Below are 57,671 nucleotides of genomic sequence, written 5' to 3'. Positions count from 1 at the left end.
TCAGCAATGACAGAGTCACCAGGAATCCGATGACGGTGACCAGGCTTTGGGCGGTACCGAGCACCGGCGAAACGATCTGGCTGACAACAGCCTGCCCCGCGCGCTGAGCCAACTGCAACTGGTCTTGGAACTGTGGGGTCTCGAAGCGCCCTAGACCGGTGAATCTGTTCAGTGCGGCGAACAGCTCGTCGCGCGCGACCAAGTCCGTGCGACGCCGCAACTGGCCTTCCACGTAGTGCCGCACTTGGGGCACCACCGCAGCCAGCAGACCGACGGAAGCCAACGCGGCGGCGAGACCGATCACGAGCGCGGTGGCCGGCTGCGCCATGCCCGTCAGCGAGTCGAGCAGACCCTTTGTCAGCCAAGCCATAGCTACAGGCCAGACACCGTCGACGAGACTGAGCACACAACAGGCGGCCAGACCGGCCGGACTTGCCCGCCGGGCCAGCGAACACCCGGCCGCGGCGCGCCGGATCAGCCGACCGGCCTTGGCCGTGTCGGCGGGACCGCCGCTTCCGGTCACGTCGGTAGGACGACGCCCAGCCGGGCCGGGTCGATGCTGCTCCCTGCGATCGTCAAGCGGTCGTCCAGCAGGTAGAAGGCCGGAAACACGCGGGCGTTGAAGCCGATGCCGATTGGGCCGTCGAGCTCCTCGCGAACGACATGAGCATGTTGGGCAAGCTCCGCGACGAGGTGATCCCCGTCCGGGGTGTCGCTGCCCACCACAACAGCTAACGTACGGTCGCGGCCAGGTCCGGAGTCGGACAGATAGCCGATGAATGCGGGAAGCTGATCGGTGCAGGCCTTGCACGTGGTCGACATGAAGGCGATCACACCCGAGCGAAACATGTCGGCGCCGATCGCCTCACCATCGGCTGTGACCGCCGTGAACTGCGCCACGTGCGTGCCCTCGGCAACGAGACCGCCGATCGGTCCCGACGTCTCGGACTCCTGCTCCAGGTGCTGCCGGAGCCGGCGTATCAGAGCCACCGTGAGCAGCAGGTCAACGCCGCACAATGCTCCGACCACGATCACTGCGGCAACGAGGTATGACATGGACGTCCTTCCGGTCAGTGGGGCGATCCGCCGCTGCTCCCGAGTACAGCAATGTCGTCAAAGAAGATCAGCAGCACCACGAGCACTACCGCGACGGTCATGCTCACGGCCACGCCGGGTGGATGGGGAGCGGTTGAGGACGACGCGAGGTCGGCGCAGACACCCACCGCGCAGACCGACAGCAGAAGGCCGTTGCGAACCAACTCGGTCGAGTCGAGCGGAGCTGAGGAGAGACCGAAGCAGTGGCACGATCCCCGAACACCGCGCTGCAACGCGGACCTGATGGCAGCACTGAACGTGACCAACAGCAAGAAGGCGAGGACCATACCTGGAACGACCGTAGCCGGTACAGCGACCAAGGCAACGGTCGCCCTCTCGATCGTCAGGACTGCAGCCATCACGAGCCCTGCGCGGGTCGACGGCATCAGCTGCTCGGTCACGGCAGCGAAAGCCTGCCGCGTCGCTCAACAGCAGTCGTAGCAGAGGTGCACGCAGCCGAGGCCGTCGCCCACGCAATAGCGGAGCTGCTGTGTGTGGTTCATGTTGATCGCATAGCAGTAGAAGTTGCAGTCTCCGAAGCGGCCCATCCAGCGGCCCTTGCAGACGGCCTGCGCAGTCGCCGTCGGCAGCACCGTACTGAGCATCCGATCGCCCAGCGCATTGAGCTTCGCAAGCATCTCGACTCCGATCGATGGTTCTGTGGTTCTGACGAGACGACGGTTGCACGGGTGGCTTTCATAGCGCCTTCACGCCGCATTCGCTCACGCTGCCGCGCACGCGGGAGTTCTAGGCGATCCGGTGTACTGCGTTGCCCGGCGTCCGATGCCGAAGGCAACACTGAAACCGGGTGTGCTTTTCCGTGGTCTCCAACGCCACCTCGGTCCGAGCCAGCCGCCGCTCAGCCTTGGTCAGCCGGGCCCGCAAACCGGGCGATCTCGGCCTGCTCAGCGCTGAGACGTCCAACCTTGGCACCAGGCTGGCGCCCTTCCAGAACGCCACCATCACGCAGCTTGCGCCATTCGGTGATCTGCGACGAATGCAGCCCCTCACGCCGCAGACATCCATCACCCTGGCCCTCTTCACAGGCCACTCATACGCCGCTAGATGCGAAGCTTCTCCGCCGGGTGAACGTCCGTCAAGGTCTCGGACCGCCAGCTCTCGGACCCGATTTACTCATCCCACCATCATCGAGGGACTGTAAAAAGCTCGGTGTACCCCGATGGGACTGCGAGTGGGTCACAAACTGGGTAGGGCGGGAGAGGCGAGTAGACGTTGGAGCAGGCTCGGGCGCTGGTCGCGCGCTCCACAGTCAGCTTGCGAAGTAGACAAACCCCGTGTTGGCCTTCGGAAGGCGCCCTGAAGGCGGGTGACCATACAGTCGCCGTGTCCTTGTAGAGAAGGGAAAGGCACGATGACCCGACGACTCAGAATCCTCACACCCCTGCTTGCGATGGTCGCCGCACTGGCGACCATCGGGATTACCCGGCCTCCGCCCGGAGCATCGATACACCCGCGTCCAGTGCACAGGATCCCAACTATGGATGCACCTACAGTGTCAGCTCGGATGGCAAGACGGCGACCTCCAAGTGCCCGCTATCTGCGCCGGGGACCCAGTTCCAGATCGTTGTCACATGGTGCAGCGTCGGCAGTTGCAGCTACCGGTCGAGCTGGTGGCAACCGCAGGGCGACAGCAGTCCGATCGTTTGGACGGGTGGCGGCTACGCCGCGACCTTCCATGGTTGGAACATGAGGTGACGCGTCGAGGTGTGCTGCTGGTCAAGGGCTGCATCGCTAAAGCTATGAACGTCCCCCGCCCGCCATTGTCCGACCTGGCATCCAGCGCTTCACCACATGAAAGGGACCCTATGTTTACCGTCAGACGATCGTTGCTCGTTGTCCTGCTGGCCTGCATCGGCCTCGGCTCCATGATGACGCCCACGCATGCAAGCACGACCTCTGCAAGCGCCACCGCTGCGAGTGGATGCAAGGCACTGGCGTGGAACCCATACGCATATGCCCCCTCGGGAGTCATTTTCGCGACGAACGACACATACTGTACGGGCCCGGTCTACGATGTCCAGGTCAACGTCAAGCTGTGGAAGCTCGCGTCCGGATCATGGTTCGTGGCCGCGAACCGGTCGACGTCCTGGGGCTACGTCGGCGTCTCACGTCAGGGCACCTGGCAGGCCTGGGAGAACCCCGGCATCCGTGCTTGCTACTCCTACATCGGCCAGGCGACGACGACATGGAGATACGCCGGATCCTCGGTTGTGACCTCCTCTGTGCACTACTCCCCATTGGTCAGGCTGCGCAACGACGGCTCAACCTGCTAGGGCTCTACGTAGGTCAGGCTCATGGAGACATCGTCGCAGTGCATCTCTACCGCTACTACCACGATCCGGTGAGGGCTGGGCGGCCAATCCAACGGAGCGCAGTGCATAGAAATGCCAGCTGGTTTGGGGCAGTCGATACTCCGGCACGATGGACTACTGCGTTGCAGCCTTGCTGACGAATGAACTCCAACGAACCCACCCGGCGCTCCCTACCACTGTGAGGCGTGGCGTGGGGGCAGTGAACGCCAGGGGTGGTGGCCGGAGCGAGGGTGAAGGCTAGGCCACTGCCCAGCCCGTTGTCCTTGTCGGCTTGCTCGGCCGCTTCCTTCAGCCGCAGAAGGTGCTTCTGCTTCTGATCCCCGGGGGCGATGCCACCGATCGGTCCGCTCAGGCTGTATTTCGGTGGCGTCGTCCCCGGGGTCGGTGTCGCATCCGTGGACCGAGAAGAACCAGGCGGCCTTGCCGGATACCACCCCGGGGCGTTGTCGACGGTGCTGGGAAGGGATCGGTGATGGCCGGCGTCAAACAGAGCCCCCGCCGCTGTCCGAATCCCCTGCTTGAGGCGCCACCGGAATCGCAGCGCCCTGCGCCGATCGCGGAACCACCGCTGCCGATGCGGTGGGCCGCCGCAACCGCTGCCCTGGAGGCCGTTGGTGGTGAGGGGCTCGACCGCCTTCTTGAAGGCGATGATCGGGTGCGGTAGCTCCGCGGTGGGCAGGTCGAGCTCTTCGTGCCAGGGGATCTCGGACCGGCCGCCATAAACGCCGAGGCTGCTCGCCACCGCGAACCGGCGGACGCCCCAAGCACGGGCGGCGTCCAGTGCGTTGAGCAGGCCGGTCAGGTCCGTGCGGAAGAAGCTGACCGGATTCTCGCCGGGGATGCTGCCGGCGAGGTGGAGGATGTCGGTGACGGCGTGGCGGTCGGCGAGGGCTAGGAAGGCGTCCCGGTCGGTGACGTCGAGGGGTTCCACGGTGACCTTGCCGGTGAGGAACGACGGGACCTCGGCCCGGCGGTGCGTGGTGACGACGACCTGTTGTCCGAGGTCGACGAGCGCGCGAGCGGTGTGGGCGCCGATCATGCCCAACCCTCCGGTGACGAGGATCATCGGAGTACCTCGTAGTGGAGGTGGGTCATGCCGGGTACCGAGATGGCCTCCAGCAGACGGAGCTTCACGTGCTTGGGGACGACGTCCTTGTTGCCGGCGACCTCGCGTGCCGCCGCGATCGCGTCCTCGATGCCGGTGGTGACGAGCGTCTGCTTCTCGCTGATCTCGGGCGCGGGCCGGTGGCTGAGGACGAAGAGTGGCGCTGTCGGGTGCGGCCCACCGCCTCCGAAATGGCTGGAATGCTCGTACGTGGTACGCCCCGCCACGGTCGCCCCGACTCGGGCCGCGAGGAGGTCGAAGAACCGGGCGCTCGGCTCGCGCAGCTTGAATCCGCCGAACTCCTGGCTCTGCGTGTCCCCGTCCGTGTACCAGTCGAAGAGCATGCCCGCGTCACCGAGACCGCGTCCGAACTCCTCCGCGCCGTCGGGAGTGCGACCGCTGATATAGCCGTCGACCGAGACGGCGTGGGCGCTGATGACCTTGCTCATGGCTCTCCTTTGCTGGTGATCAGATGGCTTGCGGGAAGTCGAAGAAACGGCCCGGGTCGTAGGCCTTCTTGACCGCTGCCAGCCGAGGGTGGTTTCCCGCGTGGTACGCCGCCGCCCAGTCGTCGAGCGCCGGGTCGGGAAAGTTGGGGTAGACGCGTCCTGACCCATCGGCGTGGGCGGTCGCCCAGGAAGCGTCGACCCAGGGATCGCCATCCTCGGCGACGTGCTCGAGCAGGAAGCGTTCGGCGCGATGGGCGAAGGCAGTGGCGTCCTCGGCGACCCGGTTGTAGGCCCCACCCATCGCGGTGAAGTTGAGCTGCCCGCGGGCCCTTGGATCGCCAAGCTGGGTCAACAGCGAGGCGAGGGTGCCGTCGGCCATCGAGTGGGCAAAGAACTCTGACCTGAGCCGCACGGCGCGTTCGGGGAGATCCCGCCGATCGGCAAAGGTGCTCTTCAGTTGGTGATACGGCAGGTCGGCGCGCAACTCGATCGCGGGAGCCACGCCTGCCCGATCGATGAGTTCCTGCAGCAACTCCCGGGTCGGTTCCTCCTCCAGAGTGGAGGCGCCGAACAGGGTGGCTTCGACAGGTACACCGGACGCAAGGCTGAGGTTGACAGTGAGCTCGTCCGGCGCGGCCGAGGCCCAGGCTTGCCAGGCCGAGACCAGTTCCTTTAGGCCCATCGTCCAGTGCGCCTCGATGCGGGTGGTCAACGGCTCAGGGACGGTGTCGAATCGCAATGACGTGACCACACCGAACTGACCTCCGCCCGCGCCGCGCAGACCCCAGTACAGGTCTGGTTCGTGGTCGTGGTCGCAGTCCACGACGCTTCCGTCTGCCAGTACGACCTGTGCGCCGACGAGGCGATCGCAGGTCAGTCCGTACTTGCGGCCTAGCAGCCCGATCCCGCCGCCGAGAGTGAGGCCTGCGATGCCGACAGTGGGACCGCACCCGGCCGGCAAGGTCCGGCCATAGGCGTGAAGCGCCGCGTACACCCGTTCCAGGCGGGCACCGGCGCCGATCGTGGCGATCCCGTCCGCCGCCATGGAGATGCCGTCGAGGCCGGACAGGTCGAGCACGATCCCGTCCGTCGAAGATCGACCCGCGAAGCAGTGCCCGCCGCCACGAGGGGCGATGCGGTCCCCAGTGGCAGTCGCGTACCTGACGGCGCCGACGACATCCGAGACCGAGCGGCACATGACGATGAGCCAGGGACGCACCTCTCGGTAGGCCAGGTTGACCGGCCGGCGGATCGCTTCGTAGCCCGGCGAGTCAGGGCTGAACAACTCTCCGTCGAGTGATTGGGCGAGTTCGGCAAGATCAGGCACGACCTCAAACTAGGAGCGGGGTGACCGGCCGGTCTTGAACAAATCGCGCAAGGGTCAGACTACGAGCGGCTGCCTGCTACGACTGTCTAGGTAGGACTGATAGGACGCGGAGTGGTCGTGGTCGCAGGCGCACCGATCGACGTTGACGCCGACGAACTCCCGCGGAGTGAGGCCGGTCAGACGCAGGCATTCCCGGCTGAGGTGTGCCTGGTCGGCGTACCCCGCGTCAACCGCCAATCCCGCCAGGCCGTCCGCGCCACGCCGGCCCGGTGCGGTGGCGCCGGCCTGAAACAGTGCGAGAAATCCCTGGAATCGCAACGTTCGCTGGAGGACCTTGGGACTCACCCCCACCGCGTGCAGGCAGCGGCGGCGCAGTTGGCTCGGGGAGAGCGCCAGGTGGGTGGCCAGGGTGTCGATGTTGACCGGGCGCCAGGGCATCAGCGCTTGTACGGCCTCGCCCACCAACGGATCCACCCGGACCGTACTGCGAAACTCCTGCAACAGATGGACTTGCAGGTACCTGAGCGCCCGCTCGGGCGTCCCGGCCAACGCCATCGCCTCCACCAGGCGGTCCGCCGAACTCCGCCACAGCTCCGCCAGGCCGAGACGCTGGTCCACCAGGTCGTCGAGCACCGTCGGTAGAGGCGGCGCGGTCCCTGGATGGAATCGCACACCCACGACGGTGGTGTGCGCCGGAATGACCTCGATCTCCGGACCGGTCAACGGACCGACCAGCTGAGGACGACCGCCGATCGGGAAGTGAATCTCGACCCCACCCGTCGGCAGGTGCCGTTGCAGGTACGCCGCCGCCCCGGTCCGCTGGATCCAGACTGTCCGCACCACCCCTGCCAACGCAGGCAAGGGCGGCCGCTCGATGTAAGAACCCACGACGTTCACCCCCGCACTCAAGCGCGCGACCGAACCAACGTCAACCCTTTCGGGACAGGGCCGCAGCACCGAACTCTCAGTCACCCATTGCATACCGCGCGCACATATGGTTGCCCAGCAAACCTCTGTCCCGGGGGTGGAACGGGATGCGCCGGCTAGTGGGAGTGGCGCTCGCGATTCCGGCGCGCTCGCGGCGCCGCTGGCGATCTGGTGGCAGCCGTCAATCCGACACACGCCGTTGGTAGCGGACGTCGTGGCCTCGGCGATCGAGGCGCTGACGGTCAGCGTTACCAAGCGATGGCGAACCGAGGCGATCATCCAGCGCCTGGACGATCACCCGATCCCAGTCCACTGGGATCTGACCGCCAACCTAGCGGTGATGGACACCCCGGCCCGGGTGTTCGCTGATATGGCTGCGGCGTGGTCAGCATCCGGGACCGAAATTGCGCTCATGGCGGCACACTTCCGAACGCTACGCCGCCGGCAGAGGTCAACGCTGCTGCAAGTAGGCCACGATCGTCGCCTGGTCGGTCGTGTTGCCGTCGGCATCGATCACCTGGGTTCGCAGAGACACGGACTTCGCCTTGGCAGGTGTTCGCGAAGACGGCTTTGTAAAGCCGGTCACTAGCCCGCGCTACGACCGCCGGCCGCCAGGCCTTACCTCGTCTCCGGACACTTGGACCTGCACCTTCTTGATCTTGGACGGCGTAAACCCCTTTGCCACATCCAGGGGCAGCGGCACCGTCGACGCCGCACCGGCTCCGGCGGCGAGCGGGGGGTGAGGAAGGCAAGGGACAGGACGGACGCGAGAACACTGTGTCTGGACTTCATCCCTTCCAATGTCCGGATCCCCGTCCCGGGTTCCACCTCGGTGACGGATAGGTCGATCGCCCTATGCAGTTCCCATCGGCTTACCCAGATTATGGTCGGCATATCAGTACGTCCACGCCCGTCGACCCTGCCGGAGGCACCCCGATGAATCACCAGCCGGCTGATTGGTCGACGCTTCGCCACGCCCACGGATCCGCAGGTGGTCTTCCCGACATCCTGGATCGGATGACCGCGGAGCGGGGACCTGCGCACTGGGACGTTCTATGGTCGATGCTGTGCGGCGGCGGCATCGTCTACTCGGCCAGCTTCGCCGTACTCCCCTGGCTGCTCGACCAGACTCGCAGCGAGGACCCGGATGGCGTTCTGCAGGCAGTGACGTTGGCTGGCGCCATCATCGCCCGCGCTGACCAACCTCATGGCGCCGGCGACGTGCGCACGCACTACGCCGCCGAGATCGAGCAATTGCTGGCACGGAAGCGCGACCTCGTACAGACGCTCGTCGAGCAGGACAGACACGACCGTCTCATCCGAATGAAGCTCGGTCGTAACTGGGCCGATCCCGCAGGGCCGACGTACCCGGTCGAGCGAGATGACCTTCGGCCCAATGCACTCCGCGCCGTCGTCAGCGATCACATGGCACCGCTGCTCAAGGAAGCCGGCTTCGCCCGGTCCGGTCCCCGCTTCACACTGACCACGGCAAGCGGGGACCAGGCGTGGATACTCGCCCATCGTTTCGAGCTTGGTGAGTACGACGCCGAGTTCCACGTCGACTCTGGTGTGCGGCCGAGCTCGCTGGACGCGGTCAAAGAAGCCAAGGTACCCATCGGAGATAGCGTTCTGGACCAACGCATGAGCGACCCCTGGGACTCGCTGCAGATGTGGAAGTTCGACCTCGACGACACCGCAACCATCGCCATCTTCAAGGACGCGCTGCGAGACCTGAGAGACCACCTGGCCCACCTGGTCGCCGACCGGCAAAACCTCTTGGCCCTCCTCCGCGATCCAGCCGCCCGCGTCCGATCCATCAGCGGCCCCAGGGACCGGTTGCTCGCGGTCTCGTCGTACGACCTCGGACCGTCGGAGGAGCTGGAGACCGCACTGAGGTCCATCGAGCAACGTAATCCGAGCGACCGCCTCCCCGCCTGGATCCGGCAACAACTGGCCGCGAACAGCTGACGAGCGCACCGGCGACAGGTGCGGTGTCCACTGCCGCATCTCCGTCAGCCCTGGCCAGGATCGGCGCGAGGTCGTGTTCAGCACCTACCAGGTCTAGGCGAAACGGCGAGCACGACCGGGCACAGGTCCGACGCGACAACTACCGTTTGTCCGTGGCGCGGCGTTGAAGGTCGACAAGGCCAAGGCCGGCCGACGGTCAAACCAGGGCGCTGAATCGGAGCTGGCATTCGGGCCAACCTGATGGTTGCCTCGTCAACACCTACTAGCCGGGCTCGATGGCTCAGCACTAGTACGGCCGGCTGCGGAGCCATACTCACATCACTGTTTAACGGCTAAGAAAAGCTCGCAGATAGGGCGGATGCCCGATGTCCGGGGAGGTGGTTTACGGCCACGCTGGTGGTGACAGTACCGCCGGGCACAACCAATGGTGTGTCGAATGCCCCTTGGGAAGAGGTCGTGCTGTGGGATCAGGCGATGCAGCTGTGCAGAAGCCGGTTGAGGCCACCGACGCGGCGTTGCAGTCCAGGTGGTGACGAGTGCTTGGGCAAGCACGATGCGAGTACTGCGTTGGCTGGTGCCGGCCATCGCCGCCGCCGGGCTGATCACAGCGTGCACAGCCAACGGCGTCGAGGGATCGCATCCCGGCACCACCACGTCCACAGTCACCTCCCCCAGTTCCACGACCACAGGATCGCCGACCCGGTCGCCGGCACCGGCCCCGATCAAGATCGACAAGCCTCCGCCCGATGCGTCGGTCGGCAAGCCAGCGCTGCGCGACGAGCTGCTCGCGATGCTTGCGCAAGACCAGGCGGTCCGGACCGGTACACCGCCGCCAGGTGACAAACGCACGCCGGAAGAGCTTGCCGCAGCGTGGGACGCGACAGACCGCGCCAATACTCAGCGGATGACCAAGATCCTCGACGAGCACGGCTCGCCAGGCTGGGATCTGGTCGGGAGCAACGGTGCGCACGCAGCATGGGTCCTGATCCAGCACGCGGACCTCGACCTTCCATTGCAGGAGCGTGGCCTCGCACTGATGAAGGACGCAGTCACAGCCAACAACGCCGACCCCAAGCGACCTCGCGTACCTGGTAGACCGGGTCCTGGTGGCCCCGAACGAACCGCAGCTCTACGGCACCCAATGGGGAAAGAGCCCCGCAGGAAAGCCCGAGCCGCGAACAGCGATCGAGGACGAGGCGATGGTCGACATCCGCCGGGCCGCCGTCGGGCTCGGCACAATCGATGCCTACCTGAAGGAGCTCGGCGCGGCCTTCGGGAAACGCTAGCCCTCCCCGGCCGGCGTCCAAGTCGAGGAATCCACAACCCTTGTCGCCCAGTCGACAAAGCCTCCAAACCAGCCGCCGCCGTCTACTACATCGCCTTTACCAAGAGCAGGTCGCCAGGGGCCTTTTCGAGTCTCTGAAGGCGATCTGAAGCCGCAGCCCGCGAGCCTTGGACGTACCGAAGGCCGCATGACCCGTACCGACTGGAGTCTCGAGGAGGACAGTTGATTCAACCATCACTGACCGAGGCCGCATTGGCCCTGAGCCGCAGCTGGCTCGCAGCAACCGGCCCCATCCAGGAATCAGCGGCTGAGCCTGCATATCGCCCGGAGCACCAAGCCTCCGTCGCTGTACTGACTGCGCCTCAACGGCGTAAGGACAATCAGGGCGCGATTACAGCGAGCACTCGTGGTCCATCGCCTCCCGGCGGCCCCTGATCCGTGCAGTGTCAGTCGGTTTCGGTGCGCTGACGCTTTGCCTGCCGGTCGTAGAGAGCGAAGAGCCCAGTGGCGATAAGGCAAGCCCAAATGTAGGCGTTGGTGATGAACCGCTCAGGGAGCGACCGATCGCCGGCAGGTTCATCGCTGATGAGCCCCCAGAGGACACCGCCAATCCCATTGCCGACCGCAAACAAGACCAGTCGTGCAACGAACCACCGAAACCACCTCGACCCACCTGCCCCAAAAAAGGTGTCGATGTCGAACAACCTCCGCACCACCCCAGCGTGTCCAGGCTCGGGCGCCGCAGCCGCTTGATCTGTCCGCTCGTCCACCATCCCAGTCTGACACCCCAAAGGTCCCCAGCCATCCCATCACCCAATAGCCGACGCGGGATCGAGCGAAGCACCCACACCACGGCTGGTCCCTCATGGCGGTTGAGCCGGATCCATGGCCCCCCGTGGTACCGGATCTCCCGGTCCGGTCATCGCTTCAGCCCGACCGCGGCAAGCGGGGACCGGGCGTGGACACTCGCCCATCCTTCAAGCTTGGTGAGTACGAGTTCTACGTCGACCTGGCGTGCGGCCCGTGTCGATGGACGCGGCGAAGAAGGCCCGTTCTCGACGACCGCGACGACCGCCTCGGAGTCGGTCAGAGTCCACTGCACCTGCGAGACTGACGAGGTCTCGTAGATCGGCACTGTGATCGCGCCAATGCTCCAGATCGCGTAATCGATCAGAGTCCACTCGTACCGCGACGCGCTCAGCAGCGCGACCCGGTCGGCAGGGTTTCTCGGGTTTGGAGACTCGGCTTTGGGCCAGGACATGGTGTCTGAACGCGGTGTGTTGACGGCGTCGGATGAGCTGTGGGAAGTCGCTGTACGACGGGCTGCGGTGGTCAGCCGCCTGGCGGCGCTGGACACGGTAGGCGTCGCCGCGGTGGAGGGCGGGCTACCCGATGAGCGGAAAGCCGTACGCGGTGGAGCGGGTAATCGGGACGGTGATGCGCCTGGTCCACGACGAGGTGCCGGGTACGACGTTCTCGAACGTCGCCCAGCGTGGCGCCTACGACAGCGACGGCAAGGCGGTAATGACGCTGGCGGAGCTGAACGCCTGGCTGGTGCTGGCCGTCGCGTGTTACCACGGCCAGGTGCAGGAGGCCCAGGGCCGAATCCCCGCGGCGGTGTGGACCGAGCTGGCTGAACGGGACGGTACGCCGGCGACGACATCCAACGTGACCGCGTTCGTTCCTGGTCGACTTCTTGCCGGTGATCCTCCGCACGCTGTCACGCAGCGGGTTCCAGGTCGATCACGTGCAGCACTACTGCGACGCGCTCAAGCCCTGGATCGCCCAGCGAGCAGCTGGGCAAGTTCGTACTGCGGCTGATCCGCGTGGACAGCTGGTACCTACTGGGAGCAAGCCGCAGCGGCAGCCAGTCATCGGCTGCCGCTGCGTCTGTTTGCGGCGCGATCAGGGACGAACCGCAGCCAGAGATTCATTGGACTTGGAGGTCAGGATCGCCTTGCACTCGCCGGTTGTGACGCTGCAGCGGAACATCTTCTGCGCCAGCGGCTTCACGCCCCTGGTGTCGGCCAGCACGATCACGGTCGCCGGGTCTTCGAACACCGCGCTGTTCCAGGTCCAGCCGCCGAACTTGGCCGGGATTCCGAGCTTGGTGGCCTTGCCGGTGGCGATGTCGACGGCGACCCGGGTGCTGAGGACCATCGTCCTTCCTTCCGGTGACAGTGCCACGTAAGCCGCGGCCTGGTCCGATTCGACGGTTTCGAAGCAGTACTCGCGCTTCAGTTCGAGTCCCTTCGCGCCGAGGGTGGCGGCCTTGGCGCAGTAGCCGTCGATGCCGTTGCCGCTCAACTGCACGACCACGTCGCTGCTCCGAACCACTTGCAGTTCACCGCGGAGGCCGAGCTCTTCGACCGTCCGCGGCTGGTCCGCTCCGGGCTGCCAGACGGACACCGGCCGGGAATCCACTAGCTCCGGCGTCAGCCAGATGCCGTCTTTGTTCCAGCCGATCAGTCTGATGCTCGGCATCGGGAGGTCGAGTCTGGCCGTTTCCTTGCCGTCCTCGACATTCACCACGACCACTCGGCTGTCCTTGGCCCCGTACGGCGCGACCGCGACGGCCAGTTGCCGACCGTCGGGGGAGATGACGGGATAGGTGGCGCCGGTCGGTCCGAGTGGCGTGACCTTGCCCTTCGGGTCGACGATCGCGGCCTGGGACTTCTTCGGGTCGGGGTAGCCGGTCTTGACCAGCCAGCCGCCGCCCAGCCGAGCCAGCACCTCGCCCCTGACGCCCGGATTCTTGACCTTCTGCTTGCCGTCCTGGATGACGGCCCACCAGGTGTCCAGCGGGTTGTCCGGGTTGTTGTGGACGGTGACGGCGTACGGGATCCGCGGAGCGCCGGTAGAGACGGGGCCGGTCGGCATTGCGGCCGGAGAGTCGGCCACTGTGGGCTGCTTGTCGGCGAGGCGGGTGAGGAAGGGTACGGCCAGGACCAGGACCGCGCCGATGGTGGCGGCGGCCAGGACGATCGGGATCCAGCCACGCTTAGTGGGGGTGCCGGTGGCGTCCAGTTGCAGGCCCGGACCCTGGGCCGCGTCCGGGACCGTGCCGGCCTTGGTCTGCAGGTAGTCGCGCAGGCGGTTCTTGGTGTCGTTCATCGGACTTCCTTCAGCTTCTTGGTCAGGGCGGTCAGGCCGCGAGACGCGGTCGCCCGCGCGGTGGAGGCGCTGATCCCAAGGATCTGCGCGATCTCGTCGAACGGGAGGTCGAGGTAGTAGCGCAGTACGAGGACCTCGCGCGGCCGGGTGGGCAGCGACTGGAGTGCCCGTTGCACCTCGAGGCGTTCCTCGCCGAGTACCGCGGTGCTCTCCGCGGAGTCCTGGGGCGCCTGGTGCGGCGGCGTGTAGAGCCGCGCGACCCTTCGCCGTCGCAGGGCCGACCGGCTCGCGTTGAGCACGATCGTTCGCAGGTACGCCAGCGCCTTGTCGGAGTCCTTCAGTGGCCACCGCCGGTACAGCTGGGCGAAAGCCTCCTGGACTATGTCTTCGGCTGTCTGTCGGTCATCGATCACCAGGACCGCCAAGCGCACGAGGCCGCGCCAGTGCTGCCCGTAGAGCTCCGAGACGGCCGTACCCGCGTCGTCTGCCGCAGCCCGGTGAGGATGCCGGATGCTCACCACTAGATTCGTCACACCCTTAGAGACGCGCCGGACTCCGAAACGCTGTGGTATCACCCGGCCGGGTTCATCGATGGCCAACAGTGACGATGTGCTGGTCGAAACCCGGTGGTGTGGCGTGGGGTGATTGATCAGTTGCCCGCTTCGAGACGAACTGGAATTCTCTGTGCGCGTTGGCCCCACGACCCTGCCGCAGCCTGGTCGCACCGACCCGTCGCTGATCCGGAACTTCTGCATCATCGCCCACATCGACCACGGTAGGTCGACGCTGGCCGACCGGATGCTGCAGATCACCGGTGTCGACTGCCGCCAGATGCGGGCCCAGTACCTGGACCGGATGGACATCGAGCGCGAACGCGGCATCACGATCGAGTCGCAGGCCGTCCGGCTGCCGCTCACGCCGAAGCCGGACACCCCCGGCGGACTGCTCGAACTGCCGCGACAAGCCGCGATGTTCGACGCCGCCAAGACCGGTCAGGTACAGGTGCTCCTCGGATCGACGACCAAGATGGACATCGGCACCAACGCACAAGACCGCCTCGTCGCACTGCACCACGTCGACTGCCCCTGGCCGCCAGCCGACATCATCCAACGCGGCGGCGGCCGCCGGCAGCACAACCAGAACCCCGAACTCGAAATCGTCGGCTACGTCACCGCGGGAACCTTCGACACCTACTCCTGGCAGACCGTCGAGCGCAAGGCCCGGTTCATCGGCCAGTTCATGAGCGGACGACTCGACTCCCGCGAGATCGAAGACATCGGCGAGATGACCCTGTCAGCCACCGAGGTCAAAGCGCTGTCCGGTGGCAACCCGCTCCTGATGGAGAAGGCCCAGGCCGACGCGGACGTCTCACGCCTGGTCCGGCTTGAAGGGGCAACAGCCAAGCCCAGAGCATGCTGGTCACCGGATCCGCGAAGACACCAAGCAGCTCGCGATGCTCCGCAGCGAGATCCCGCACCTCGAGGCCGTCATCGCACGACGGGTCAATAACCCGCAGCGACAGGTCCGGATGCACGTCGATGGCCGCCTGCACAACGAACGTGCCGAGGGCGCCCGTGCCCTAGCCGGCCTGGTCGTCCGCTTCGAGAACGCACTCCGCAGGCTCGACCGCAAACTGGCCGCCAAGCACGAGTGGATCGACGAGATCACCCGAGCTGAAGGAGAACTCGGGAAACCGTTCCAACTCCAGGACGCCCTCCACACCGCGTACGCAACCCGGAAAGCGATCAACTACAAGCTAGCCGCGGCGCCACCGCCGGCCGCTGCGCCAGTAGCACGGACCCGGACGTCGCAGCATCCCTCAAAGTCCTCGCAGCCACGCACGTTGCTCCCCCGGCGGGCCAACGGCCGCAAACAAACCTGAGCACCGCCCGGCCATACAGCCCGCTACCGAACCACGACAGGACCATCACCCTCGAGTGAGTGGTCCTGTCGTGGTCCGCCGGCCAGTTTCAGCGCTTCGGAAGGAGCGAGTTCAGGAACGCTGGACCTCGCGATGCCGGCGACCGAGTCCTGCTTCGCAGGTTACGGGCGGTGGCCGGGCGCCGCGTACTGGACGATGACTGGCAGCGTCTTGCGGTGCTACTTGGTCAGCCCGTAGGCGCGCGTCACTTCCTGAGTGAGGCGGCCGCCGTCTGCGTCGGCTACCTCGAGGCGGAGGTGCACAGGCCTGCCGGCGTGTTCGGCCGGGTGGGTGACCGTGGCCGAGTAGCTGTTACCGGACCCGGCACGAAGTGGGAGCTCGACCCAGTTCTTCCCGTCCTGGGACATTTCCAGTTTGGCCTTCGTGAAACGGGAACCTTGGCTCCGGGTTTGGTGCCGCAGACCGAGGTCGATCCGGGTCGGCCGCCCGACCTTGACCTGGCTGCGCAGGTCTGCCCCCGGCACGTCGATGTCGGCGACTATCAGGGGCATGAATTCGGGCTTGCCGCCCCGGGAGCGGAATGACCAGTTCGACGTGACCCGGGTGGAGTACTGCCACCAGGTCTCCTGCCGCTGGGCATCGAGGGAGATCTGGTAGTACGCCGCCTCCGTCGGGACGTCGAAGAACCCCCACGCCGGCTGGTCGTGCCTTCCGATCTCGGACCCGTTGCGCCGCACAACCAGGTCGTAGGTCCCGACCAGACCCCCGACGGAGTACGGCCATTCTTCGGTGCGCGACGCTCCGTGCGCGAAAGGCGGGATCGCGACGATCAGCATGTCCCTCTCCCAGCCGACGAAGGACGTGCCGTGGATCTCCTCGGGCAAGTGCCGGGGCAGGCCGGAGATCGCGACCGGCGCGAACCACCGCTCCTTCAGTTGTTCCCCGGCCTTGTACAGCCGCGGTTCACCGAACCAGCGGGTGGCACTTGCGAAGTTCCGGTCGGTCGCAACGATCTTGTGGACCCAGGTCAGCGAACCAGTCAGGTAGGTGGTGTGGCGTCCGGGCGCCGGGAGCAACCGATCCCAACTCTCGCCGACAGCACCCTCCAGGTACTCCGTGCCGTAGCCGGCGCGTTTCGACGAAATTATCCCGTCACCGGTCGGTGCGCCGAACTCTTCCTGAACGGCGGCGAAGTCCGTGGGCGCTTTGCGAACCGACGGATCGGCGGGAATTCGGCCCGGCCAGATCTCGGCGGTCTGGTAGACGGACGAACCGAACGCGACGCCGGTGATCCGCAGCGCCTTGGCCTGCTCAAGGACCTGCCCGGCCGTCACCCGGTCCGTGGCGAGCACTGGGATCGTGACTCCGGAGGACAACGGGAAGATCGCCCGGGCCAGGCCTGGCCGATCCGGATCGAAGAACATCACCGCTGTGGCACCGGCTTGCTCGGCGGCGAGCGCTTGGTGTGCCTCAGCGCCGACCGACTGCCGGACCAGCGCGAGCTTGCCCTTCACTCGGTCACCGGTCAGGTCGTCCGGAGCGGCGGTGCCGGCATCGACCGGTACCAGGGTCTTCGTGCCGGAGAATCGGGGCGCGTAGAGGAAGTCGCTGACGGGAAGCTCGCGACCGGTACCGGCGATGCGGACCCAATAGGGCGGCGCCTCGAGTGGGGCGCCGACGGCGAACGTGGACCGGTCCGTCGTCGGCATCGTCGTAGGCGTCGCCCGCAGCTCCCACGACTGTCCCACCGCGGTGAAGGCATCCCGGCCGAGGTAGTAGCCCTTGGCGTCCTTGAGCGTCAGAACCATGTCGACGTTGTGGGGACGCAGATCAGGCTTGCCCTTGACCTCGATCCGAACCAGCTTGGCCTTGCGGGCGTCCAGTGCCACGGTGCGGTCGCCGGCGACGGTGATGTTCGATTCGGCGGCCAGCGTGGCGATGTCGGGCGTGGTGTCGGTGGCGGCCTGGAGGAACGTCGTGGACATCGCATAGCTCCCGGCCGGCAGACGGAAGGTCCGGCGTCCGTTCGGGAGTTCCTGGAAGTCGGAGAAGCCGTCGCCTCGGCGCCCGATCAGGACGTACGAATCGGCCAGGTTGCCGTCGAGGCCGGTAGCGCTGACAGTGACGTCGTACATCTCAGGTTCCAGGTACCAGCCGTAGGTGCTGATCAGTGGATCGCCGCCGTCGGGCGGGCTGGCGACTATCCGCCCGCTATGCGAGCCGTTGGCGCCGCCGAACTCGGCCGTGACCTCGACACTGGCCTGACCACCGGCCGGTACCAGCAGGTCGGTGGCGCTGACCCGGACGGGGGCGCTGCCCTCATCGGCTCTGCTGTCCAGCCTCAGGGAGACCGGAGTGGTGCCGGAGTTGCGGTAGGTGACCTTCTTGGTAACCGGGGCTGGATTCGGGTGCGGCCAGGGCAGGTAGCCGTAGTCCAGCTCCGGCGTATCAAGGGTCAGGGTGCTTTCGGTGGCCTGGTCGGCGTCGACGCGACCGGCGCCCTGGTCGAGAACTTTGCTGCCGGATTGTGGGTCCGTGGTGGCGATGAGGTGGTTGCGGAGTTGTTCGCCGGTCCAGTCGGGGTTCCGCTGGGCCAGGAGTGCCGCAGTACCGGCAACGTGTGGGGTGGCCATCGACGTACCGGAGGCAGCGGTGTAGAGGTCGTCGATCGGCTCGCCCATCGCCGTACCGGCCGCACGGGCCGCGATGATCCCGGTTCCCGGCGCGGAGATCTCGGGCTTGAGCGAGCCGTCCCGGCGCCGCGGGCCGGGGCAGGAGGTCTCGTTGATGCCGCCGTCACGGGTCAGATTGCCCACGGCGAGCGCCGCCTCGGCAGAGGCCGGCGAGGCGATCTGGCCAGGTGTTTTGTCGAAACAGTTTCCGGCCGCGACCACGAACAGTGCGCCGGTCTGCCGGCTGAGCGTGTTGACCGCCTGCGCCACCGGGTCGGTGCCGTCGGTGGGCTCGCCGCCGAGGCTGAGATTGACCACTTTCGCACCCTGGGTGGTGGCCCATTCCATGCCGGTGATGATGCTGGAGTCGGTGCCGTAGCCGTCGTCGTCGAGGACTTTGCCGTTGAGCAGGGTCGTGTCCGGGGCGACGCCGCGGTACTTGCCCTGGGAGGCGGTGCCGGTTCCCGCGATCGTGCCCGCAACGTGCGTGCCGTGGCCGACTCGGTCGAGGGTGTCGGGACTGTCGGAGAAATTGGCCTGGGCGCCGACCCGGCCTTCGAGATCGGGATGGGTCTTGTCGATGCCGGTGTCGAGGACGGCAACCTTGATGCCCTTGCCGGTGTAGCCGCGTTGCCAGGAGGCGGGCGCGCCGATCTGGGTGACGCTCTGGTCCAGGGCGGCCTTTATCCGGCGGTCCAGACGGATGGTACGGATCTGGGGCTCGACCCGGTGGCTCTTGGTCCTGGGTACCGGGTCGCTGATCGAGCCCCAGAAGGCCGAGCCCTTGATGACCTGGGTTGCCCGGGCGCCGATCGAGGTGAGGAGCCGGGACTTCGTGGTACCGGAGAAAGTGTCCTTCTTGGCTTGGGTCCGCGCGGTGGCCGGGCTGCCGGCGTACTGGACGATCACCGGCAGTGTCTTGCGGTGTGCGTCGTCGTAGCCTTGCTGGATGAGTCCTTTGACGTCGAACAGGGCACGGTCCAGGCGGCCCTTGGCGACCTCGCTCAAGACTTCCGTCGGGATGACATATGTGTGCTCGGCGGTCCGCGAGATGACCGCGGCGGTGGCGGCACCACCACCGCGGAAGCTGACGCGTTCCGGCTGGCCAGGTGTGCTCTCGACTTCGACCCGGTCGCCGGTGATCAGGGTGACCATCGCAGTACCAGGTGGTCGGGTGGGTTGTTTGCGTGACTCCCGGACCGGTTCTGCGCCGGCACCGGGTGGGGCGGTCAGTAGCAGCGCCAGGCTGGCGAGCAAGGCGACTGGACGGATCAAATGCATGGGGATGGCTCCTTGTGTCGACATCAACACCAATGAAGACGTCTCAGGCCACAAAATGCTGAGTGGTTGGATCCTGACGAAGCGGCGACCAGCAGGCTCGGGCCAGGGCGAGCAGGGTCAGCGGGGTGGTGATGGCGAGAGTGGTCCTGGTGCCCAGGGCGGTTGTCAGGAGGCCGCGATGGCTTAGCTGCCGAGGGTTCGCCAGGCTGAGGTGGCGGGGCCCAGGAGGTGTGGTGGTACGAGGGTCTGGCGCAGGGTGCGTTGGGGGACGCCGTAGATGGGAAACGCTAGACCGGTACAGGCCGGGGCGAGGAAGACACGCGCCTGCGGTGCGACGAGTCTACCGAAGACAACAGCTGCTGATACCAAGCCTGCGCCAGCGCGCCAAGCCCTCTGCATTCTCTATTCTCCGATCGTCAGCAGGTCCAGACCTGATGGCCTGCACCAGTACCGAACACACGCTGCCAGGCGACGCCTTCACAGAAGCGTTGTGAAGTGTTCGTTGACGGCTAGACATCCAACATTTATTCAGCCGTTACTGTGCCCACGGTGGTTGCAGCTTTGAGCCGTCCGCCCCCGGTGACGGTAAAACGGCAGTCACGGCTACCTGAAGCTCGGCCGAGGTCTCACCCAGACTGAAGACCGCGGCCTGCCCCCCGGCCAGTACGACAGCCGCGTCCCCCGGGCCGAACTTCTCGCCGTTCGGGGTGATCTGGATTGTGCCCGCCAGCACCATGAAGACCTCGTCGCGGTCCAGCGTGTGCGGATCCTTGCCGAGCACCCGGGTTCGAACGCCATTCGCCAGGTGCAAATGCCGGCTGAACCGAGACTCGGCGCAGCCAGCACTATGAACTCCACACCTGGCAACTGGAACCTCGGCGCCTCGTCCCCATGAAGAACTGCCATCTGCTCCCCTTGACAGTGAACGAACCCATGATCGGCCGGCTGCCGGACGCCGCCTTCAGAATCCCTGCGCAGCCGGTTCCCGGACTGATCAGCCTCCGGCCCCCACTAACAACTTGAAGTTGACGTAGCACTCAGCTCCATCGTAGATCTTGCCTGGTTGGTCGATTGCAGAGGTCGCGCGTGATTCGGGGGTTACGTCCCGGACGCTGCGCCATTACCACGCGATCGCCGACTGGCCAGGATACAAGGCGACCTTCGCGACAGCCAGGCGTGGCCCAGTCTCGTTGAAGGTCAACCTGGTCGATGCCGACGGCAACACGACCGAGCAGACGGCGATCAGTGCGTTTTCCCACTGCGCTTGGGGTTGCGCCGAAGCCGGGCACCAGGTTCATGCCTCCACCAGGTGCGGTCTGCATCGACTGCACCCCTGGTGAGACCGGACGACGAGAGCTGTGGATAGGGCATATGGCCGATGTCCGGAGGACTGGTTTACGGCCAGGCTGCAGGTGACAGAGGCACCAAGATCGGCGGAGAAGAGGGCGCGGGGCACGAGCACCATAGGACTACATGAAGAACCCGCCGCAACATTCGAAGAACGTTGACGCGGCAACATCAATCTGAGGAGCAAGTGATGGGCATCGCCCAACTGAACCCGGCCGGGCTACCCGTGCCGACCGGCAACTACACGCACGGCACGTTGGTCACCGAGGCGCAGCGTACGGTTTTCGTCAGCGGTCAGGTGAACTGGTCCGACGAGAACGGTGAGATCCCGTCGGACTTCGAGACGCAGTACCGCACCGTCTGGCGCAACGTCCTGGCCGTTCTCGCCGAAGCCGACATGGGCGTTCGCAACCTTGCCAAGGTGAACATGTACCTCGCCGATCGCCGCTTCCGCGACGTCAGCAGCACGCTGCGGGAAGAGATCCTCGGCGACCATTGCCCCGCGCTGACCATCATCATCTGCGACATCTACGACGAGGCATGGCTGCTGGAGATCGAGGCAGTCGCGGTCGACGTCGGGTGACGCCTCAGCAGCGGATCGGGGGTTCGCGAGGCGGGCTCCCGCCGTCGATGAAGAGACGGGCGTCTGGGCTGGTGATCGCCGCGATGCGTTCGAGCGCGATCTTGCCCTCGGCAGGGTGCCGGCCGTCGAGAGCACCAACCCTGACAGCGAAGACGAGGTCGAACGGATCCTCACCACTGTCCAGAGTGAAGTCCTCGATGCTTGTTTGGCGAGCGCTCAGACGTCCAGAGCCGAGCTCTGGTGCCGAGAGCGCACGGAGTTGCTCGATCGCTGCTGCCGATCGGTCGACGGCCAGGATGTGCCCGGTGTCGAGGCGTCTGGCGATTGCCCGCGCTGCGACACCAGGGCCACAACCGATCTCGAGGATGCGGTCCTGTGGACTGATTGGTAGGGCAGCAACGATCTCGGCCAGTCGTGGCGGCAGCCGCGCGGTCACGACTCCTCCATCGAACAAGTGAGGTTGGGGCGGACTTCACGAACAGTCAGGAGCCGCCGCGGGCGAGAACATCCGCGTCGGCAACCTGCAGGCTTTGTGGCGCCAACTATGCGGACAAGTGCCTACAGAGCGCCTTCAAACCACTCACGCCGCACTCGTGGCCTGGAGCAACTATCGCGATCGATTGAAAGCCAGACCGCCTGTCTGCAAGGAGATACGGCGCAACCCTCAGGAAACCCGGGTCGATGAACTCCAGCGGCTCTACTCTCAACCGCATGATACGTTTCGCGAAGATCGCGGTGGCGGTTCTGGGTCCTTGGGCTCGCGAGCGCATGCTCGTCCGGCGACCCGGCAGCTGTTCCCAGCCCCTCGAGCACGCCGTCCCCGACGCCCACACCGACGCCGAGGCCCACTCCGACACCCACCTCGATCGCGTCGCCGACGTCGGGCCTGGCCAGGCCGACCGGTGGCGCTGCCCCGCTGACCGACTTCCCCATCCTCGCGAACCCATGCCCGTACCTGCGCAAGGTGCGCTTCATCCAGCAGATGGGCGGGCAGAAGTGGCTGGCCACCCAGCAGAAGAAGACCCCGAAGAGCGCCGGCTGGGCCGAATTCGCCGCCTTCCCAGAGGTAGCCGACGCCGCCATCAGCGGATCCCAATGCGTAGCAACCGTCAACACCAAACGCGGTATGGTCCTCAATGTCTTCGCCTTCAAAACAGTCGCCGAAGCAAGCGAACAACTGGCCGCCGACCAGAACTGGCCCGGCCTGGGCGACCAGGCCGACCTAGGCATTGTGGCCAGGAGCGGCTCCGGCTTCATGCGAGTCGGCCGGGTAGTAGTCCAGCTCGTGGTCGTCTACGACAACCTGGCCGGTAAGGCCGCCCGCTCCGTAGTACATGACATTCTGAAAGATCTACTCCCAGGTCTCCCCAAGACCTGAGCACGCCTTGGTTGCCGTCCGCAACAATGGAGCACGCGGCCCCGCCGTCGGTCGAGGGCATCGACAGTCGCCATCAGGGCAGCTACAAGATGGCAGCACGAGCGATCTTTCAGCTGTCCGGCAACGTAGCCAACAGTGTCTTGAGGTCGTCCCGTCGCAGCTCGCCAGTGTCCCCGCCTCCAATCTCGTCCAGAATCTCCAATGCCTGAAGGACACTGCGCCTCGCCTCGACAATCAATCCAGCCCCGGCCTGTGCAGTAGCTGCCTGCGCCAAGGTGGTGCATTCGTGCCACTGGTCGCCGGCCGCGGAGGCGAAGCTGATCGCCTGCCCGAACTCAAGCATCGCCTCGGCATATCTACCCTGTCCTGCCAGTGCCTGCCCGAGTGTGTCTCGCGCGAACGAGACGTAGCACTGGTTCCCGGCCACTTCGCAGAGCTCGATCGCCTTCTGGGCCGTGTCGGACGCTGCCTCGTAGGCCCCGAGTTCGACGTAGCTCATGGCCAGGTTGTTCCAGCTACTTCCCTCCTCTGCGGGATCGTCGAGCAGGCGGCCGATCTCGATCGCCGTGCGATGCCGTCGGACGGCCGAGTCGGCTCTGCCGAGCATTCGCAGAGTCGACCCGAGGTTGCTCAACACGGACGACTGTCCACGAATATTGCCCACACCTTCGAAGAGATCGAGGGCGCGCTCGAAGTGCAGTTTGGCCAGTCCGTGCTTTCCCAGGCGATTGTGGACGTTGCCGAGCTGATTCAGCGATAGCGCCACAGCGCAGCTGTCGGAGAGCTTCTCAGCGACGCTGATCGCGAGGTGATGCAGTCTGAAAAGCTCATCAAGCATGCCGCGGTGAAACAGGTAGCCGTTCGCCGCCTGCGTGATCCGATAGGCCGCGGGGTGTTCAGCCCGGCTCGCCGCATGCACCGTCGCGGCGAGCGCTGATCGTTCCTGATCAAACCAGCCTGAAGCATCGCTCGCGAGCTCGAAGGTCGCTGGCAGGACTCCTGCCTGGGGCTCGTCGAAATCGGTCGGCAGCTCTGGAAACCCCATCTGCGCCCGGGCGTTGAGTGCCGATCGCAGGTACCAGTCAAAGACGCGCAGGAGGGCAAGATCCCGATCGGCCGGTAGTCTCGCCGACTGTTCGATCGCGTGGATCCGGACCAGGTCATGCATCGAGTAGCGACCAGGCTCGCGCTCCTGAACGAGGTGCATGTTCTGCAGGCGGTCCAGCAGACTTCGGGCCACAGCACAGGTCGTGCCGGTCAACGCGGCCGCCGCCGGGACACCGAGATCCGCACTAGGGTGGCTGCCGATCAGCCGATAGGTTCGCGCCGCCTCCGTATCGAGCACCTCGTACGATGCCGTCAGGACCGCCCGCACACTGGCCAGCGGATCACCACCGGTCTCGAGTGCGTCCAGCCGATCCTGTTCGTCGCGTAGCCAGTCGAGCAACTCTTCCCCGGAACCGGCCGGATCCCGAACCGCATGCTCCGAGGCGATCGCGAGTGCCAGCGGAAGGTCGGCGCATAAGGCGGCGAGTTCAGCAACGGATGCTGCCGGCCAGCGAATGCCCTCGGCCTCGAGGTTCCGCGACACCAGCTCCCTCGATTCCTCGGCTGCCAGCCGGTCCAGGACGATCCGCTCTACTCGACGGGGCGAGGACAACGACCGGAGCTGATCGCGGCTGGTGACCAGGACGAGGCTGCTACCCCGGTCGGGCAGCAACGGTCGCACCTGGCCGGCATCGCGCGCGTTGTCCAGTAGGAGCAAGACTCGTCGGCCCGACAATGCAGTTCGCCAGAGCGCGCTGCGACCATCGAGGTCAGAAGGGACCAGATTCCCCTCGAAGCCGATACCAAGCAGAAGCAGATCGAGGGCCTCGGCGGCTGACCGTGGCCGGTCCGCAGGCGCATAGCCGCGCAGGTCGACGTACATCTGGCCGTCGGGAAACAGCCGGGCGGCCTGATGAGCCCAATGGACGGCGAAGGCCGTTTTGCCCACGCCGCCCGTACCGTGAATGGCCGCGATCATCGGCGCCCTCGGCCGGCCATCGGCCAGTGACCGATCCAGGCGGGTGAGTTCCGCTGCCCTCCCGATGAACCGTACGACGTTCGCCGGTAGCTGGCGCGGGACCGCAGCACGATTCGAAGTCACCACCGCACCCATTCCCCCGGCGGCCAGCAGCTCTGCCCTGGCCGCTTGCAATTCCGGGCCAGGGTCAGCGCCGAGTTGATCGGCCATCCGGGCCCTGACCTCCTCGTATCTGTCCAGCGCCTCCTCCCGCCGTCCGCTTCGCCCGAGAACGAGTAGCCACCGCGCCCAGGTGGTCTCCCTCAGCGCATGGTGTGCGCACGCCTCCTGGAGGTCCGCCAGCAGCACCTCGGAGTCCCGCTGTTCAGCGATGGCGAAATCGGCTCGCCGGTCCAGGACGGCAAGGTAGGTCTCGGTGATTCGGGGCAACTCGAGTTCGACCAGGCGAGGTGAGTCGATCCCGTGGAAAGGCGTGCCTCGCCACAACGAGCGGGCCTGCTCCAAGCGGATCCGTTCGTGCTCGTCACCCGGCGGTATCGCCGCCAGCTCGGCGAACCGCAGCGCGTCGACTTGCTCACGTCGGCAGCGGAGCAGGTACCCGCACGCGCTCTTGGTCACGATGCCGGCCCCGAGCAGCCCTCGCAGGCGAGAGATGGTGGTCTGCAGGCCACGTTTCTCGTCGGCGGGGACCTGCTGGCCCCACAGCATCGCCGCCAGTCGCTCCGTCGAAATGACCTCCCCCGCTGACATCGCGAGCGTCGCGAGCAGAACGCGCAAGCGTGTTGAGCTGATTTCGACCGGGCGGCCGTCGATGGTCACGCCGAATGGCCCGAGTACACGAACCTCCAGCCCTGAGACCGCCATTTCGATCAGCCGACGCCGAGAAGTGGCGGCCGCTGGTAGCCCGGCGTGATGCCGGTGGACTCGAGTCCGCGGGCAACAGCCAGCAGTGTCGCTTCCGACCAGCGGGGACCGATCAATTGCAGGCCGACCGGGAGCCCGGCCGTGTCCGTCCCGACCGGAATGGTCAGAGCCGGCAGGCCCGTCAGGCTGGAGAACGCGTACAGAAATCCTTGCTGGTAATACGGGACTTTCTGCCCGTCGATATCCAGTACGTCACCGTCGGAGTGGGGGAAGGCCACGGTGGCCGCAGCCGGCATCAGCAGTGCGTCGTACTCCCCGAAGAACGCGTCCCAGGTAGCGATCAGGATGTCTCGCCTGTGCAACGCAGTGAGGTAGTCACTTAGCCGGTGATCGTCAGGATTGCCAGTGAGTGTGTTGAGCAGATCCCCGAACTGCTCCAGCTGCTCATCCCAGTTGACGTCGGGCAACTCCTCGGCGACACGACCGCCGGCGTCTGACACACCCTTGGCGACTTCGCGAACCCGGTCACTCAGTACGCCGGCGATCGGCGCACCCGGAATCGTCGGCGCCACCGCCAGCCGAAGTTCCCCCGGTGACATCTCAGGCCGATGGTCGAAGGGGACCGGCGAGACCTCCGCGTCGTACCCGTCCGGGCCGACGACAACAGACATCAGTAGTTCGAGATCGTCCAGGCTGCGCGCGATCGGTCCGATGCAGGCCATCACCCGCACAGGCCGCGGCCCCGGCGTACGGAGGAAGCCGGTGAGAGGAACCCTGTGCTCGGTCGGCTTCAGCGAGTACACGCCGCAGAACGCCGCTGGTTGCCGTAACGAGCCGGACAGATCCGATCCGATCTCTCCGGGTGTCAGTTCCGCCGCGACCGCGGCGGCCGGCCCACCGCTCGAACCACCGGGCGTCCGGGTGAGGTCCCAGGGGTTGTTGGTCCGGCCGAAGATCGCGTTGTCACTCTGGTAGTCGGCGAGCCAGGCCGGCACATTGGTGTGTCCGATGAGGTTGGCACCGGCCGCCCGCAGCCGGGCAGCCACCGTGCTGTCGGCCCCCGCCACTCGGTCGAGATCCGAGGTTCCTACAGTGGTTCGCAAACCGGCCACGTCGTGCGCATCCTTGAGCGTGAGCGGTACGCCGTGCAGGGGCCCAATGGGGTTGCCGGAGGCCCAGGCCTTGTCGGCCTCCGCTGCCCGTGCCCTGGCACCGTCCTCGTCCAGCGACACCACAGCGTTCAACGCCTCGTTATGGGTTGCGATTCGCTCCAGATAGGCGTCCAGCACCTCGGTCGCCGAGAGATCGCCGACAGCAAGAGCCCGGGCCAGATCGACCAGCGAGAGTCCTTCGATGTTCTTCATCATGGTGTCCTTTACGATCGCTCAGTGGGCCTTGCGGGCCAGGAAGGTCAGCCAGGTGTCGCCATCGCAGTCGGTGTGCCGCTGGTCCCAATCGACCCTGAGCCCAGCCTCCGCCAGCAAGGCGTCGTACTCCGCCCGATCCCAGTACGACATCAGGTAGGCGCCGTTCGTCTCGCCGGATCCCTCGCGAACGGAGACCAGGAAGGCGCCCGCCGGCCGCAGCGCGGCCGCGACCTTCCGGAGCACCGACAGTGTCGAGTCCCGATCGACGTGGATGAACACGCACAGCGCGAGGATCCCGTCGTACGGTCCGCCCAGATCGTCCCTGATCACGTCCAGCGGCTCCACCTGCTTGCCCCTGGCAACCTGCAGGCCCCGGAACGCCCGGGTGGCGTCGGTACGGCGTACCGACTCTCCACATGATTCGATGAAGTCGGCATCGCGGCCGGTGCCGGACCCCACCTCCAGCACCCGACCGCCCGGCGGGATCGCCTCGACCAGTCGGAGCAACGCACCTTCGATCACCGGTGGCGGGAAGTCGCCGATCTGGGCGGCGTAGTCGAGGGCGTCGCGTTCGTATGACTCGATGGTCAGGTTCGTCATGCTTTCCTCCGAGCGGATCGGTCTGTTGTACCTCCGACTCTCCGGCTAAGGCACCAACCGCCACATGAGGCAGATGCCTTATCTTCTGCCGTCAAACGAGAGACCGGCGAACTCAAGACGCGTCGCATCAGCTCACTGGATCCCACGCGCGGCCGGGCCGAAGGAACACTCCTGGCAAGGAGTCTCTGCTGGGCGGTGCAACTAGCCGAGGTCGAACAGGCGCAACCGGTGCGCTGTGGCGGCGGCTGCACCGCGGGAGGCAACGCCGAGCTTGGCGAGAATGTTCGATACGTGGACGCTGGCGGTCTTGGGCGAGATGAACAGCTCGCCAGCGATCTCGCGATTGCTTCGGCCGGTGGCGATCAATCTCAGTACCTCGAGCTCACGCTCGGTGAGATGGAACGGCTCATCGACAGCTGTTCCCCCCGGCGAACCGACCAGGTCGACCTTCATCCGGACGGCCAGCCTTGAGACCTGCTGATGGAGTACATGTGCACCGATACCGGATGCAAGAGCGGCAGCCTGGCGCAAGGAGTCCGCCGCCGCCGGGCGGTCGCCCAGCGCGGCCGCCGCAATCGCGGATCGCATCAGGGCGTAAGCCTGCGGATACGGCCGAGACAGCACGCCCCAGGCAGCTGCAGCGGTGTCCCACGCCGAGGGGTCGGGCGCACTCGTCAGTTCGGCCGCGAACACCTGTGCGTGGGCTTTCTCCACCGGCCACGGCGTGGAGGTTGCGGCGGCGACCGCCTCGAGCTCTTCTGTCGAGCCTGACTCGGCACAGATCCGCGCAGACGCGGCAAGGAGCGGCCAGACGTAGCGCGGATCCGCACCCCGTCCGAGGTCCGGGACGGTCGCCGCCACCGTCAGAGCACCCGCCAGGTCCCCATCTGCAGATTTCTGCTCGAGCTCGAGTTGGACCCTCGGCAGAGTCTGCTGAGCCTCGGCACGCGGATCGGAGAGCGCCGCCAGCTCTTGGAAGGTCTGATCGATGACAGCGGTTTCGCCGCGAGCGACGGCAATCCGGCCACGGCAGAGCAGCAGGTTCACCCGTCCGTACGGCGCAGGGTCCAGATCGAGCGCGCGCTGGACGGTCTCGAGGGCCTCGTCCCAGTGCCCAGCAGAAACGAGCGACTCGGCCAGATTCTGGGCGATCAACTCCGCGACGTAGCGGGCGGATCCCAGCTGAGAGGTCCTGAGCAGGCCCGCCCGGCCGGCGTCGATCGCGGCCTCGTGGTTTCCACGGCTCTCGTTCGCATGGGTCAGGCCGACGTACGCGAGCAACTCGAGCCGGACCGAGCCGGAACGGCCGGCCAGCTCCAGCGCCCGGTTGAGCAGGCCGATCGTATCCTCGCCTTCGCGGGTGCCCAGGTGCGCCCGGGTGATCAGCGCCTCTGCCTGAATCTCGTCGTCGCCGGCCGCGTCTGCCAGGTCGGACAGCTCAACACTCAACGGCAGTGCCTCCTCGCGTAGGTCGTGCCGCATCAGCACGCGAGCCAGCTGGCCGAGCGCCTGTGCGCGGATCCGGCCCGGGTGCGAAGCGAGCTGTAGCGCCGCACGCAGGTCATCGAGCTGACCAGGCTGCAGGCGCTCCTGCCGGAGCTCGGCACGCCGTAGTAACAGGGCGGCGAGCCGCTCGCCTCCGGAGCCACCCAACTCGCCGATCGCGATCTCGACCAAGGTCAGACCGCGCTCCGGCCGACCAGCCCACAGAGCCGCGTCAGCAGCGAGTTCGAGCGCACCGACATGATCGACACCAGTGTCAGCAGCGGCAGCCGGGGCGCTCTGCCAAAGTCGCAGGACCTGTTCCAGCATGCGCAACTGCTCGGCATAGCCGAGGCCACGCCGAGACTCACCGGCGGCGGTCCACGCCGCGCGCAATGCACGTTCGTCATCGTGCGCACCTTGCCAGTGGACAGCCAATCGAGAAGCACTCCCGACGCCGCCCGCGAGCGTCTGGGTCTCCTCCAATGCCTCGGCGAACGCGCGATGCCAGCGTGCGCGCTCACCAGCAAGCAGGTCGGCACTGACCGCCTCACGGATCAGTGAGTGCCTGAACGCATAGCCGTCGGCGTCACTGATCACCACATTTGCCGCGGCGGCAGGCCGAAGAGCCTCGGTCAAGCTCGCCTCGTCCAGCCTGGTGACCGCGGCCAGCAGCCCGTGTCCCACTCGTCTACCGCCCACCGCCGCGGCACGGAGAACCTGCTGACTCTCGTCAGGTAGTCCCTGCACCATCTCGAGTAGAAGGTCACTCAAGGACGACGGCAGGTCTGCCCGGACAGTACCGTCCGCCTTCGTCATCGCCTCGGTGAACAGCGGCACTCCGTCGCCTCGGTCGTAGATCGACTCGACGACGGCGGCCGACGCGGGCCGTCCGAGGATGCCCTCGAGCTGATCGGCCACCTCGAGCCGGGTCAACCGCGGCAGAGTCACCGAGATGACGCCGCCTGATCGAGCCATCCTGGCCAGCAGTGGACGCAGTGGATGACCGCGGCGAAGCTCCTCGAACCGGAAGGTGACGACCATCAGCAACGCGCCGTGGCGGAGGTTGCCGGTCAGGAAGCTGAGCAGATCCCGGGTGGAGTCGTCCGCCCAGTGAGCATCCTCGACCACTAGCACGACCGGCTGCTCCCCCGCCAGCTTCTCGAGTAGCCGAAGGAACACCTCGAAGAGCCGAGCACGGGCCATCTCGGGGCCTGCGCTGCTCACAGGTGGAGTGCCGAACTCCGGTAGCAGCCAGGCCAGTTCCGTCGCGCCGTCGACCAGCTCGCTGACCGCGTCAACACTGCGGACGCGGACCAGGTCACGCAGAGCAGCCGTGAATGGCGCGTACGGGAGGGCCGCCTCGCTCAGTTCGACGCTGCTGCCGACCAGTACCAGCGCCCTGTCGTCGATCCGCGCAACGAACTCCTGGACGAGCCGGGACTTGCCCCCGCCGGCTTCCGCGCCGAGCAGCACTACCCGTGGATCACCGCCAGCCGCGTCGTCGTAGGCCGCATTCAAGGCAGCCAGCTCGGCCGCGCGCCCACAGAATCGAGGACTGAGCGGGCCGGCGAGGTCAGCTTTGTTCATCACAGTCCTCCGAGCAGACAACGGAGCTCGCTACGACTCAGCTGCGGGTTGTCCGGCGCCTCGTCACGGTCGAGCAGTTGCAGGGCGCATTCCCAGCTCCGGCGAGCAGCGTCCAGCCTGCCCATGGCACACTCCGCCCGGCCGAGATTACGCAGGGTGAAGGCCTCGCTCCACCCGCTGCCCATCCGATGATGGATGGTGATCGCGCGAGTGAAGCAACGAATGGCCGCATCATGATGGTCGAGTGCCAGCTTGGCCAGGCCAAGAGTGTCCGTCGAGATCGCTTCCGCGGTGAGATCGCCTTGCCTGCGGTTGATCTCCATCGCTTTGGCGGCAGACTGGGCAGCTGCTTCGAACCGGGTCATTTGCAATTGAGTAGTCGCCAGGTTGTTCAGAATGGACGACACAGCGGCCGGTTCGCCGGTCTGTCCGGCCAGGGCGAGCGCCTGCTCCTGCGCGGCCAGCGCCAGTTCCGGACGCCCGTCGAGTTCGTGGATCATACCGATATTCCCGAGCGCCGTGGCCTGACCGTCCACATCACCGGCCGCTCGAAACAGATCCAAAGCCTGTTCGAACCAATCGGTCGCACGCTCGTACTCGCCGAGTCGGCCGTAGGAGCTCCCCCGCTGGTTCGTAGCCACCGCCTCTGCCAGCGCGTCACCGTCGGCTCGTGCGGCGTCGACGGCGAGGAGTTGCAGCTCCAGCGCCTCCGCCGGCGGACGTCGGGTCAGAAGATATCTGAACAGGCTCCGTACAACGGTGAACACGACTTGGTTTCGCCCGCCGGCGACAGCGCCACGGACGATCGTGAGCAGAGTCCGGTACTCCGAATCCAGCCATTCCATCGCCTGCCTGCTGTCGTCGAAGGTCAGCGCCTCGACCCCGAACGGCGATTCGTCCCGGCGAGTGGGCGTGTGGCGCTGACCCAGCTTGACGCTAGCGGCCTCCGCCGAGTGCATATACCAGCCCATGATCCGAACCGAGGCGCAGTCGCGTTCCTCGGCGGACTCAGCCAGCGCGCACTCTGCCGCGAAGGAACCCACCAAGTCGTGCAGCTCGTACCGCCGCCGTGCCGTCTGGTGGGCCAGATGTGCATCCTCCAGGCGATCCAGCAATCTGGCCGCGGCTGACACACTCGTCCCAGTGAGGGCGGCCGCCGCCGGGACACTTACCGACAGACCTGGGTGGAGACCGAGCAAACGGAACAGCCGAGCCGCTTGCGGCGGGAGTGCTGCATAGGACGTCGTCAGGACGGTGCGCACACTGGTCAACTGGTCGTCGCCGGTGTCGAACGAATCGAGGCGGCGCTGCTCACCACGCAACTCTTCGATCAGGTCGTCGATCGAGGGGCGCGGGAGACGTGCGGCTCGCTCGGCGACAATGGCCAGCGCCAGCGGAAGATGGTCACACAGCTGAGCGAGCTCGTCGACCTCCGACCCGCTCCGCGTGGATTCCGGAAGCGAGCTGCTCAGCATGGCCCGCGACTCCGCGCGGGTGAGTCTGTCGAGCGCGATCCGGATCGCACCCTCGCGAGCGGTCAAGCTGCGTAGCTGGCTCCGGCTCGTCACCACCACCATCCCGGTACCGGGGAGCAAGGGCCTGATCTGGTCGGCATTTCGCGCATTGTCCAGCACGAGCAATACCCGTCGATCCGCCAGCGTCGTTCGCAACAGCGCGCTGCGGCCGTCGGCGCTCGGAGGAATCTGGGCGGCCGGGAGCCCAAGACCGTGCAGCAACAAGTCCAGGGCCTCTCCCTCACTCAGCGGCTCGCCAGGCCCGTATCCGTGCAAATTGATGAACAATTGCCCGTCCGGGAACGACTCGGACATCTGGCGTGCCCAATGCACGACCAGACTCGTCTTGCCGACCCCGCCGGCCCCGTGCACGTTCGTGACCACGGCGGCTGTCTCCCGGTGGTCGGCCAGAGCCGAGGTCAGGGCTGTCAACTGCTCAGCGCGACCAATGAACTGCCGAACATCTCCGGGCAACTGTCTCGGCATCGTCCGAGCCCGCACCTGCGGCGGCTCGGTCTCCGCCCTGAGCAGCCCGGTGTGCAACGCTCGCAGAGCCGGGCTCGGGTCGACGCCGAGCTCGTCGGCAACCCGCGTCCTGACCTCTTCATAGCACTCCAGCGCCTCTGCGTGGCGCCCGCTGCGGTCCAGTACGTCGATCAACCGCTCCCACAACGACTCGCGGAGCGGATACTTACCGGTGAGATCACGCAACTCCGTGACCAGGCCGCCGTACCGGCCCTCGGCCAGGTCACGGTCGATCCGGCGCTCGAAGACCGTCAGGTAGGCCTCCGTCAACCGGATTCCTGCTGTTGCCTTGAGCAATGGTGACGGCACGCCCTGGAACGGCTCACCACGCCAGAGGGAAAGAACGTCTAGCAGATCGAGCTCCGCTGCTGCATCCGCCGTGGCGCCAAGCAGCCGCAGACCGTCGACGCAATCCGCGGGACAGGTCAGCATATAGGTGCCGGACTGCGTCTCGATCCGTTCGGCACCGATCAACGCCCGCAACCGCACGATAGCGATCTGCAGACTTCGGCGCGCATCGGAAGGAAGCTCGTGGTCGTCCCACACCGCCGCTATCAGCCCGTCGGTGGGGACCGCCTCCGTGGCGCGCATCGCCAGAGCCGCCAGCAGGGCACGAAGCCGCCCGGCCGGCATCGCCACCTGCTGACCGTCCACCAGTACTTCGAACGGACCGAGCAGCCTGACTTCCAAGCTAAAACTCAAGGCTCTGACCTCCCGCCAATCCATCAATGCCATTGCAGCACACGATCGGTGCAACAACCGGCCCGGATACAGCTCGTTGTTAGCGCAACTCCATTCGGAACTGCGCCGCCAGTTCACCCCGCTGTGACGATGCCCGGAATAGGTCGATCACCCGATGCCGTTCCCAGCGGTTTAGGCCGACTGTGTTGGATGTATCTGCTCGATCGAACCCGGAGCGTCAGCCGTGACCACACCCATGGAAGTACCCGAGTACAGTCGCCGAACGATCGCCGCCTACGAGGGCTTCGCTGCGCACTACGACACCCTCTCGGGCCCTGAACTGGAGCCGAATATCGAGAGCGCTCTGCGCCGAATCGCCAAGCTGGTCCAGCCCGGCGGCCTGGTCCTCGAAATCGGGTCCGGTCCCGGCCGCGAGGCAGACTTTCTCGAACAACTCGGCATCCATGTCCGGCGGACCGACGCCACCCAGGCATTCGTCGACATCCAGGCCGGCAGAGGCAGGACCGTACATCTGGTGAACGTCATCAGCGATGACCTCGGTGGGCCATACGACGCAGTCGTGGCCCTGTGTGTCCTGATCCACGTGAGACGGAGTCAGACCGATCTCGTCCTGCGCAAGGTCGCCGCTTCCTTGAGCCCCGGCGGTGTCTTCTACATGTCCGTTCGGGACGGCAGCGGCGAGGAAGAGGGTGACTACCACATGGTGTATTGGCAGCACGAGGAGTTCGCCGCACGACTGATCCGTGCCGGTCTGTCCGTCGAGTGGCACGAGCGGCATGTCGACTGCGACGACGATGCCTGGTTGTCCTATATCGCCCGCAAAGCCTGAGGCGGTAAGGGAATTCGGCGCGCAGAACTGAAGCTGGCGAGGTATCGGCCTGGAGATCATTCCCTACCTGCCGATGGTCTGTTGGTCGGCTTGCAGAGCCATTGGCCGCGCAATTCCTCGGCCATCCCTAGATTGCCTAAGGCAACTGCCTTCGTCACGATAGCGCCCGCGTTCCGGAACCGGGCCAGGTAGCGTTCGTACCGACGCCCCGAGGAGGGGTAGCTGTCGACGTGGCCGTAGAACGATCCGAGACTGCTCGAGGCGACGCCTGCAGCACGCAGATCGCCCCTCAGAACGGCAGCCGTCATGGCAGCCTCCTGAAGTTCAAGGCCATCGGCCGGCGACCTCCGCACGGACAGATATCCGTGCATGCGGTCAACCAGCGCACCGGCCAGTCCGTGATCGCCGTTCCCGACAGCGTCCAAGACGACGGCGACCAGGGTCGCGTATTCCGATTCGAACCAGTCCGAAGCCTGCCGTTCACTGTCGAACCTGAGCGGGACAAGGCCGGCCGCCGGAACTTCGAGCGGCGCGGGATCCTTCCCGGTCATGGTCATGCTTTGAGCCGACTCGGCCGAGTGTAGGTACCAGCTCAGGATTCGGCGTACGACGGCAGTTCTCTGGGCCGGCGGCTCGACCGTAATCGCCATCTCCATGGCGAAGCTGTGGACCAGATCGTGCAGCTCGAACCGGCCGATACTCACCCCTTGCAGGAGGTGCGCTTCGACCAGCAGGGTCAGGGAGCGCGCAGCGTCGGCGACAGAGAGACTCGCTAGCGCCGCGGCGGCCGGCAAGCTGAACGACACACCTGGATGCAGACCCAGCAGCCGGAACAACCGGGCCGTCTCACCGTCGAGCGCCCGGTACGAGGAAGACAACACGACGCGAACGCTCGTCGGGCTGTCCGTTCCGGTCCCGAGGGAGTTCAATCTGGTCTGCTCAACCCTTAGCTCGACCACTAGGTGCCGAATCTGGGCATCGGTCAGTCCAGCAACCTGCTCGGCTGCGATGACCAGGGCCAGCGGCAGCCGGTCACAGAGCTCGGTGAGTTCGGCCAGAACACCGTCGGACGAGTCCTTGACCGGCCGAACCCCTCGCCCGAGCAGCTCCAGCGAGTCACCGAAAGACAGACAACCGAGGCGGAGCGAGGCCTTGCCGTTGCCATCCAGGAGATCGTTCAGTGGGCTGCGGCTGATCACCACGGCCAGACTGCAGGTCTCGGGTAGCAGCGGCCGGACCTGGTCCACATCGATCACGTTGTCCAACACCAGCAGGATCCGCCTGGACGCCAAGGTCGACCGGAGCAGGGTCATCCGCCTTGCGAAGCCGGCCGGTGGCTGATCCGGCCGAAACCCCAAGCCGCCGAGGAGGATCTCCGCAGCCTCCTCCGCGGACGTCCTGTGCCCGAAGCGGTACCGTCCGAGATCGAGATAGAGCTGGCCACCGGGGAACCGATCAAGCACGCGGTGAGCCCACTGAGTCGCCAGCGCGGTCTTGCCAGCTCCTTCCACACCGTGGATCACAACCGTCCGCACCCCTTCCGCCAGGGCCTTGTCCAGCCTGGTCAACTCTTCGGTGCGACCGGTGAACCACGGGTCGCAGGGAAGAAGCCGGCGCGGCACCGGCCAGCGGTCAACGGCACCGGAGGTGCTCGCGCTATCACGTGTCTCGGCCAGGAGCAGCTCTGAGTGGATCAGTCTGAGTTGGGGCCCAGGCTCGCCCCCGAGCTCGTCCGCGATCCGGCGGCGGATACGGCTATAGCGGTCGAGCGCATCCGCCCGACGGCCACTCCGGGCCAGTACGACGATCAGCCTTGCCCACAAGGACTCCCTCAGGGGATACGACTCGGCGAGTTCTTCGAGCTCGGCCAGACCATCTCCATGTCGCTCGGCCGCGATGTCCAGATCGGTCAGCCGTTCGACCACCGCCAGGCGGGTCTCGACCAGCGGCGGTGCCGCTACCTCTAGCAGCAAGGCAGATCCGACTCCGGTAAAAGGATCACCGCGCCACAGGGCGAGGACGTTCACCGCTGCGGCTCGATCGTCGATGCGCAGACCAGCGAGCCGCGCGAATCTCGAGGCGTCGACCTGATCCCCGTCGATCTCGAGGAGATATCCTTCACCGACCGTCTTGATCAGCTCCTGGCCGATGACAGCGCGCAAGCGCACGACATAGGCCTGGAGAGTTGACCGCACGTCATGCGGCAACTCGGCGTCCTCCCAGACGACCGATGCCAGGCTGTCGGCTCCGATGACTTCCCGTGGCCGCACAGCCAGACCCGCAAGCACAGCGCGAAGCCGTTGGGCAGGCAGGTCGACCGGTCTCCCGTCGACCAGCAGTTCGAACGGCCCCAGGAGCCGGATTTCTACCTCGGCCATGGCTGCCTCAAGCCGTCAGGTGGTCAGGTGTTGCATGACCAACGCTACGGAGCGTGCGGATCGGCGAGAAGAGTATCCACAGGGTCGCAGTCGCCAGACCCGCCGCGCCGAGAACCATAGCTCCCCTGTTGCCCAGCTGGCTTGCCAGCAGGCCACCGCTCAAGGCCCCAACAGGGATGCCACCCCAAGTGATCAGGCGATAGGCAGCGTTGACCCTGCCGCGCAGTTCGACCGGGGCAGCCACCTGCCGGATAGTGACTGCGTGCGCGTTGGAGATCCCGATGCCGATGCCCATCACGAAGAACACGGCCATCAGTAGCTCGAAGGCCCAGGCTGGGGCGGCCAGAGCAGACGCCAGCGGCGCTGTGTTGCCGAGCGCAAGTGCTGCGAGCAGCACCTTGCCGTAGCTCCACCGTGCGGTCAGCCGGCTGCCGAACCAGGCACCGACAAAGGAGCCGGCCCCACCGGCGACCAGGATCGCGCCCAGACCAGCAGGCGAGATCGAGAGATCACGCACCGCATACAGCATGAACCCGATGGTGAAGACCTCCTGAAACACGTTGAAGGTCATCGCTCCTCCCAGCAGAGCGCGCAGGTAGGCGTTGGACAAGACCACGCGAAAGCCGGAGGCGACCTCGCGGAAGGGTGACCGGCTCGTCCGTGCTGGAGTCTGCTCGTCCACCTTGATCCGGCTCAGACTGATCGCCGACAGCAGGTAGGTCACGGCATCGACCGCCATCGCGATCGGCGCGGTCAGCGACTGCACCAGGACGCCGCCGATCCCCCGGCCACCGATCTCCATCGCCGACTGCGTCGCGGCGATCTTCGCGTTCGCATCGGACAGCTGGTGCACGGTGGTCACCGAGGGCAAAAAGGTGAAGTCCGACATCTGGTACAGCACCGTGAGCACGCCTGCGCCGAAGATCACGCCACAGAGCAATCCCATGGACACCAGGTCGAACCAGACCGACAGCGGGATCAGAGCGATCAGGACGAAGCGGCCCAGGTCGGCACCGATCATCAAGCGCCGGCGCCGGCTGCGGTCGACAAGCAGGCCGATCGGCAGGGTCGCCAGCAGAAATGGCAAGAACTGGGCTGCGCGGAGCATTCCCAACTCGCCCGAGCTCGCCGAGAGCGTGACCAGCGCGAGCAGCGGCAACGCGAGCTCGGCGACCTCGGAGCCGAACGAGGAGATTGCCGATCCGGTCCACAACCACCGAAATCCCTTGCTTGCCCAAGCACTCGTCATCACCTCTTCCTGCGGCGTCGTGTCTGTGGCCTCCGCGGCCTGGTGCACGGGTGCATCGCCTGATCCCACCGCACGACCTCTTCCACCATCGGTGCCCGGCGCGCTGATCCCCGTCCGCGGCGCCCTGTCATGAGCAGAGTGGCCGTAAACCACCTCCCCGCACATCGGGCATCCGCCCTATCCGCGAGCCGCTACCGGGTGGCCTCCAGGGCATGACCCGTCATGGTTCACCGCCGTGACCTCGCAAGCCAGAGCTGTGCACGACACCGCCGGGCGCTACCCTTCATGGAGACCTACCAACCGGCGCCGTCTCCCGCCGTTCGCCTTCCTGGAGGAGGTGTGCCTTGAATCGCCGGGTGAGCCCCCTACTGGCCGGCCGCCAGACCGAGCTGGTCCTGCTGACCGACGCGTTCAAGGACGCCGGCCAGGGAAGCACCCGAACAGTGCTGGTCAGCGGTGAAGCCGGCGTCGGCAAGACAAGGCTCATCCGCGAATTCCTCGACCGGTTGCCTTCCGGAGCGCGGTCCTTGACCGGAGCCTGTCTCGACCAGAGCGATGCGGGCCTCCCGTATGGACCCTTCCGGTCCATGCTGCGTGATCTGGAGCGGGAGTACGGCGGAGCCGGGATCGCTGCCTTGATCGGGGACCCGAGCCGCAACGAGCTCGCCCGGCTTCTTCCGGCTCTCGGCGCTACCCCGTCCGCGGACGACGCTGCTCTGGCCAAGGCAAGGATGTTCGAAGCGTTCCGGTCATTGATCGAGGCGATCTGCGCTGGTGGAACATGTGTCCTCGTCATCGAAGACGCACATTGGGCAGACCGGGCGACTCAGGATCTGTTGACCTATCTGGTCGCCACTCTGGCCGACTTCCCACTCCTTATCCTGGTGTCCTTCCGCACGGAAGAGGCCCAGACGGCGAACCAGCTCCGCCGGATTCTTACCGAACTCAGCCGCCTCGTCCAGGTCATATGTATCGACCTTGCGGGACTCACGCAGGCAGAGGTCGCCCAGCAACTGAACGGGATTCTCGGGGAACCAGCGTCGCCCGAGGTGGCAGCTGCGGTGCATCGGGTCAGCGAGGGTGTTCCGCTGTTCACCGAAGCCCTGATCGGACCTGACGGCTCGGTCCGGACCACACTGCCGGAGTCGCTACGAGGTCTGCTGCTGAGAATGGTCGAGGATCTCCCGGCCGAGACTCAGCAGCTCCTCAAAGCGACAGCGGTGGGCGGAACGGCAGTCGAGCATGAGCTGCTGACCCAGGTCACCGGACAGGAGACGCCGGAGCTCACAGCCACGATCGGCCCGGCAGTCACGGCGAAGGTTCTGCTCGGCGCCGGAGACGGGTACGCCTTCCGCCACGGGCTGATCCGTGACGCGATCGTCGCCGGCCTGCTGCCTGGGGAGACCATCGAGCTTCACCGCCGGTACGCAGAGGTTCTGACTGCGACAGCCCTGGACGACTCCCGGACCTGGAAGTCGGCAGCGATCGCCCGGCACTGGCTGGCGGCCCGTGAGCCCGCCCGCGCCTTCGACGCCGCTTGGTCCGCCTGCCGTAGCAAGGACGAGCAGATCGGTGTCGACGAAGAGTTGCAGATGCTCGAGATGGTTCTCGACCTCTGGAACCGGGTCGACAAACCGTCCGACAAAGCGGGAGCTAGCCGTCTCGACGTACTGGAACTGGCGGCCGGCGCGGCCTGCTGGGCCTGCGAGAGTGCGAGAGGGCTCGTTCTGGTCGAGGAGGCTTTCAAGGAGTTGACGGAACAACCGGCCCCGGAGCGGAGCGCCGAACTGCTGCAGGAGCGCGCCATCATGCGGCGCATGATGATCGTTCCCGGAGAAGTCGACGACCTCCAGGAAGGCATACGGCTGGCTGGACAAACCAGCACCCTGCGGGCCGAACTACTCGGCCAGCTGTCTCGCGCCCTGATCGTGCGCGGTCGCCACGACGAGGCCCGGCCCCTCGGTGTCGAGCTCACCGACCTTGCCGATCGACTGCCCTCCGCCGGAACACGACTCGAAAGCCAAATCACGTCGGCCGCTCTGGCAGTCTGTGACGGTGGCGATCCCCAGCTCGCCTTTGCCGGCACGCTCGACGACGCGCAGGCGTACGGATGTGGGGACCACGAGATCGTGGCCTACGTCTGCCTTCTGCGAGCTCTCTGCAGTCGAGGTCAGCATCCTGTTGCGATCGACCGTGGCCGTGCCGCACTCGAACTGGCTGTCGATCTTGGTAGGACCCGTTACGCCGGTCCGGTGATCGCCAACCAACTCGTGAATTCTTTGGTTGCGATGGGACGATGGGACGAAGCCGACAAGGTCATCGACGGCGCGCTACTGATGAGGCCACCGCTCATCGAACGGCTGAAGCTTCTGGTCTGGAGCGGCATCGTCGCCGTTGGCCGTGGTGACTTCAGCACAGCTACGCGCGTGGTGCGGGAGCTGCAACCACCGGCAGGCCTGGACGCCGATGACGGCTCATACCGCTTGGGCCGCATGCGATTCCTGATCGAACTCGCCGCAGCCGAGGGGCGACCCGACGACGTGGCGGGGCTGGCGTCCCTACTACCTGCAGTGATTCCGAACACCGACCCCGGCGACGCCTGGCCGGCGGTCATGGCGGCAGCCCTGGCTGTCGAGAACCTCGCCGGATGCGAGCGCATTCGCGAAGAACTGCAGTTGACGGCTGCGGCTCTGAGACGGCTGGGGCCTCTCGAGAACGCCTATGCTGACACTGTTTCGGCATCCCTCCTCTCCCCGCCGTCCAACGACGCGGTCGAGCGCTGGCTCGCCGCGGCTCAGAGCTGGCTCGACCTCGAGCAGCCGTACAGCCGGGCACAGACACTGGTACGCGCAGCTGCGTCCCTCGCCGCGGCCGAGGAACGCCAAGCCGCCAAGCCGCTCCTCATCGAGGCCTCCCAGGTCGCTCGAGATCTCTCAGCCCGCCCGTTGAGCGACCGGATAGCCACAGTCGCGCGACGAGCCAGGATCTCTCTGGGCGTCAATGACGATTCGGTGCCCAGAGCACCTTTCGGTCTGACCGAGCGCGAATGCGAAGTCTTACGCCTGCTCGTAGCCGGACTCAGCAATCGGGACATCGCAGAGGCCTTGACCATCTCGCCGAAGACCGCAGGAGTCCACATCTCCAACATCCTCAGGAAACTCGACGTCCCAACCAGGGCCGCTGCCGCCAGCGCAGCCCACCGTCATCACCTCCTGTAACCCATCGAAGGCAAGCGGCAACGCTCCGACTTGTGGCGTCGGCAGATAGGGCGATCACCCGATGCCACCGGTCACCAGCACTGAAGACTGGGCGACCGCCCGGGCACTGCTCCTCGTCGAGGAGAAGCAGGCCACTCACACCCTGGACGCCCTCGCCGCCAAATGCCGTCGGCTGCCGATGACGCGACTCGAGAAGAGCTACATCCTGCACGGTCCAGAGGGAGACGTCAGCCTCACCGAACTCTTCGACGGCCGCAGGCAGCTGATCGTCTACCACTTCATGTACGGCGCGAACTGGACCGACACGTGTGGTGGATGCTCTCGCCGGATGGACGACGTCGGACGTCTCGACCATCTGCACGCGCGCGACACCAGCTTCGTCGCAGCCGCTCCCTACCCGAAGATCGTCGACCTCTGGACACGCAAGGGCTGGACCGTGCCGGTCTACTCCTCCCACGGCAGCAGCTTCAACACCGACATGGGAGTGACGCTGAACGGTGAAGAGAACCGATCTAGAACAAACCGGAGCAGCGACTCTGGTTCTCTGCCCTACCGTCAGGCCGATCTCCTTGAGGGGTCCATTCGAGTCTCTGAAGGCGATCTGAGGCCGCAGCCCGCGAGCCTTGTACGTAACGAAGGCCGCACGACCGATACCGGCTGGAGTCTCGAGGGAGGACGGTTGATTTATTCAACCATCACTGACCGAGGCCGCATTGGCTCTGAGCCGCAGCTGGATCGCACCAACCGGACCCATCCAGGAATCAGAGGCTGAGCCTGCATATCGCCCGGAGCGTTCCGGCAAGAGCGGCGCTGCCGTTCCTGGGTGCTGATTCGCGTCGAGCAGCGATCCGGCCTCGACCCCATTCGACCGCGACCCCGGGCGTGCTTGGCTTCAAACTAACGCCTCCGACCCGGTGGTCACCACGTCGGCGGACAGTCTGTCAGCCGACGCAGCGCACGACGCGGCTCAATGGTGCTTGTTACATTCAGAGCCGCATCGCCGCGCTATCCGAAGTCGAAGGTGATCCAGCGGTCCGGGCGGGCCGTGAAGAGAACGAAGGTGCCGGCCGGGTTGGCGATCTCTGTTTCGGCGAAGGTCCGCGCTGCTTCGGCGGGCAGATAGCGAGACGTGATTGCGACGACGTCTTCGATGGCGGGCGACCGCTCCGCGCGCACCACCGCGCATTCGACAGTGACGTACTTGTACGGGAACTCCGGCTGTTGGACACAGAAGCTGAACCGCCCGGCCTCTTCGAGTAGACCCGCCTTGCGGGCCACTCGGCCTTGTGTACCGGTGAAGAACGTCAGCCTTCCACCCGGTCGGTAGGAGTACCAGATCGGCACGGTGAGGGGAGGTCGTTCGTTGCCGGTGGCAACGCTGAGGACGCCGACGTGGGGTAGGGCCAGAAAGGTCTCCCGTTCGGATTGGCTGAGGCTTCCGGTCATTGTTTGTGTCCTTTGATGTTCTCAGTGTGTTGATGGAGCCGAGCGATAACGGGAATGGGATCCATCTCGGCGCGCCCGAAACGACGACACACGCCCTGGTCAGCCCGAGTGCGGAATGATGATCTCGAGCGCGGCCAATGCCACAATTGCCTCCATCAACGGGCCGAGCGAGCACGCGTTCAGCACGGACAAACTCGGAGACCGCAACCTTGATCCGTGGGCACGCCGCGGACTGTCGCGAGAAGAGGGAACAATGCTCATCCTGCCCGCGGCGACCTCTCAGTAACGGTGCCATACAACGCCTTCACCTCGCCTTCAGCCCAATCGACGGCTTGCACCCGAGCCGCGGGAGACCGACTTCCTCGGCCTGGCCCAGGCATGACCACCGCGCAGCCTTCCGGACGCGCGGTTGTCGTCGGCCGCGGTCAACTGGTGAGCGACCAAACGCTTCAGGGTGGCCAGTGCCCGCCGATACCGAAGGCGTGAAACGTACGCGGCTTGCTGGCTCAGCAACGATTGAATTTGAAGCCAGTACCAGGTGGCCGGAGCCGAGAAACATCGGCCACGCCGCGCTGCGCCGTCGGAGCGCGGCTGCTCCCAGGTTGACAGCACCGGAATGCGATGACCACCGGTGCGGCGTCGAAACCATTCGACGCGCCGGCCATGGACGCATCCGACGAGATTCAGATCGTCATTGTCCAGCCGCATGTCAATGAAACGACGCGTCGAAGGCTGAAGGACGAACTCTCCGATGGCACAACGAGCGACGACATCCTGCGTCTCCATCGCCTCGAAGGTCTGCTCTTGTCCGCCAGATCTACAGCGGTCGGAATGAACGCGGACCTGCAGGTGACTGGCGCCTTGACGTAGGTCACCGATCCGAGCGCCAGGCAACCGCCCGCGCCACTGCGACGGGACCCCGAGCGTCCTGCTTTCCTGGCTACCACTGATCGAAGGACCAGCTGGGATGACAAGCACTCAAGTGGGGACGATGCGTGTCCCAGTCACCGGGAGCCAATGCACGCGCGCGCCGTGAGGTGATCTGGCCGGTGTTGTCGATGTCGAACCCCCAGGAGAAGCCGGTCAACGGCACGACATGCCGTTCAACCTGCTCGAATGGAGTCCAGGCCAGGAAGCTGTGAGCGAGCCACGCCAGCGGCTTACGCTCGTCCCTTGACGGTGCGTCGAACAGGGTGGGTCTGACACCGAAGAAGGCATAGGGGGAAGGCGCGTCCTCGAACAGGAAGAACGGGTCCATCTCGAAGGCCGTCCCGTTGGAGGGGCTGTCCGTCGACCGGACTAGTTGGACCCAGCCGAACATCGCGCGATACCCCTGGGCAGGGTGCTCGACAACGGCACTACAGCACGGGAAACCGCCGGCCTCTGGGGGCTTACCGACCACTTCGGGCTCATCAACGAGCTCTACAGCCACCGTTACGGATCCTGCAGCACCGTCGTGGACGAAGGGGATGATCACATCCCCACCCTGCCCTTGATCCGCTTCAGTGCCAAGGGGCGAACCTGGGCAGAGCGCGAGAGACGCTCTGCGTCCGCACGAACCCTGGGTGCCTCAGAGTGGGCCAGTCGACTCGTTCACACCAGGTGCGGAAGATCGCCGACCGGACCCGAGGACTCGTTCCCGTGGGGCCAACAGACTCGTTCGAAGCCAGCGGTCTCTATATGACCAGAGGGCCTGGTTGCATGTTCAAGAGGTTGGAAGCGACCCAGAATTCCAGGCCAGGCTCGGCTTCCTCAATCAGATCCTTTCGGAAGGGGGGTGATCGCAGATCACCTCGGTGGCACACCGAGTGGGTAGACAGAAACATTCTTCGCTTGGGATGACGCTCGGCCAAGGATCATTCCGTCGGCCGATCAGGGGTTGGTTGAGTGGTGGGCGCGTCCGCACCCTCCGCCTCGGGGACCTGGCGGAGGGTGCGGAACGGAGAGAAGAGGAGAAAGGCGGAGCCGAGCAGGATGGCGGCTCCGCTGATCCACAGGGTGGGGCGGAGTCCGAACGCGGTGCCCAGAACACCGCCGAGAAGACTCCCGATGGGTGCGGCTCCCCAGCTGACGAAGCTCATCGTGGCGCTGACCCGGCCCTGGAGATCGGCCGGGCAGAGCCGTTGGCGGATGCTGATCTGCAGGATGTAGCCGACGATGATGCAGATCGCGGCTAGCAGCGTGGCGCCGACGTACCAGGTCAGTCGCCAACCCGGGCCTGTCAGCGCTTGGAGGGTGAAGGCGACTCCGATGCCGATCGCGCTCAGCAGCAGAGTCCGCGCGTCGCCGAACCGGACGGACAGTCGTTCCGTGAACCAGGACGCCGCCAGTGCCCCCACCAGCCCGGCCATGCTGAGCAACCCGATCGCGCTCGGGGACAGCCCGACCTCCCGGACCAGGAAGACCACCATCACCGCGCCGTTCGCCGCCTGGAACAGCATCGTCGTGGTCGTGTTCAGCGCGATCGGCCGCAGCAGCAGATTCCGGAAGACGTAGCTCAGGCCTTCGCCGATCTCCCTGCGCAGGTTGGGCTTGTCCGCGACGGCAGGCCGAGGTTCCGCAGTACGGATCGAGCGAAGCCAGAATGCTGACCAGCCGAAGCCGACCGCGTTGAGCCCGAGCGTGACCGCAGCCGTCAGCCACTGGACCAGGAATCCACCCGCTCCCGCGCCGATCACCGCTGCGACCGAATGGTTCGCGGCCAGTTTCGCGTTGCCCGGCAACAGTTGGTCTGGAGCCAGCAGCCGCGGGGGATACGCGCTGTGCGCCACGTCGAACAACACGGTCAGCAATCCAGCCAGAGCCAGTACGACGTATAGCTGCGTGAGGCTGAGTACTCCGAACCAAGCGGCGACGGGTACCGACCCGAAGAGCAGCGACCGGCCGAGATCCGTCCAGACCAGCACGGGCAGGCAGCGGATCCGGTCGACCCAGGCGCCGGCGAACAATCCGATCAACAGCCAGGCGGCGGTCTCGCAGGTGCGGAGCAGGGAGACCTGGAGAGTAGTCGCGTTCAGAGTGAGGACTGCGAGCAAGGGGGCCGCCATCATGCCGAGGCGGCTGCCGAGCTGACTGAGCAGCACCCTGCGTGCAGAGCTACTCGGGCAACTGTCTCGCGCCCTGATTGTGCGCGGCCGCCACGATGAGGCCAGGCCCTTCTGTGCCGAACTCGCCGAGCTTGCGGACCGGCTTTCGTCGGCCGCACCGCGACTTGAAAGCACGATCGCTTCGGCCGCTCTGGCCGCCCGTGACGGCGGCGATCCCCAGACCACCTTCGCCACCGCACTGGCGGACGCGCAGGCGCAGGGAGCAGGGGACGGTGAGATCCTGATCTATCTCTGCCTTCTGCGCGCTCTCTGCAGCCGCGGCCAGCATCCAGTCGCGATCGACCACGGCCGGGTGGCGCTCCGGCGGGTCGTCGAGCTTGGACGGACCCGCTACGCCGGCCCCATCGTGGCCAATCAACTCGCGAACTCACTCGTCGCGATCGGCCGGTGGGACGAGGCTATCGAGGTGATAGACGCCGCGCTACTGATGCGGCCAACGCTCAACGAGCGGATGAAACTGCTGGTCTGGAGCGGCATCGTCGCAGTCGGCCGGGGTGACTTCGGCACAGCCGCGCGTGGTGAGAGAACTGAAACCGCCGCTTGGCCTGGATGCGGATGACGGCTCCTACCGCATGGGCCGGATGCGCTTCCTGATCGAACTGGCCACGGCAGAGGGGCGGATCGATGACGTGTTCGAGCTCGCGTCCGGACTGCCAGAGCTGATTCCGAATGCCGACTCCGGCGACGCCTGGCCGGCCGTCATGGCAGCCGCCCTCGCGATCGACAGCATTGCCGGATCCGAGCGCCTTCGCGAGGATCTGCAAGCGACAGCTGGCTCCTTGAGACGGCTGAGCCCACTCGAGAACGCCTACGCGGACACTGTTTCGGCATCAGCTCTCGCGCCGACCTGCCCTGAAGCGGCTGAGCGCTGGCTTGCCGCGGCTCAGAGTTGGCTCGATCTAGAGCAGCCCTACAACCGGGCTCAAACGCTGGTACGCGCAACTGCGGCGCTCGTCGTGGCTGAGAACCGCCAAGCCGCCAAGCCCGTCCTGGTCGAAGCCGCCCAGCTCGCGCGAGATCTCTCGGCCCGCCCGTTGACCGACCGGATAGCGACTGTCGCGCGGCAAGCCAGAATCTCGCTGGGAATCGATGACGAATCGGTGCCCAGAGCACCTTTCGGTCTGACCGAGCGCGAGTGCGAGGTCCTGCGCCTCCTCGTGGGAGGGCTCAGCAATCGGCAGATCGCGGCGGCCCTGACCATTCACCGAAGACAGCGGGCGTCCACATCTCCAATATCCTCAGGAAGCTCGATGTGCCGACCCGCGCTGCTGCTACCAGCGCAGCCCACCGGCACCACCTGCTGTAAGGCCTCAAGCATGGACGGCAACTCGTCCGCCGCCGGCAGCGACAGATAGGTCGATTGCCCCATGCGGTTCCCAGTGGCTTACGCAGATCGTGGTTGACGTACAAGCTCATCCACGGTCCGAAGCCCCTGACGGAGGCATCCCGATGACTCACCAGCCGCTGGCCAGAGCCCGCAATCATCTTCGCGATCTCAGTCTCACCGTTCCCGAGGGGGCCCGAGGCGGGTGACTACCTCGATCACCCGCTCGCCGCCGGTGACCTCGACGGTAACGGCTGCTACTCCGGCGTCAGTGGGGTGGGCACGCGGATGATCTCCTTCATCGTCCGCAGGTTGCTGCAGATGGTGCTGACGGCCTGGCTGGTCAGCATCATCACCTTCGCCCTGTTCTGGTCGTCCCCCGTCCGGCCCGCCCGGGAGATCTGCAACTACAACTGCAACACCGCGCGGTTCGCCGAGATCAATCGGACCTACGGCTTCGACAAACCGCTGATCGTTCAGTACGGCACCTACATGAGTGGACTGGTCAACCCCCACGGCAGGCAACTCGGCAGTGAAGGCTCGAAGGAACAGTGCGACTGGCCATGCTTCGACCGCTCGATCCACACCGGTATCCAGGTCTGGGGCTCGATCACCGACGCCTTCTGGCCGACCTTCTGGCTCGCGGCCGGCGGCGCGGTCCTCTGGGTCACCAGCGGAGTACTGCTGGGAGTCACCGCGGCCCTCCGCAGAGGTCAATGGGTCGACAAAGCAGCAGTCGGCCTGGCCCTGATCGGCGCATCGCTGCCGACGCTGGTGATCGGCAACCTGCTGTACCTGACCTTCGTGGTCAAGCTCCAACTCCTTCCGAATCCCGACGCGGCCAACTTCGAACTGTCCGCCGCCGGGCCGGGAGCCTGGCTCAAGTCATACCTGCTGCCGTGGATCACCCTGGCGATGGTCTACGCGGCGCTCTACACCCGGATGACGCGAGCCCACATGATCGACGTCATGAACGAGGACTTCATCGTCACGGCCCGCGCCAAAGGCCTCAGCGAGAGGCGGGTCGTGTACCGGCACGGACTCCGCGCCGTGCTGGCACCGATCATCACCGTCTTCGGCCTCGACCTGGGCAACCTCCTCGGCGGCGCCATCATCACCGAGCAGATCTTCAGCATCTACGGGATGGGGCGGCTGACCATCGACGCGGTGCTGGGCATCGACCTGCCGACCATCATGGCCGTCGTCTTGGTGGTGACCGTCTTCGTCGTCCTCGCCAACGCGATCGTGGACATCGCCTACGCCTTCATCGACCCACGCGTCCGACCGTCGTGACCAAGCGGCAACGGTCCCTTCGGCCAGGACCAAATGGCGTTGGCCGCGGCAGCAGACCCCTGCATTGTCGGCTCATGAAGAAACTCATCGCGGCGATCGCCGCAGGTCTCGCCGTCGTCGCCGGTACCTCCCACGCCCCCGTATTCGCCGGCGGAGCACTGCCAACCACCTATGTCGTCTCCCAGGACCAAGGCGTCCTGCCGGAGAGCATCTCTGTCAGTCGCGACGGAACCATGTACGTGACGAGCTTCGGCACCGGCGCCGTCTACCGCGGCAACACCCGTACGCCGACCATGAAACCCTTCCTCCCCGCCGGATCGGACGGCCGGACCCGTGCGGCGGGCGTGGAAGTGGACAAGCGCGGGCGGGTCTACATCGCGGGCTACGACACCCACACCCTGTTCGTCTACAACCCGGACGGTTTTCTGGTCGCCAAGCGGGTCGCGCCGAACGCAACTGCCGCCCTCAACGACCTGGTCGTCACCGACGACGCGGTCTACGTCACCGACTCGGCGACCGGGATCCTGTGGCGCGCCTCGGTCGACGGCTCCCGAATCGGATCGCTGACCGAATGGATCTCACCGTCGCAGTTCCCCGTCACGCCAGGCTTCCTGAACGGGATCGTCGTCACCCCCGACCACCGGGTCGCGCTCGTCGGGGACGGCGGCACCGGATCCGGCGAGCCTGGGGACGCCCATCTGTACCGGGTCAGCCTGCGTGAGCGTCAGGTCTCCGAAGTCACCGTCACCGGCGGCTACCTGACCACACCCGACGGCCTACTGCTTGAGGGGAACCGCCTCTACGCGACCGTGAACTTCCCCGATGGTCACGGCAGTTGGACCTACTCGGTGGACCTCGCGGTGCTGAACGCCGACCTAACCTCGATGCAGTTGGTCCGGCGATCGGGAACTGCCCCGCGCTCGCAGGCACCGACCGCCATCGCACGGGACGGTCACCGCCTGCTATGGGTCAACAGCCAATTCGGTGGCAACCCATCGACCCCACCCTTCACCGTGACCCAGGTACCTGCGATCTCCTGACACTCTGCAGCAAGTCGGTCCCGAGCGGCGTCACGAGGTGCCGGACAGATGAGCCTGTCCGGTGGGTGGTGATCAGCCCGGCCGAGCGCAGTACGGAGGCGTGCTGGCTGGCAGATCCGGCCGAGATTCCGACGGCCTCGGCAACCTCACTGGTACTACGTCCGCCGGTCGTCGCCGACAGTACTGCCGCCCTGGTCCGTCCCAGCAGATCGCTGAGCGGCTCCCGGAAGGTCAACTCCGGCGGACGTTTCTCGATCGGGTAATGCAGGATCACCGGCGAGGTCCCGACATCCACGAAGTTCGGCACCGGTACCAGGTACGAGGGAACCAGGGTGACGCCTCGGCCGGCCGGGGTGATGACGATGTCGGCGCCGCCTGGGCATTCGTACGACAGGGTGGACGACTGCCACCGCAGCTGAGGGCTGAGCGTGTGCAGCACCCGGTCGATCCCCTGGTCGACGAAGGTGAGACCACGCGCTGCCCGATCCGCGTGCACCGCGGTCACCATCTCCGCCCAATAGGGGCCGACGGCAATCGCATGAAAGGCTTCGGCAGCGACGCCGAGCCTCCGCAAGGCAGCCGGATCACCAGCGGCGAGGTCGGCGGTCCGGGCCGGCAGCGCCCCACTCTCAATGGGCGCCCGAAGCTCTGCGAACAACAATTCCGGCGGTGTGGCCAGCATCTGTTCGAGCGCAGTCGCGAAATCGCTTTCGCTCGAGGTCGGCGTCAGAAAGTCCGGCATCCAGCGCGGCATCCCGCACAACTGCAGGTACGGCGCCATCACCGGCCGGATCGCCGCCCGGGTGGCCGCCGCCCAGGTCGCCAGATGCGGTGGTACCGGCAACGACTGCGTGATCCGTTTACCCGCAGCCGCAAGCTCCATCGTCGCCGACGGCTTCGACCGCACCGAAGTATGACTCAGATCCACCCCGTTCAACCGCAAGGTGAGCATTCGACCTCCCGAGTTGGTGTTACTCAGCCTTCCACCGAGGCACCGGAACCATTCTGCGATTCCTTCGCGGTCGCTGGAATACAAGCGATCACGCGGTGGATTCTCTTCGACTGGAGCATTCAGGTGAAATTGTGGTCAGCCGAGGCGCCGGCCGTCCAGTGTTTCGTCAGGCTGCCGGTAAGAATAGGGCGATCGCCTCATGCCGTTCCAGGCGGTTTAGACCGACCGTGGTCGAGTACCTTCCGAACAGACCACAGGAGTGTCAGCTATGACCAGTCCCCCTGGAGGTACCGAATACAGTCGCCGAACGCTCGCTTCCTACGAGAACCTCGCGGCACACTACGACCTACTGTCGGGGCCCGAATTGGAGCCGGTCGTTGAAGGCTCTCTGCGCCGGATAGCCACTCTGACCCGGCCCGGCGGCCTGGTTCTCGACCTCGGATCGCGACCTGGCAGGGAAGCCGACTTTCTTGAAGGCTGCGGGGTCCGAGTCCGGCGGACCGAGGCAATCCGTGAGAATCAGGCCACCCGAGGCAGGATGGTGGATCCGCTGGGCGTCACCACCGACGACCTGGGCGGGCCGTACGACGCGATCCTCGCCCTGTACGTCCTGATCAACGTACGACAGCGTCAGACCGACCTTGCCCTTACCAAGATCGCAGCCGCTCTCCGCCCCGGCGGATCCTTCTACGTGTCCATCCAGGACAGCAACGGCGAGTTACCTGGCGACTACCGCATGGTGTGTTGGCCGCACGATGAGTTCAGTGTGCGCTTGGTCCGCGCCGGATTCTCGATCGAGCGGCACGAGCGGCATGTGGACTGCGACGATCACGCGTGGTCGTCCTACATCGCCCGCAAGCTTTGACCAGCACTCGCCGACCTGTGGCATGCGGCGACGATGAGCCGTCGCAGCAGTTCGGCTGAGGCGAGGGTCGTCCTCTGCGGATAGGTGATCGGCCGACCCTCGATGCCTAGTCAGTAGTAGCGGCGAACGTTGGGCCAGAGGGTGGACCACAGGACTGTGGGTGCGGAGCAGAGGACTATGGCTGCGCCTTGCTCTTCGTTGTCTACGTTCAGGGTGTTGTCGAAGGTGGCGACCTGGTGGCAGTTACTGAAGTGGCGTTCGTACTCGGGGGTGCGTTGCTGTTCGACCAGGAGGACTGGGCCGGTTTGGGTGTCGGCGGGGCGACCGAAGTCGTAGAAGCTCATATGGCCTGAGTAGGTGATTGGCAGGCCATGGGAAGGGCCGTACTTGAGTAGAGCTCCCGCTTGGCCGTAGTTACCGGCGAAGAGAGTGGCTTGGGGGCGTTGGTCTGCGGGGATGGTTTGCCACGCTGCTGATACGGCCTCAGCCAACTCCGGCCAGCCGACCTGTTCGCCTTGTTCTTTGTTGACAGGGATAACGATGTTCACCGAAGAAGTCGGGACGACCGGGAGCGTGAAGAGCGCCGAGGTCAAAGCGGTCAGGACCAGCCCGACAGACAGCGTCGTGCGGCGGGAGCGGGAGCGGGAGATCCAGTCGATGGTCGGCTGGGCGCCTGCTGCCAGCAGGACCAGCACAAGTGGCAGGGCGTAGTACGACTTGCCACCTAGGGCCAGTACTACAACGCACAGTAGCGGGTAGGCAAGAGCCACCGGGCGGGCCCAACGGAGGGTGGGAAGGCGCCAGAGTCGGAGGAAGCCGGCTACCCAGATCGGGACAAGGAACGGGGAGATCTGCAGTAGCTGCAGCGGGACGAACATGATCCGGTTCTCTGTACCGTCGTCCTCGCTGATCCCACCGGCGACAGTGAGTTGGGGCCAGCCGTTGGTCGCCTGCCAGATCAGGTTCGGGGCGGCGATCACCAAAGCGACACCGATACCGGCCGGCAGCCACCAGCTTCGGAGTACTTGGCGAGGGCCAAGGACGAGTACTGCGACCAGCAACGCCCCCAGCGGTAGTACGACCAGGTACTTGTTCTCCAACGCAACGCCGACAGCAAGCCCGAGCGCCGGCCACCAGCGCCCGCCCGTGCGAAGGAGTTTGATCGCCAGCAACGCGATGACCATCCAGGCGAGCAGGTCGTACGTCGCGGTGGAGGCAAGATGACCGACGCCCATCAGGAAGCCTGACAGCGCGGCGCAAAGCGCCGCGAAGACCTGGCCGCGGCGATCATTCCCGAACTCCCGCGCCATGAGCGCGACAACCGCCACAGTAAGTGCCGACGTGATTGTCGAGAGCACCCGCAGGCCCATCGGGGTACTGCCGAAGATCGTCGTGGAGATCTTGACCAGCAGAGGAGTGAGCGGCGGCTGGTCGACGTATCCCCAGGCGAGGTGGTCCGCTGCGACGAGGAAATACAGCTCGTCGCGATGGAACCCGTACCGCCCAGACAACGCGGTGAGCACGGTCGCCAGTAGCAGCGCTATACCGGCGACCGGGCGCGTGGCGAAAGCGGGCACCGACGGACGCGTATCAATCGCGCCTCGAACGCTGGCAAACAATAGGAGAACTCCGTTCCGCTCAGCCCGTCCTGCCTAGTCGCCTGAGATTCCCCAGATCAGGTATTCGGACGGCTCGCCGTCGGCGTAGACGGTTGCGGCTACACCGGTCCAGGGTTCGATGTAGATGGTGAACAGGTCCTTCCCTTCGACGTCGGCGACGGTCGGCTGGTCGGCACCGAACAGATCACTGGTCTCCTCCGGGGAGAGCAGCCGGAGGGTGCTCGCCTCACTCTCAGGATCGACGGACACTCTGCTGATGTCGAGGATCGAATGGGTGCCCTCCTCCCAGAACTCCTCATCCTCCAACAGTTCGTCGAAGCTCTCGAGATTCTCGGGACGGGGCTCGGCGTCATCCCACACATAGTTGCCTTCAGCAAGCACCTTCTGCCTCAGCGTCCGGAGAGCCTCAGCCAGGTCGGTCGAATGCGGCGTGCGGTAGTCCCACCCAGAAGCACCCATCATCGTTCCTCTCGTTTTCTATGCGCGTACAGTGCTTCGACATCTGCCGCGTGTCTCTTCATGACGATATGGCGGCGCAGCGAAAGTTTGAGGGAGAGTTCGCCGTTCTCCTGGGTCCAATCGTTTTCCAGGATGGTGAACTTCTTGATGGATTCGGCCTTGGAGACAGTCGTATTGGCGTCGTCGATGGCCAGCTGGATCTCGGCGATCAGGTCCTTGTCGGTCGCCAGGGCCGACAAGGACCTGGGCTTGCCGTGTTTGCTGGCCCAGTCGCCGGTGGTTTCGGGGTCGATGGTGACGAGGGCGGCGATGAAGGGTTTACCGTCGCCAACGACCATGCACTGGCTGACCAGCGGGTGCAGCCGGATCCGGTCCTCCAACACTGCGGGGGCCACGTTCTTGCCGCCCGCCGTCACCAGGATCTCCTTCTTCCGGCCGGTGATCCGGATAAACCCGTCGCTGTCGAACTCCCCGAGGTCACCGGTGTGGAACCAGCCGTCCGAGTCGAACGCAGCCGCAGTGGCCTCGCCGTTCTTCCAGTAGCCGAGCATCACCTGGCCACCCTTGAAACACAGCTCGCCATCGGAGGCGACGCCGACCGTGACCCCCGGCAGCGGCTTGCCGACAGTACCGACCCGGATGTCGTCAGGCAGGTTCACGGCCAGCGCGGCCGTGGTCTCGGTCAGCCCATACCCCTCCAGGACCGGTACGCCGATACCGCGGAAGAAGTGACCGAGGCGCTCACCCAACGGGGCACCACCCGAAATGACGTGCTTGACCTTGCCGCCCAGCACGTCGCGCAGCTTCGAGTACACCAGCCGATCGAACAGCGCATGCTTAGCCTTCAACCCGAAACCGGGACCGCCCTGGTCAAGCGCCCGCGAATAAGCGACCGCGACCGCGGCAGCGGCATCGAAAACCTTGCCCTTACCGGACGCATGCGCAGTCTGGCTCGCGCTGTTGAACACCTTCTCCAACACCCGCGGCACACTCAAGATGAAGGTCGGCTTGAACTCGCCCAGATCCGCGACCAGGTTCTTCACGTCCGCCGTGTGCCCAACCCGGCCACGCATCATCATGCAACCGATCGGGATGATCCGGGCGAACACATGCGCCATCGGCAGAAACACCAAGGTGGACGCGCCGTCGACGGCGAACAGGTCCCGTTGGACCATGACCGCAGTGCCGACCTCGACCATGAAGTTCGCGTGGCTGATCATGCAACCCTTGGGCTGACCGGTGGTGCCGGAGGTGTAGATCAGCGTGGCCAGGTCGCCGGGGACCACCGCAGCACGGCACCGGTCGAACTCGGCGTCGGTTGTCTTCTGGCCGAGCACTGTGAGTTCATCGATTGCGCCGGACTCGATCTGCCAGACCTCGTGCAGCGCCCGTGTCTCGGCCCGGACAGATTCGACGACGGCGCACTGCGCAGCGTTCTCGACGACTGCGACGACCGCCCCGGAGTCAGCCAAGATCCACTGTATCTGCGACGCCGACGACGTCTCGTAGATCGGCACCGTGATCGCACCGATGCTCCAGATCGCGTAATCGATCAGATTCCACTCGTACCGAGACGCGCTCAGCAACGCGACCCGATCACCGTGCTTGACCCCAATCGCGATCAGGCCCTTCGCCACCCCGCCCACCTGACCGGCGAACTCGGCCGCGGACACGTCGACCCAGGCACCCTCGACCGGCCGGCTGAACACCACGGCGTCAGGATGCGAGGACGCGTTCGCCCACACCACGTCGGCGAGCCCACCGATCATCGGGGACTCGATCACAGCAGGAACGGTGAACTCACGCATCTGTGTCTCCTCACGGGCAATGGATCGTCGACCCTGACGCGCACCACACGGCTGCCCGGCACGTGCAACCTGTCATGAACCACCTTCACGACACCTTCACAACTCATTCATAGGACATCCAGACACATTGCTGATCGACCTCAAGTTTGTCGTGGCCCATCTATCACTGCGGGAGACCGGAACGCGCTGGATCGCCCAACTGTTGCCGGATCCAGGCCGTACCGCGGTGCCTTGGAAAGCGCACCTCGCACTCCTGCAGCGCCGCTTCAAGATCAGCTGACGACCCGAGCGGGCATACAGCGCGACCGCGATCAGCCACGCCCTGCCGTGGGGATACAGTCCGTTGGCAGGGTCTCGGAGGTGGGCAACCAGGTTCTGTCGCTCGGCAGTGGACCGGACGAGCTGATCCCGCAACTCGCGGAGCGCGCAGCGGACGACGGTGATCGTCGCGGTGTCGCCGAGATCGAAACGCCACATCGCCAACGAGTCATCGGGGTCGCCCATCCGGTACGACCATCCGTTCCCCATGGTGAAGCCCGTGCCTTCCTCCAGCGCATCCACACCGGGTGGCCTGAGGACTGCATCCACCTGGAACTCGGCGTCGCGCCAACCAGGCTTGAAGGAGCGGACCTGGACCCGAGCTCGGCCTCCATCAGCCGCGGTCAACATGAAGCGGTTACCGGACCGGAAGAAGCCAGCCTCCCTCAGCAGCGGCGCGATGTGATCACGCACGACGGTCCGGAGAGCGTTCGAGCGGAGCTCCTTGTCGCGGCTGAGCTCAAGGCAGCGGTTGCAAAGAGCTCGGAGCTAGCTCGTTGAGTAGGACAAAGCGCCACAAACAAGAACCTTCATGACGGTGACGCAGGAGCGAGGAGCATGAACGCCACTGGACGAGACTCCATCACCCCCTACCCTCACATGCACGCTGGCTGGCAGGTCATGGCCATCAGCAACTTACCGCTGGTCGCCTTGCAGCCGCTGACGGTGCCCGTGTTGCTCCACTGCGTCGTCACCCCTATCGACGCGCGCGGCCGGCTCGCCGATAGTTCCCCTGCCCGGTTTCTCGGCTTGGCACCGGGTCATCCGATCAGCATCACCGCCGTCCCTCATGACGGTCGTCAGATCATCGATGTACGGCCTGGTGGCCCGAACGCCGTCACCCGGCAGGGCCACCTCCGCATCCCTGCGTATCTCCGTCACTTGTGCCGCATCGCAACCGGGGACCGGCTGCTTGTCGCGGCCATGCCAGGGCACGGCCTGACGGTCTACACGATGGATCTGCTCTCCGAAATCCTGAGCGGTTCGGCGCCGCCAGGGCGAGGGTGAGCAGCGCCGACATCGAAGCCGCCCGCCACGTGCTCGCGCGCCTCGGTGTCACCCCTGAACAGCTCCTGCAGAGTCAGCACGTACCCCTGTCGACGGTCCCAACTTTCGCCCAGTACATCCCGGTCGTCAGAGCGACCGTCTCGGTCGGCACCGGTCAGGCGTATTCGTCGTACTGGAATCGCATCACCGAACGATGGGGACAACGCGGCCTCGACGAGCCCTTGCCCAGCGAGATTGAACACTTCGCCATGACGATCCGCTCGAGCACCGTCATCCGCCGGAACGCACGTGGAGGTCGCTCCGCGGCTGAACACCTGATCGCCGCACTCCGCTGCGTCTATCGTCACGCTGAGAACGACGGCTATCTCCCGCCCGGGACAAACCCAGCTCTCAAGGTTGCCAAGCCCCGGAGGCTCGCCTCGACTCGGCGAGCGATCCCGGACGGACAGCTCGCCCAGATCAACCACATCACCGCCACCACTGGCAACGATCCTGCCCTGGACTCGCTCATCCTCAGACTCCATACCGAGACTGCCTGCCGAAGGGGTGGAGCACTCGCCATCACTCCCGCCGATCTCGACCCCGGCCCGTGCCTCGTTCGACTGGCCGAGAAGGGCGACACTGTCCGCTGGCAGCCCGTCTCCCCCACCCTGATGGCGCACCTGCAACACCACGCACAGACCCGTGCGACACCCCGTGACAGCCAACTTCTGCGCTACGCAAACGGCAGACCGATCACCAAGCGCCGCTACGACTACCTCTGGAGCCGAGTCGGCAAGCACCTGCCATGGGTGGCCACCCAGCAGATCACTACCCACTGGCTGCGGCACACAACGCTCACCTGGGTCGAACGAAACTTCGGCTACGCAACAGCCCGCGCTTACGCAGGTCACTCCGACAACGCGAACGCCGGAGCCACCGCTACCTACGTTCGCGCGAGTCTTCCCGAGATCGCGACGGCCCTTGCTGCCCTCACCGGCGAACCGCACCCTCTCGCCGGCAACTGAGCCACGCTGGGCGTCGATCGAACACGCTTCGACACCCAGCACGCACCCCTCCACAGGGCGACGGCACGGCCGCGCTGTCAGAGCGATTCGCTGCTAATCTCACCGTCATGACTACCTGCATTGCGCAGGTATGCCGCGGATTCGTGCTGGTGTCCCGCCTCTGGCACAAGCCGGCAGTTCGCTAACTGAGGATGCCGTGCGCGATGTTCCACTTCTTGGCGCTCTGGTAGGCGTCGACCATTCCCCAGATCCAGACCAGGAACACCATCGGGATGCCGATCAGGACGAAGACGAGCAGCCAGGACACGAAGTAGGCGATCATGATGGCGATCCCG

The 57,671-nt window shown here is 65.8% G+C and carries 47 protein-coding genes and 2 pseudogenes (2 of these 49 running past the window's edge); 18 read left to right on the top strand and 31 right to left on the bottom strand.

The annotated features are described in order from the left end of the window. The 8 genes from G3I17_RS06255 to G3I17_RS06220 all read right to left on the bottom strand — a co-directional run. On the bottom strand, positions 1 to 370 hold the beginning of the coding sequence (locus G3I17_RS06255) for an ABC transporter ATP-binding protein (protein ID WP_239062214.1). The gene continues 1,340 nt to the left of window position 1, outside the view; 370 of the gene's 1,710 nt are visible here — the first part of the coding sequence; the start codon lies at positions 368 to 370; the stop codon falls past the left edge of the window. A 149-nt stretch (positions 371 to 519) separates the two neighbouring features. Continuing rightward, positions 520 to 1,056 carry a hypothetical protein gene (locus tag G3I17_RS06250; RefSeq protein WP_164594914.1) on the bottom strand — a complete coding sequence of 179 codons (537 nt, stop codon included), beginning with the start codon at positions 1,054 to 1,056 and terminating at the stop codon, positions 520 to 522. Between the two features lie 14 nt (positions 1,057 to 1,070). Next, positions 1,071 to 1,496 (bottom strand): MauE/DoxX family redox-associated membrane protein, encoded by a 426-nt coding sequence (locus G3I17_RS06245; protein WP_164594913.1) that lies wholly within the window; start codon positions 1,494 to 1,496, stop codon positions 1,071 to 1,073. A 24-nt stretch (positions 1,497 to 1,520) separates the two neighbouring features. After that, on the bottom strand, positions 1,521 to 1,733 hold the full coding sequence (locus tag G3I17_RS06240; protein ID WP_164594912.1) for a hypothetical protein: 213 nt from the start codon (positions 1,731 to 1,733) through the stop codon (positions 1,521 to 1,523). Positions 1,734 to 3,444: 1,711 nt separating this feature from the next. After that, on the bottom strand, positions 3,445 to 4,494 hold the full coding sequence (locus G3I17_RS39695) for an NAD(P)-dependent oxidoreductase (protein WP_203589798.1): 1,050 nt from the start codon (positions 4,492 to 4,494) through the stop codon (positions 3,445 to 3,447). Beyond that, positions 4,491 to 4,982: a dihydrofolate reductase gene (locus tag G3I17_RS06230; RefSeq protein ID WP_164594911.1), complete on the bottom strand. Its 492-nt coding sequence runs from the start codon at positions 4,980 to 4,982 to the stop codon at positions 4,491 to 4,493. The genes G3I17_RS39695 and G3I17_RS06230 overlap by 4 nt, the downstream gene beginning before the upstream one ends. Positions 4,983 to 5,001: 19 nt before the next feature. Beyond that, positions 5,002 to 6,309 carry an FAD-binding oxidoreductase gene (locus G3I17_RS06225; RefSeq protein WP_164594910.1) on the bottom strand — a complete coding sequence of 436 codons (1,308 nt, stop codon included), beginning with the start codon at positions 6,307 to 6,309 and terminating at the stop codon, positions 5,002 to 5,004. A gap of 54 nt (positions 6,310 to 6,363) precedes the next feature. Next, entirely contained in the window at positions 6,364 to 7,197 is an 834-nt protein-coding gene (locus G3I17_RS06220) for a helix-turn-helix domain-containing protein (protein WP_164594909.1), read from the bottom strand. Positions 7,198 to 8,253: 1,056 nt separating this feature from the next. On the opposite strand from G3I17_RS06220, the gene G3I17_RS06215 reads away from it, so the two are divergent. After that, positions 8,254 to 9,204 (top strand): hypothetical protein, encoded by a 951-nt coding sequence (locus G3I17_RS06215; protein ID WP_164594908.1) that lies wholly within the window; start codon positions 8,254 to 8,256, stop codon positions 9,202 to 9,204. 1,085 nt (positions 9,205 to 10,289) lie between these two features. After that, positions 10,290 to 10,490 (top strand): annotated as a pseudogene (locus G3I17_RS06210) (DUF6624 domain-containing protein); the annotation flags it as partial. 445 nt (positions 10,491 to 10,935) lie between these two features. Here the strand turns inward: G3I17_RS06210 and G3I17_RS06205 are convergent. Together G3I17_RS06205 and G3I17_RS06200 are read right to left on the bottom strand one after the other, a co-directional pair. Then, positions 10,936 to 11,193 (bottom strand): hypothetical protein, encoded by a 258-nt coding sequence (locus tag G3I17_RS06205; protein ID WP_164594906.1) that lies wholly within the window; start codon positions 11,191 to 11,193, stop codon positions 10,936 to 10,938. Between the two features lie 215 nt (positions 11,194 to 11,408). After that, entirely contained in the window at positions 11,409 to 11,750 is a 342-nt protein-coding gene (locus tag G3I17_RS06200; RefSeq protein ID WP_164594905.1) for an AMP-binding protein, read from the bottom strand. Between the two features lie 131 nt (positions 11,751 to 11,881). Between G3I17_RS06200 and G3I17_RS06195 the strand changes: the two genes are divergently transcribed. Beyond that, positions 11,882 to 12,310, top strand: a complete 429-nt coding sequence (locus G3I17_RS06195; protein ID WP_164594904.1) for a hypothetical protein — start codon at positions 11,882 to 11,884, stop codon at positions 12,308 to 12,310. Positions 12,311 to 12,394: 84 nt separating this feature from the next. Here the strand turns inward: G3I17_RS06195 and G3I17_RS06190 are convergent, their stop codons facing one another. Both G3I17_RS06190 and G3I17_RS06185 read right to left on the bottom strand, forming a co-directional pair. Next, positions 12,395 to 13,603, bottom strand: coding sequence for a hypothetical protein (locus G3I17_RS06190; RefSeq protein ID WP_164594903.1), 1,209 nt, complete (start codon positions 13,601 to 13,603; stop codon positions 12,395 to 12,397). Continuing rightward, the gene (locus G3I17_RS06185; protein ID WP_343238218.1) at positions 13,600 to 14,136 is read right to left on the bottom strand and encodes a SigE family RNA polymerase sigma factor; all 537 of its coding nucleotides are present in this window, start codon (positions 14,134 to 14,136) and stop codon (positions 13,600 to 13,602) included. The genes G3I17_RS06190 and G3I17_RS06185 overlap by 4 nt, the downstream gene beginning before the upstream one ends. A 151-nt stretch (positions 14,137 to 14,287) precedes the next feature. Here G3I17_RS06185 and G3I17_RS06180 point away from each other — a divergent pair. After that, a pseudogene (locus G3I17_RS06180) lies at positions 14,288 to 14,515 on the top strand (GTP-binding protein); the annotation flags it as partial. 541 nt (positions 14,516 to 15,056) lie between these two features. Continuing rightward, complete coding sequence (locus G3I17_RS06175; RefSeq protein WP_164594902.1) at positions 15,057 to 15,485, top strand: hypothetical protein; 429 nt, start codon at positions 15,057 to 15,059, stop codon at positions 15,483 to 15,485. 218 nt (positions 15,486 to 15,703) lie between these two features. Here the strand turns inward: G3I17_RS06175 and G3I17_RS06170 are convergent, their stop codons facing one another. Together G3I17_RS06170 and G3I17_RS06165 are read right to left on the bottom strand one after the other, a co-directional pair. Then, on the bottom strand, positions 15,704 to 19,438 hold the full coding sequence (locus tag G3I17_RS06170) for a S8 family serine peptidase (RefSeq protein WP_164594901.1): 3,735 nt from the start codon (positions 19,436 to 19,438) through the stop codon (positions 15,704 to 15,706). Between the two features lie 535 nt (positions 19,439 to 19,973). Continuing rightward, positions 19,974 to 20,219, bottom strand: coding sequence for a hypothetical protein (locus G3I17_RS06165; RefSeq protein ID WP_164594900.1), 246 nt, complete (start codon positions 20,217 to 20,219; stop codon positions 19,974 to 19,976). A gap of 756 nt (positions 20,220 to 20,975) precedes the next feature. Between G3I17_RS06165 and G3I17_RS06160 the strand changes: the two genes are divergently transcribed. Next, complete coding sequence (locus G3I17_RS06160) at positions 20,976 to 21,368, top strand: RidA family protein (protein WP_164594899.1); 393 nt, start codon at positions 20,976 to 20,978, stop codon at positions 21,366 to 21,368. 4 nt (positions 21,369 to 21,372) lie between these two features. Here the strand turns inward: G3I17_RS06160 and G3I17_RS06155 are convergent, their stop codons facing one another. Next, the gene (locus tag G3I17_RS06155) at positions 21,373 to 21,804 is read right to left on the bottom strand and encodes a class I SAM-dependent methyltransferase (protein ID WP_164594898.1); all 432 of its coding nucleotides are present in this window, start codon (positions 21,802 to 21,804) and stop codon (positions 21,373 to 21,375) included. 528 nt (positions 21,805 to 22,332) lie between these two features. On the opposite strand from G3I17_RS06155, the gene G3I17_RS06145 reads away from it, so the two are divergent. Beyond that, positions 22,333 to 22,746, top strand: a complete 414-nt coding sequence (locus G3I17_RS06145) for a hypothetical protein (protein ID WP_164594897.1) — start codon at positions 22,333 to 22,335, stop codon at positions 22,744 to 22,746. A 109-nt stretch (positions 22,747 to 22,855) separates the two neighbouring features. On the opposite strand, the gene G3I17_RS06140 is transcribed toward G3I17_RS06145, so the two are convergent. The 5 genes from G3I17_RS06140 to G3I17_RS06120 all read right to left on the bottom strand — a co-directional run bounded on the left by G3I17_RS06140 (position 22,856) and on the right by G3I17_RS06120 (position 33,449). Further along, positions 22,856 to 25,480: a tetratricopeptide repeat protein gene (locus G3I17_RS06140; protein WP_239062290.1), complete on the bottom strand. Its 2,625-nt coding sequence runs from the start codon at positions 25,478 to 25,480 to the stop codon at positions 22,856 to 22,858. A 161-nt stretch (positions 25,481 to 25,641) separates the two neighbouring features. Beyond that, positions 25,642 to 27,000, bottom strand: coding sequence for an amidase family protein (locus G3I17_RS06135; protein WP_203589796.1), 1,359 nt, complete (start codon positions 26,998 to 27,000; stop codon positions 25,642 to 25,644). A 21-nt stretch (positions 27,001 to 27,021) separates the two neighbouring features. Then, entirely contained in the window at positions 27,022 to 27,603 is a 582-nt protein-coding gene (locus G3I17_RS06130; protein ID WP_164594894.1) for a methyltransferase domain-containing protein, read from the bottom strand. A gap of 201 nt (positions 27,604 to 27,804) precedes the next feature. Continuing rightward, positions 27,805 to 30,675, bottom strand: coding sequence for an AAA family ATPase (locus G3I17_RS41520; RefSeq protein WP_164594893.1), 2,871 nt, complete (start codon positions 30,673 to 30,675; stop codon positions 27,805 to 27,807). Continuing rightward, a complete protein-coding gene (locus tag G3I17_RS06120; RefSeq protein ID WP_164594892.1) occupies positions 30,675 to 33,449 on the bottom strand; it encodes a tetratricopeptide repeat protein in 2,775 nt (924 codons plus the stop codon). Before G3I17_RS06120 ends, G3I17_RS41520 begins: the two co-directional genes overlap by 1 nt. 190 nt (positions 33,450 to 33,639) lie before the next feature. Between G3I17_RS06120 and G3I17_RS06115 the strand changes: the two genes are divergently transcribed. Next, entirely contained in the window at positions 33,640 to 34,245 is a 606-nt protein-coding gene (locus G3I17_RS06115) for a class I SAM-dependent methyltransferase (protein ID WP_203589795.1), read from the top strand. A gap of 56 nt (positions 34,246 to 34,301) precedes the next feature. On the opposite strand, the gene G3I17_RS06110 is transcribed toward G3I17_RS06115, so the two are convergent. Continuing rightward, the gene (locus G3I17_RS06110; protein ID WP_164594891.1) at positions 34,302 to 36,623 is read right to left on the bottom strand and encodes a BTAD domain-containing putative transcriptional regulator; all 2,322 of its coding nucleotides are present in this window, start codon (positions 36,621 to 36,623) and stop codon (positions 34,302 to 34,304) included. Positions 36,624 to 36,630: 7 nt separating this feature from the next. Further along, positions 36,631 to 37,941, bottom strand: coding sequence for an MFS transporter (locus G3I17_RS06105; RefSeq protein WP_164594890.1), 1,311 nt, complete (start codon positions 37,939 to 37,941; stop codon positions 36,631 to 36,633). Positions 37,942 to 38,228: 287 nt separating this feature from the next. Between G3I17_RS06105 and G3I17_RS41515 the strand changes: the two genes are divergently transcribed. Next, the gene (locus tag G3I17_RS41515) at positions 38,229 to 41,090 is read left to right on the top strand and encodes an AAA family ATPase (protein ID WP_164594889.1); all 2,862 of its coding nucleotides are present in this window, start codon (positions 38,229 to 38,231) and stop codon (positions 41,088 to 41,090) included. A gap of 61 nt (positions 41,091 to 41,151) precedes the next feature. Continuing rightward, complete coding sequence (locus tag G3I17_RS06095; RefSeq protein ID WP_164594888.1) at positions 41,152 to 41,862, top strand: DUF899 family protein; 711 nt, start codon at positions 41,152 to 41,154, stop codon at positions 41,860 to 41,862. 233 nt (positions 41,863 to 42,095) lie between these two features. On the opposite strand, the gene G3I17_RS06090 is transcribed toward G3I17_RS06095, so the two are convergent. From G3I17_RS06090 to G3I17_RS06075, 4 genes are all read right to left on the bottom strand, one after another. Then, complete coding sequence (locus G3I17_RS06090) at positions 42,096 to 42,536, bottom strand: pyridoxamine 5'-phosphate oxidase family protein (RefSeq protein WP_164594887.1); 441 nt, start codon at positions 42,534 to 42,536, stop codon at positions 42,096 to 42,098. 315 nt (positions 42,537 to 42,851) lie between these two features. Beyond that, entirely contained in the window at positions 42,852 to 43,322 is a 471-nt protein-coding gene (locus G3I17_RS06085; protein WP_164594886.1) for a hypothetical protein, read from the bottom strand. 154 nt (positions 43,323 to 43,476) lie between these two features. Further along, positions 43,477 to 44,013: a hypothetical protein gene (locus G3I17_RS06080; protein WP_164594885.1), complete on the bottom strand. Its 537-nt coding sequence runs from the start codon at positions 44,011 to 44,013 to the stop codon at positions 43,477 to 43,479. Between the two features lie 379 nt (positions 44,014 to 44,392). After that, positions 44,393 to 45,619: an MFS transporter gene (locus tag G3I17_RS06075; RefSeq protein WP_203589794.1), complete on the bottom strand. Its 1,227-nt coding sequence runs from the start codon at positions 45,617 to 45,619 to the stop codon at positions 44,393 to 44,395. 43 nt (positions 45,620 to 45,662) lie between these two features. Here G3I17_RS06075 and G3I17_RS06070 point away from each other — a divergent pair, with 43 nt between their 5' ends. The 4 genes from G3I17_RS06070 to G3I17_RS06055 all read left to right on the top strand — a co-directional run bounded on the left by G3I17_RS06070 (position 45,663) and on the right by G3I17_RS06055 (position 49,300). After that, positions 45,663 to 46,202, top strand: coding sequence for a hypothetical protein (locus G3I17_RS06070; protein ID WP_164594884.1), 540 nt, complete (start codon positions 45,663 to 45,665; stop codon positions 46,200 to 46,202). Continuing rightward, on the top strand, positions 46,162 to 46,998 hold the full coding sequence (locus G3I17_RS06065; RefSeq protein WP_203589793.1) for a LuxR C-terminal-related transcriptional regulator: 837 nt from the start codon (positions 46,162 to 46,164) through the stop codon (positions 46,996 to 46,998). Before G3I17_RS06070 ends, G3I17_RS06065 begins: the two co-directional genes overlap by 41 nt. Positions 46,999 to 47,255: 257 nt before the next feature. After that, positions 47,256 to 48,260, top strand: a complete 1,005-nt coding sequence (locus G3I17_RS06060; RefSeq protein WP_164594883.1) for an ABC transporter permease — start codon at positions 47,256 to 47,258, stop codon at positions 48,258 to 48,260. A 74-nt stretch (positions 48,261 to 48,334) separates the two neighbouring features. Then, entirely contained in the window at positions 48,335 to 49,300 is a 966-nt protein-coding gene (locus tag G3I17_RS06055; RefSeq protein WP_164594882.1) for a superoxide dismutase, read from the top strand. Here the strand turns inward: G3I17_RS06055 and G3I17_RS06050 are convergent. Further along, positions 49,269 to 50,252 (bottom strand): winged helix-turn-helix domain-containing protein, encoded by a 984-nt coding sequence (locus G3I17_RS06050; protein ID WP_164594881.1) that lies wholly within the window; start codon positions 50,250 to 50,252, stop codon positions 49,269 to 49,271. The two genes, G3I17_RS06055 and G3I17_RS06050, sit on opposite strands and share 32 nt — an antisense overlap. Before the next feature lie 538 nt (positions 50,253 to 50,790). On the opposite strand from G3I17_RS06050, the gene G3I17_RS06045 reads away from it, so the two are divergent. After that, positions 50,791 to 51,117 carry a class I SAM-dependent methyltransferase gene (locus G3I17_RS06045; RefSeq protein WP_164594880.1) on the top strand — a complete coding sequence of 109 codons (327 nt, stop codon included), beginning with the start codon at positions 50,791 to 50,793 and terminating at the stop codon, positions 51,115 to 51,117. Between the two features lie 110 nt (positions 51,118 to 51,227). Here the strand turns inward: G3I17_RS06045 and G3I17_RS06040 are convergent, their stop codons facing one another. The 3 genes from G3I17_RS06040 to G3I17_RS06030 all read right to left on the bottom strand — a co-directional run bounded on the left by G3I17_RS06040 (position 51,228) and on the right by G3I17_RS06030 (position 55,003). Continuing rightward, positions 51,228 to 52,694, bottom strand: a complete 1,467-nt coding sequence (locus G3I17_RS06040; RefSeq protein WP_164594879.1) for a glycosyltransferase family 39 protein — start codon at positions 52,692 to 52,694, stop codon at positions 51,228 to 51,230. A gap of 75 nt (positions 52,695 to 52,769) precedes the next feature. Continuing rightward, the gene (locus G3I17_RS06035; protein ID WP_164594878.1) at positions 52,770 to 53,195 is read right to left on the bottom strand and encodes a hypothetical protein; all 426 of its coding nucleotides are present in this window, start codon (positions 53,193 to 53,195) and stop codon (positions 52,770 to 52,772) included. Then, positions 53,195 to 55,003, bottom strand: coding sequence for a long-chain fatty acid--CoA ligase (locus G3I17_RS06030; RefSeq protein WP_164594877.1), 1,809 nt, complete (start codon positions 55,001 to 55,003; stop codon positions 53,195 to 53,197). Before G3I17_RS06030 ends, G3I17_RS06035 begins: the two co-directional genes overlap by 1 nt. 360 nt (positions 55,004 to 55,363) lie before the next feature. On the opposite strand from G3I17_RS06030, the gene G3I17_RS06025 reads away from it, so the two are divergent. From G3I17_RS06025 to G3I17_RS06015, 3 genes are read left to right on the top strand one after another with little or no spacing between them, the layout of a single operon-like run. Continuing rightward, on the top strand, positions 55,364 to 55,822 hold the full coding sequence (locus tag G3I17_RS06025; protein WP_164594876.1) for a hypothetical protein: 459 nt from the start codon (positions 55,364 to 55,366) through the stop codon (positions 55,820 to 55,822). 57 nt (positions 55,823 to 55,879) lie between these two features. Beyond that, the gene (locus tag G3I17_RS06020; protein WP_164594875.1) at positions 55,880 to 56,329 is read left to right on the top strand and encodes a hypothetical protein; all 450 of its coding nucleotides are present in this window, start codon (positions 55,880 to 55,882) and stop codon (positions 56,327 to 56,329) included. Then, complete coding sequence (locus tag G3I17_RS06015; RefSeq protein ID WP_164594874.1) at positions 56,326 to 57,336, top strand: site-specific integrase; 1,011 nt, start codon at positions 56,326 to 56,328, stop codon at positions 57,334 to 57,336. The genes G3I17_RS06020 and G3I17_RS06015 overlap by 4 nt, the downstream gene beginning before the upstream one ends. Before the next feature lie 181 nt (positions 57,337 to 57,517). On the opposite strand, the gene G3I17_RS39690 is transcribed toward G3I17_RS06015, so the two are convergent. Then, positions 57,518 to 57,671, bottom strand: the 3' portion of a protein-coding gene (locus G3I17_RS39690) for a hypothetical protein (protein WP_203589791.1). Its footprint extends 404 nt past the window's final position; 154 of the gene's 558 nt are visible here — the last part of the coding sequence; its start codon lies off the right edge, out of view; the stop codon is at positions 57,518 to 57,520.

Origin of the sequence: Streptomyces sp. SID13031 (genome assembly GCF_010548305.1) — a bacterium.
Lineage (GTDB): Bacteria > Actinomycetota > Actinomycetes > Propionibacteriales > Kribbellaceae > Kribbella.
Note: the sequence above shows the minus strand (reverse complement) of the source record. Positions and strands in the feature narration are given on the sequence as shown.

Coding starts and splice junctions, on each gene's coding strand:
- G3I17_RS06250 (WP_164594914.1), bottom strand. CDS start 1,056: ATGTCATACCTCGTTGCCGCAGTGATCGTGGTCGGAGCATTGTGCGGC.
- G3I17_RS06240 (WP_164594912.1), bottom strand. CDS start 1,733: ATGCTTGCGAAGCTCAATGCGCTGGGCGATCGGATGCTCAGTACGGTG.
- G3I17_RS39695 (WP_203589798.1), bottom strand. CDS start 4,494: ATGATCCTCGTCACCGGAGGGTTGGGCATGATCGGCGCCCACACCGCT.
- G3I17_RS06230 (WP_164594911.1), bottom strand. CDS start 4,982: ATGAGCAAGGTCATCAGCGCCCACGCCGTCTCGGTCGACGGCTATATC.
- G3I17_RS06215 (WP_164594908.1), top strand. CDS start 8,254: ATGACCGCGGAGCGGGGACCTGCGCACTGGGACGTTCTATGGTCGATG.
- G3I17_RS06200 (WP_164594905.1), bottom strand. CDS start 11,750: ATGTCCTGGCCCAAAGCCGAGTCTCCAAACCCGAGAAACCCTGCCGAC.
- G3I17_RS06195 (WP_164594904.1), top strand. CDS start 11,882: ATGAGCGGAAAGCCGTACGCGGTGGAGCGGGTAATCGGGACGGTGATG.
- G3I17_RS06190 (WP_164594903.1), bottom strand. CDS start 13,603: ATGAACGACACCAAGAACCGCCTGCGCGACTACCTGCAGACCAAGGCC.
- G3I17_RS06175 (WP_164594902.1), top strand. CDS start 15,057: ATGCTCCGCAGCGAGATCCCGCACCTCGAGGCCGTCATCGCACGACGG.
- G3I17_RS06170 (WP_164594901.1), bottom strand. CDS start 19,438: ATGCATTTGATCCGTCCAGTCGCCTTGCTCGCCAGCCTGGCGCTGCTA.
- G3I17_RS06160 (WP_164594899.1), top strand. CDS start 20,976: ATGGGCATCGCCCAACTGAACCCGGCCGGGCTACCCGTGCCGACCGGC.
- G3I17_RS06140 (WP_239062290.1), bottom strand. CDS start 25,480: ATGCTGTGGGGCCAGCAGGTCCCCGCCGACGAGAAACGTGGCCTGCAG.
- G3I17_RS06135 (WP_203589796.1), bottom strand. CDS start 27,000: ATGAAGAACATCGAAGGACTCTCGCTGGTCGATCTGGCCCGGGCTCTT.
- G3I17_RS06130 (WP_164594894.1), bottom strand. CDS start 27,603: ATGACGAACCTGACCATCGAGTCATACGAACGCGACGCCCTCGACTAC.
- G3I17_RS41520 (WP_164594893.1), bottom strand. CDS start 30,675: ATGAACAAAGCTGACCTCGCCGGCCCGCTCAGTCCTCGATTCTGTGGG.
- G3I17_RS06120 (WP_164594892.1), bottom strand. CDS start 33,449: ATGGCATTGATGGATTGGCGGGAGGTCAGAGCCTTGAGTTTTAGCTTG.
- G3I17_RS06110 (WP_164594891.1), bottom strand. CDS start 36,623: ATGGCCGAGGTAGAAATCCGGCTCCTGGGGCCGTTCGAACTGCTGGTC.
- G3I17_RS06095 (WP_164594888.1), top strand. CDS start 41,152: ATGCCACCGGTCACCAGCACTGAAGACTGGGCGACCGCCCGGGCACTG.
- G3I17_RS06090 (WP_164594887.1), bottom strand. CDS start 42,536: ATGACCGGAAGCCTCAGCCAATCCGAACGGGAGACCTTTCTGGCCCTA.
- G3I17_RS06085 (WP_164594886.1), bottom strand. CDS start 43,322: ATGGAGACGCAGGATGTCGTCGCTCGTTGTGCCATCGGAGAGTTCGTC.
- G3I17_RS06060 (WP_164594883.1), top strand. CDS start 47,256: ATGATCTCCTTCATCGTCCGCAGGTTGCTGCAGATGGTGCTGACGGCC.
- G3I17_RS06055 (WP_164594882.1), top strand. CDS start 48,335: ATGAAGAAACTCATCGCGGCGATCGCCGCAGGTCTCGCCGTCGTCGCC.
- G3I17_RS06050 (WP_164594881.1), bottom strand. CDS start 50,252: ATGCTCACCTTGCGGTTGAACGGGGTGGATCTGAGTCATACTTCGGTG.
- G3I17_RS06045 (WP_164594880.1), top strand. CDS start 50,791: ATGGTGGATCCGCTGGGCGTCACCACCGACGACCTGGGCGGGCCGTAC.
- G3I17_RS06035 (WP_164594878.1), bottom strand. CDS start 53,195: ATGGGTGCTTCTGGGTGGGACTACCGCACGCCGCATTCGACCGACCTG.
- G3I17_RS06030 (WP_164594877.1), bottom strand. CDS start 55,003: ATGCGTGAGTTCACCGTTCCTGCTGTGATCGAGTCCCCGATGATCGGT.
- G3I17_RS06020 (WP_164594875.1), top strand. CDS start 55,880: ATGAACGCCACTGGACGAGACTCCATCACCCCCTACCCTCACATGCAC.